This is a genomic window from Curtobacterium sp. PhB25, from assembly GCF_004365375.1.
Classification (GTDB): Bacteria; Actinomycetota; Actinomycetes; order Actinomycetales; family Microbacteriaceae; genus Curtobacterium.
In genome coordinates this window covers 122,795-172,960 of record NZ_SODR01000006.1, presented here as the reverse complement: position 1 = coordinate 172,960, position 50,166 = coordinate 122,795, and the positions used below count along the sequence as shown (strand labels likewise).

Below are 50,166 nucleotides of genomic sequence, written 5' to 3'. Positions count from 1 at the left end.
CCGCACGCGTGGCCGCCCACCCCGACCTCGTGGCACTGCGATCGACGGGAGGCCCGGATCGCCCCGACCGCGCCGCCCACGCCGACGACGTGGCCGGCCAGGACCGCGCGCGCACCACCGGCGCGGAGCAGGCGTTCTCGAGCATGACCGTGCTCGCCGAGCTGCTGCGTGCGGTGGACGCCGGCACCGTCCGCGAACTCGTCAAGGGCGGCATCGGGACGCCGCTCGCGAAGACCCTGGCCGAGCGCATCGGCACCGACGCCGACGTCGTGCCCGGCCGCCTCGCACTGCTCGACCGGGTCGGGTTCGCCGACCCGGGCTCCGGCCGGTGGACGGTCACCGACGCCGGACAGGACTGGCTCGTCGCCGACTGGCCGGACCGCTGGGCGACCCTCGTGTCGGCCTGGGCGGACACCCTCGGCCCCGCGGTGCACGAGGTCCTCGCACTCGCCGACGACGACCTGCGCGACCTCGTGGCACTCGGCCGCTGGGCGTACCCGGCGGGCTCCCGCTGGCTCGACGCCGTGCTGCTCGACGCGGCCGGCACCGCCGCGTCGCTCGGACTCGCGGTCGACGGCATCGTCACGAGCACCGGCCGCGCGCTGCTGGACGGTGACGCCAGGCCTGCAGCGGACGACCTGCCCGGCACCGTCGGCCAGGTGTACCTGCAGCACGACCTGACGGTGATCGCCCCCGGGCCCCTCGCCCCGGTCGACGACGCCGCCCTGCGCACGGTCGCCGTGCTCGAGGCACCCGGTCTGGCCGCCCGCTACCGCATCTCCGAGGACACCCTGCGCACGGCGTTCCGTGCCGGGCACTCCCGTGACGACGTCCTGGCGCTGCTCACCCGGCTGTCGTCGACCGGTGTCCCGCAGCCCCTCGCCTACCTGGTCGACCAGGTCGCCGGACGCGACGGCAGCATCGTCGTCGACCGCGGCGAGGGCGGGGTCGGCACCGTCGTCCGCGGCACCGCGGACCAGCTCGACCTGATCGGTGTCGACGCCGAACTCCGGCAGATGGCGTGGGAGCGCAGCGACCTGACGACGCTCACCACCCGCTACCCGGCGCACGTCGTGCACACCGCGCTCGAGGACCAGCGCTACCCGGCCGTGCTCGCGACCGGCGCCCGCCCCGAGACGCACCACGGGCCTCCCGGTCGGCGCAGCCCCACCGGACGCTCGCCGGAGCAGGCGGCGCACGCACTCGTGGAACGGCTCCGCCTGACCACCCAGCGCGGCGATGCGGAACCCGAGCAGGAGTGGCTCGGGCGGCAGATCGACCTGGCCGTGCGCGGACGCACGCCGATCCGGCTGACAGTGCGGATGCCGGACGGCTCCGAACGGCCGTTCTCGATCATCCCGACCTCGGTCGCCGCCGGACGCGTCCGAGGGCGCGACACCAGCGTCGACGTCGAGCGCACGTTGCCGCTGTCGCTCGTCGTGGCGGTCGAGAGCGACGCCTGAGGTGCACGGTCACCCGAACGCAGGTGACGACGGCTAGGCTGGCAGGTCATGAACGGACCGCTGATCGTGCAGAGCGACCGCACCGTGCTCCTCGAGGTCGCACACCCCGACGCCGAGGACGCACGCCACGAGCTCGCGGCCTTCGCCGAACTCGAACGCGCCCCCGAGCACGTGCACACCTACCGCATCACCCGCCTCGGCCTGTGGAACGCACGGGCCGCCGGACACGACGCCGAGGAGATGATCGCCACCCTCGAGCGCTTCGCGAAGTTCCCGGTGCCGCAGAGCGTAACCGTGGACATCCGCGACACGGTGTCCCGCTACGGCCGACTCGTCATCCGGCGTGAGGAACGCGACGACGCCCCGGTCATCGCGAACTCCCCCGCCGAGGAACTCGAGCGCCTGCCCGTCCTGCTCCTGACCGCCGAGGACCCGTCCGTGCTGGCCGAGGTCATCCGGTCGAAGCGGATCAAGCCACTGCTCGGCAACATGCGGACCCCTTCCGAGGTCGAGCTGCAGCCGTGGGCACGCGGGCAGATCAAGCAGGAACTCGTGAAGCTCGGCTGGCCGGCCGAGGACCTGGCGGGCTACACCCCGGGGCAGCCGCACCCGATCGACCTCGACACGGCCGAGTGGCACATGCGCCCGTACCAGGAGCAGGCCGTCGACACCTTCTTCGCGCAGGGGTCCGGAGTCGTCGTGCTGCCCTGTGGCGCCGGCAAGACCCTGGTCGGCGCCGGGGCGATGGCGACCGTCAAGGCGACCACGCTCATCCTCGTGACGAACACCGTGTCCGCACGGCAGTGGCGCAGCGAGCTCCTCAAGCGCACGACTCTGAAGGCCGAGGACATCGGCGAGTACTCGGGCAGCGTCAAGGAGATCCGGCCGGTCACGATCGCGACCTACCAGATCCTGACCGCCCGTCGGAAGGGCGAGTACACGCACCTGTCCCTGCTCGACGCCCTCGACTGGGGCCTCATCGTCTACGACGAGGTCCACCTGCTGCCGGCCCCGGTGTTCAAGCTGACCGCCGACCTGCAGGCCCGCCGACGCCTGGGCCTGACCGCGACGCTCGTGCGCGAGGACGGCCGCGAGGGCGACGTCTTCTCGCTCATCGGCCCGAAGCGCTACGACGCTCCGTGGAAGGAGATCGAGGCCCAGGGCTACATCTCCCCGGCCGAGTGCTACGAGGTGCGCATCGACCTGCCGCACCAGGAACGCCTGGAGTACGCGGCCTCGAGCGACGACGAACGGTACCGGCTCGCCGCCACCTCGCCCGCGAAGACCCCGGTCGTCCGCGAGCTCATCGAGAAGCACCGCGGCGAGCAGATCCTGGTGATCGGGCAGTACATCGACCAGCTCGACGCACTGGCCTCGTCCCTCGACGCGGCCGAGATCACCGGTGCGACGCCCGTCGACGAGCGCGAGCGGCTGTACGACGCGTTCCGTGCCGGCGAGGTGGACGTGCTGGTCGTGTCGAAGGTCGCGAACTTCTCGATCGACCTGCCCGACGCCACCGTCGCGATCCAGGTCTCCGGGTCGTTCGGGTCACGACAAGAAGAAGCGCAGCGCCTCGGTCGACTGCTCCGCCCGAACAAGGACGGCCTGCCCGCGTCGTTCTACACGCTCGTCGCCAGGGACACCGTCGACCAGGACTTCGCACAGAACCGGCAGCGGTTCCTCGCGGAGCAGGGGTACTCCTACACGATCCTGGATGCCGACCAGGTCCAGGCGCCCGTGGGCTGACGTACGCACCGCTCTCAGGAAACCATTAGGGAACGGTCAGAAGATAGGACCATGAGCGATGGCCCCAAGATCCTGATCGTCGACGACGAGCCGAACATCCGCGACCTCCTGACGACCTCGTTGCGCTTCGCCGGGTTCGCCGTCCGTGCCGTCGGCAACGGCGCACAGGCGATCTCGGCCGTGCTCGAGGAAGAACCCGACCTGATCATCCTCGACGTGATGCTCCCCGACATGAACGGCTTCGGCGTCACCAAGCGCCTGCGGTCGTCCGGGTACACCTCGCCGATCCTGTTCCTCACCGCGAAGGACGACACCGAGGACAAGATCACCGGCCTCACCGTCGGCGGCGACGACTACGTCACCAAGCCGTTCTCCCTCGACGAGATCGTCGCTCGCATCAAGGCCATCCTCCGTCGCACCATGAACGACGAGGAAGACGCGATCATCCGCGCCGGCGAGCTCACCATGGACCAGGACACGCACGAGGTCACGATCGGTGACGCGCAGATCGAGCTCTCCCCCACCGAGTTCAAGCTGCTCCGCTACCTGATGCTCAACCCGAACCGCGTGCTGTCGAAGGCGCAGATCCTCGACCACGTCTGGGAGTACGACTTCAACGGCGACGCCGGCATCGTCGAGAGCTACATCTCGTACCTGCGTCGCAAGCTCGACCAGTACTCGGCCGAGCCGATCATCCAGACCAAGCGCGGGTTCGGGTACATGCTCAAGGCGTCCAAGGCCTCGTAGCCCGTTCCGTTCTTCACGGCGGTCGTCCGGTTTCACCGGGCGGCCGCTGTCTATCGTTGGGGCAGCATGCACACGCGAATGAGCCGCTGGTGGGACGGGATCTCCCTGCGCACCAAGATCACCGGGATCACGGTGCTCCTGGTCGCGCTCGGCCTGCTCGTCGCCGGGCTCGGCACGATGACCGTCCTGTCGACGTACCTGATGGCGCAGCTCGACAACAACGTCAAGGGCACCACGGAGCAGCTCGAGGGCCAGAACATCAGCGACGGCGAGCAGTACTGCAAGCTGTCGGTCGTGCTGTCGCAGAGCGCCTACGTGGCCGCGTACGACGCCGACGGCGACCAGATCTGCCAGACGAAGGCATCGAGCCGTCCGGACATCCGCGAACTGGACTTCTCCGCAGCGGCGCAGAACGGCGCGCGCTTCTCGCTCTACGACAGCCAGCACAACCACGAGTGGCGTGCTCAGGTCATCCCGGCGTCGCTGCAGAACCAGACGAGCGGTTCCACCGAGACCGGCTTCGTGCTCGTCGCGGTGTCGAGCGCCGACACCGACCAGACCATCGCCCGGTTCACCGTCATCTTCCTGGGCTTCGGCATCTCGGTGATCCTGCTCGGCGCCATGCTCACGCGGCTGCTCGTCACCGCCACGTTCGACCCGTTGCGCGACGTCGAGGACACCGCTGCACGCTTCGCCGCCGGGGACTTCAACCAGCGCCTCGAGGCCGACACCCCGAACACCGAGGTCGGGCGACTGAACCGCTCCCTCAACGTCATGCTCGAGCGCATCGACACCGCGTTCGAGGACCGCCAGCGCACCATCGACCAGATGCGGCGGTTCGTCGGCGACGCCTCGCACGAACTCCGCACCCCGCTGGTGTCCCTGCGCGGGTACGCCGAGCTGTACCGGATGGGCGCCCTGCGCAAGGAAGAGGACGTCGCCCAGGCGATGGAGCGCATCGAGAAAGAGGCGAAGCGGATGGGCCTGCTCGTGCAGGACCTGCTCCAGCTCGCCCGCATCGACGAGTCCAAGCCGCTCGAGCTCGGCCCGGTCGACCTCGTCGCCATCGCCCGTGACTCGGCGCTCGACACCATGGCGTCCAACCCGGACCGCGAGATCCAGGTCCTGGTCGAGGACGCCATGACGGGCGAGAGCGTCCCCCAGGCAGTGCGGCCGCCCGCTTCGTCGTCCTCGCTCTCGTCGGGGTCGTCGGACTCGTCGGGCTCCTCGTCCGACACGGGCGAGGTCCCCCCGGCATCGCCCACGTCGGCGAACACCACGGGTCCCATCGCATTCTCGCGGCAGACGATCGCGCGGCTGCGTGCTCGGCGCACCCGGGCGATGGACATCGAGGCCGGTGCCGCTCCCACCGACGAGACCACGCCGCTTCCGACGGTCGTCATGCCCCAGCGTCCCCCGATCGTGCTGGCGGAGGAGAACAAGATCCGCCAGATCGTCACGAACCTGATGGGCAATGCCATGCGGTTCACCGAGCACGACGACCCGATCGAGATCGGCGTCGGGGTGGACGACGACCGCGGCATGGCCCACATCGACGTCATCGACCACGGTGAGGGGATCCCGGCGCAGCTGCGCGACAAGATCTTCCAGCGGTTCTGGCGTGCCGACACCTCGCGTGCACGGGACACCGGTGGCTCGGGCCTCGGGCTCGCGATCGTGTCGGGCATCGTCGCGGCGCACCACGGCTCGGTCGAGGTCTTCGACACCGAGGGTGGCGGCGCGACCTTCCGCGTCTGGCTGCCGCTGCTGCCGCGCGACTACGCCGCCTGACGCGGGCGCGCGGCGCGGCCGTGGCCCGTGCGGTCGCAACACCCCGTCCGACGCCGCCGAGTGGTCACGGGCCGTCGTCTGCGCCCCCGCTGACCGACAGTTCGTGACCGGTCGGCGCGCAACCGACGGCATGTCGTGACCGCCCGGCGAAGAGATCTTCAGCGTGGCGGTCACGGCCGTCACGCTGACCGCCGACGACTTCCGGCCGCTCGGACCTCGAACGCCTGGCGGAGTCGCTCGAACAACACCGCGGGTCGGTGTGCGTCCGATGCCGTCGCGTGGATCACGAGCCAGTCGTTCACCACGAACCCGTTGTCCCGTCGTTGATCGTGTCGGAAGGTGTCGCGCTCCCGGTGGTGATCGCCGTCGTACTCCAACGCGATGCCGAACTCCGACCACGCCATGTCGACGCGCCCGAGGAACCGCCCCGCACCGTCGTGCACGTCGACGTTCAGCTCCGGCTCGGGGAACCCCGCTTCGACCACGGCCAGGCGGAGCCAGGTCTCCTGCGGCGACTCCGCCCCGGCTCGGACGAGGTCCAGCGCGCGCCGAGCAGCGAGCGCGAAGCGTGTGCCGGGGCGGATCGACGCACGGAGGTCATCCGCCGTCGCCAACCCGGCTGATCCGACGAGATGATCTCCGATCGCGACGAGCGCGTCTTGTCCGAGCACGCCGACACACTCGAACCACATCTGCGCTGGGACACTGACCAGGAACCCGCGGTGTTCGACCGTCCTCGGCCGGTCCAGGCGGTGTGCGACCACGCCGGGCCGACGCATCCGGCTCCCGTCCCTCGTGGTCGAGACGTGCACCGGCCCGACCGAGCGCACCGACAGCGGAAGTGGCGCACCCCAGATCGCGGCGGCGGTCGTGTGGCTGAAGAACTGATCGGGACGCATGACCAGGGCGACGGCGTCGACGAAGTCCACCGAGCCGATCGGGGCACGGACACCGTGGACCGGGGCTGCCAGGTCGGCTCGTCTGACTCGTTCCGGATCGATGCCGTGCCCCACCGCATCGGCCACACGGAAGGTGGATCGGTCGAACGGAGCAGGGAGGCGACGGGCAGCTGGCATGCCGTCATGGTCGTTGCGGGGCACGCGAGCCGACCATGAGCGCTCGAGACCTGTGAAGAACGAGGTGAGCCGGGCCTCCTGTGCGGGAGAGAAGACCCCATATACGCGCAAGCCGCACACACGAGCCGGCCACGACTCCCCGCTCCTGCGCCGGCCAACGGTCACGATGCGTCGACTGGGACGGGCACAACCGACGGCTCGTGACCGCTCGGCGGACCTGAGCGGGGTGTTGTGACCTCCCGACCCACCCCGCCGGCCCCGCACGCGGAAGGGCCCCGCACGCGCAGCGTGCGGGGCCCTTCGAACAGGACTGCTTAGAAGTCCATGCCACCCGTCGGGTCGCCGGCCGGAGCGGCCGCGGCACGCTCAGGCTTGTCGGCGACGACGACCTCGGTCGTCAGGAACAGACCAGCGATCGACGCAGCGTTCTGCAGCGCCGAACGCGTGACCTTGGCCGGGTCGATGATGCCCGCGGCGATGAGGTCGACGTACTCGCCGGTCGCGGCGTTGAGGCCCCAACCTGCTTCGAGCTCGCGGACCTTGGCGGCCACGACACCCGGCTCGAGACCGGCGTTCAGCGCGATCTGCTTGAGCGGTGCGTCGATGGCGACGCGGACGATGTTCGCACCGGTCGCCTCGTCACCCTCGAGGGTGAGTGCGTCGAGCGCGACCTTGCCGGCCTGGATGAGGGCGACGCCACCACCGGCGACGATGCCCTCTTCGACGGCAGCCTTCGCGTTGCGGACGGCGTCCTCGATGCGGTGCTTGCGCTCCTTGAGCTCGACCTCGGTCGCGGCACCCGCCTTGATGACGGCGACGCCACCGGCGAGCTTCGCGAGGCGCTCCTGGAGCTTCTCGCGGTCGTAGTCGGAGTCGGTCGCGTCGATCTCGGCGCGGATCTGACGGACACGGCCGGCGATCTGCTCGGCGTCGCCGGCACCCTCGACGATCGTGGTCTCGTCCTTGGTGATGACGACCTTGCGGGCACGACCGAGCAGGTCGAGCGTCGCGTTCTCGAGCTTGAGGCCGACCTCTTCGGAGATGACCTGGCCACCGGTCAGGATCGCGATGTCCTGCAGCATGGCCTTGCGGCGGTCACCGAAGCCCGGGGCCTTGACGGCGACGGACTTGAAGATGCCGCGGATCTTGTTCACGACGAGCGTGGCCAGGGCCTCGCCGTCGACGTCCTCGGCGATGATCAGGAGCTGCTTGCCCGCCTGGATCACCTTGTCGACGACCGGCAGGAGGTCCTTGATGTTCGAGATCTTCGAGTTGACGATCAGGATGTAGGCGTCCTCGAAGACGGCTTCCTGACGCTCGGGGTCAGTGACGAAGTACTGCGACAGGTAGCCCTTGTCGAAGCGCATGCCCTCGGTCAGCTCGAGCTCGGTGCCGAAGGTGTTCGACTCCTCGACGGTGACGACACCTTCCTTGCCGACCTTGTCGATGGCCTCGGCGATGAGCGCGCCGATGGTCGGGTCTGCAGCCGAGATCGACGCGGTCGCGGCGATCTGGTCCTTGGTCTCGATGTCCTTCGCGTTGGCGAGGAGCTGGTCGGAGACGGCGGAGACGGCCTTCTCGATGCCGCGCTTGAGCGACACGGGGTCGGCGCCAGCGGCGACGTTGCGCAGGCCCTCGCGGACGAGTGCCTGGGCGAGGACGGTCGCGGTGGTCGTACCGTCACCGGCGACGTCGTCGGTCTTCTTGGCGACCTCCTTGACGAGCTCCGCACCGATCTTCTCGTACGGGTCGTCGAGCTCGATCTCCTTGGCGATGGAGACACCGTCGTTCGTGATCGTGGGGGCGCCCCACTTCTTCTCGAGGACGACGTTGCGGCCGCGCGGGCCGAGCGTCACCTTCACGGCGTCGGCCAGCTGGTTCAGGCCGCGCTCGAGGCCACGGCGGGCCTCCTCGTCGAAAGCAATGATCTTAGCCATGTGAGTTCTCGTCCCTCCCGGACGTCGTGGGGTCGTGCTGGCACTCAACGTGAGCGAGTGCCAACGCCGATTCTGGCACTCGCCCGGTGCGAGTGCAACACGATCGGGAGGCTCGTCACGTCTTCCCAGGACACGCCCCGCCAACAGCGCACCCCGACCACCGCCGCGGACCGCCCGCCACGCACGTCATGCAGCGCGGGCCACGCACGACGAACGCGCCGCCCCTGACGGGACGGCGCGTTCGCGATGAGTGTCGTGCGTTCAGGCCGGTCGGACTGCCTCCGCCTGCGGGCCCTTCGACCCGGTGCCGACGTCGAACACCACTGCCTGGCCCTCCTCGAGGACCTTGTAACCCGACATGTCGATGGCCGAGTAGTGCACGAACACGTCCTGGCCTCCTCCATCGACGGTGATGAAGCCGAAGCCCTTTTCAGCGTTGAACCACTTCACGGTTCCGTTGGCCATGATCTCTTGCTCCCTGGTACTGCCGTGCGAACGACGTGTTCGCCGTCTGCAAGGGACTCTGCTCGAAGCGCGCCGATCAGGCAAGAGGTGTGACGTTGTTTCACGTCGATTCCGTCAGAAATCAACGTGCCCGAAACACGACCGTCACAAATGCGGGTGGAAAGCGCCCGCGGAATGCGGATCAGCCGGTGTAGTCGGCCCCGAGCACGACGCTCACGTCGGCGTTCGGGAACGCTGCCGACTGCTGCACGGCTGTGACCCCGAGCTGCTTCGCGATGCCCTGCGCGACCGCCGCCTGTGCGGCCTGCTGGTAGTACACGACGGTCGAGGTCGACCCGGTCGTGCCGGCGTCCCCGGTCGAGGCGACCTGCCAGCCGGCACCGGTCAGCGTGGCGCTGGCGCGGGCGGCGAGACCGGTGGTCGTCGTGCCGTTCAGGACGACGACGGTGGTCGTGCCCTGCTGTGCCGGCGTCGCGGCAGCGGCTCCGGAGTCGGCACCCGACCCGGCCGACGACGACGCCGAGGGCTTCGAGGTGGCGGACGCGGACGGCTTCGACGTGGCCGACGAGCTCGACGACGCCGAGGGCGAGTCCGAGCCGCTGAACGAGTAGCTGCCGTTCAGGAGCGCGAGGACGAGCACGCCGATGCCGACGAGCACACCGGTGGCGAGTGCCGCCCAGGCGAACGCGATCCAGCCACGGCCGCGGCGCTGGGCACCGCGGTGTGCGCCGACCCGGGGGCCGTCGGCGACGTCGTCGAACCGGTCACGGGGGAATCTGGTGCTCATCGTTCCTCTTCACGTCCTTCGGGAGCGGCACCGGGCGCGACGAAGCTGCGCGTCGCCCGGGCGCTGGTGCGCGCGTGCCGGAGCCGCTGCAGCCTGGTGACGAGCTGCGGGTCGTACGCGAGTGCCGCGGGCGAGTCGATCACGCGGTTCAGCACCTGGTAGTAGCGCGCCGCCGACATCTCGAACTCGACCCGGATCTCCGCTTCCTTCGTGCGGTCGTGCCGTGCCCGGTCGTGCTCGAACGACAGCACACGCTGCGCGAGCTCGCTGAGCTGGTCAGCGCGGCGCTGGTCAGCGCGGCGCTCGTCAGCGCGGCGCTCGTCAGCGCGGTGCTCGTCGGTGGAGCTGGTCACGGCGGTTCCGATCACGGTCGGGTAACGGGTCTCGCACATCGTAGGGGCGGAGAGCATCCGGACCCTGGCACGGCGCTGGACTGTCGCGAACACCGGTCACAGGTTCGGGTCGCGGAGCCAGCGCACACGCGTGCCGAACGGGTCCGAGACGGCGACCGCGGTGCCGTCGATCGAGGCGGTGGCGAAGGCGTCCGGATCCGCCGCGTCGACGTCGTCGGGCAGCGTCGCCGCCACACCGCGCAGGATCCCGGTGCGTTCGAGCGCGATCCAGTGCACGCCGCGTTCGCGGACGCGGTCCACGAACCGCTGGCGCTCGGCACCCGGCACGTAGACCAGGGTGCCGGTGGTCAGTACGACCGGCTCCACGTCGTCCGGCAGGGCGTCCAGTGCACGGTCGAGATCGCCCGGCAGCGTGCCCCGGATCCGCACGGGAGGCACGGCGAGCGTCGCGCGCGCCGCCTCGCGCATCAGGGCGGTCCGGTCCAGGGCCTCTGGTGGGACCGCTTCGACCAGACGGTCGAACGCGCCGTCCGCCGACAGGTCGATCGGGTTCGGGTCGAGCAGCACCCGCGCACCGACACGGATCGGCCTGCTCGCCGGAGCCGGAAGGACCCCGGAGACGCCCGCGACGAGACGGACCGCGGGTTCGTCGACCGCCGTGTGCATCCGGACGAGCTCGGTGCGCGCCCCGCCGTGGTCGTCGCGCCCCGAGGAGTCGGGGCGCGACGACAGCACCGGGGCGCGATCCGCCGGCACCCGGGACTCCGACGTCCGGTGGTCGAGCGTGACCCGGTCCGGGATCGAACAGAGCCCGGCGGCGCCCCCTGCGTCCACCAACCCGAGCGGCCGCGAGGCCCGCTCGGCGAGCGCCGCGAACAGCGGGACGACGGGACCGAGCCGCCGCGGGTCGTTGGCCTGCACCGTGGCGGAGGCGAGGGCCGTGACCAGGGCGGGGCGGGCCTCCCGACCGATCGCGCGCAGCGCACCGGGGTCCGACGGATCCGCGCCGAGCCGCCGCGCGACCGCGAAGAAGAGTTCCGGCTGCCGCTGCTGCTCGGCGACCTCGTCGAGGAGCGCGACCAGCGAGTGGTCCAGCGACCGCGCCCAGGCGGCGTAGGACGGCGACACGGCCTCGATGCGGTCGGCGTAGGCGGCGTACCGGCCGAGGGTGTCCATCAGCGCCCCGGGCGGTGCATGCCGACGTGCCGGATGCCGGCTTCGTCGTAGGGCGTCCCGAACCGGACGAAGCCGTGGCGTTCGTAGAGCGCAGCGACGTACTCCTGGGCGTGCAGGACGACGGGTTCGTGCCCGTGGGCCGCGAGCACGGCGGCGACGAGCCGGCCAGCGATGCCCTGCCCACGGTGGTCGGGGTGCGTCGCGACCCGGCCGATCACCCAGGACGGCGGCGGTGCGTCCGCCGGGTGTTCCTCGTCGGCAGCCGGTCGGATCAGGCGCAGGTACCCAACCGCTTCGGTGTCCGTACCGAACCACCAGTGCTCGGTCTCGGGCTCGCGGTCACGGCCGTCGAAGTCCTCGGCCGTCACCCGTTGTTCGAGTGCGAAGACGCGGTTCCGGAGCACCACGATGCCGTACAGTTCGTCCGTCGTCAGACGGGTCCAGCGGGCGTGGTGCACGGAATGCTCGGACATCGTCGCGAGTTTACTGAAGTGGTCGGGAGTGCCCGGAAGAACCCGACCGGAAGCAGGAGGAAACAATGGCATACAACGTCGACAAGTCCGACGCCCAGTGGCGCGAGGACCTCTCCCCGGACCAGTACGCCGTCCTGCGTCAGGCGGGGACCGAACGGCCGTGGACCGGTGAACTCCTCGACGAGGAGCGTGCCGGCGTCTACACCTGTGCGGCCTGCAACGCAGAGCTGTTCAAGAGCGGCACGAAGTTCGACTCCGGCTGCGGCTGGCCGTCGTTCTACGAGTCGGTGAACCCCGACGCCGTACAGCTGATCGACGACAAGTCGCTCGGCATGGTGCGCACCGAGGTCCGTTGCGCGAACTGCGGTTCGCACCTGGGCCACGTGTTCCCCGACGGCTTCGGCACGCCCACCGGCGACCGGTACTGCATGAACTCGATCTCGCTGAACTTCGCGGAGAAGCCGGCCGAGTGAGACCCCGACGCCCTCACCGGTAAGATGAGCGGCGTCAGCCGGCATGGCGCAATTGGTAGCGCACCGTACTTGTAATACGGGGGTTGCGGGTTCAAGTCCCGCTGCCGGCCCCAGAACTGCCATCGGCGTGTAGCCGAAGGTGTAGCCATCGCCTCACGGCACCATGCCCGGAGGCGATGACGGGTCAGTCGTGAAGTCGACAGCTTCATTCGGGCAAAGTTAAGCCCTCGGCCTGTCGGGGGCGTCGGGGACACTGCTCGTCATGGCCGAGCATCGGTGGGCACCGCCCGAGCACCAGGACGTTCCGATCTACGCAGCGGAGTCGCTGCCTGTCGACGAGATCGATGAGCCGGCACAGCTCGACTCCCCTGAGTCCGTGTGGGTGTCGCGGCTGCGGTTCGAGGAGATCGGCGTGGTCGAGCAGGTCAAGGCGTTCGCGGTTGCTCGGTCCGACGTCGCCGTGTACGTGGAGATCGCATGGCAGGGACGACTGCAGCGCGCGTGGGTGCCGCGGGCGACGGTGAATCGGCGCACGCTCAGGCCGCGGCGAGACTAATGGCGCGACGACGCCGAGACCGCTGGTCGCTCGGTTCGGCGTTCTCGCTCCCTGAGGCGGCGCGCGGCGGCCCAGACTACGACGTCGCTCCCCCGGACCCCGTGCTCGCCTGGGTGCAGTTCCCCGACCGGATCCTCGAGGTCGAGGCGCGCGCGATCGCGTACACGGAGCGCGCGGTGCTCGTCGAGTGGGGCTTCGGCCAGGCGACGGACTGCGCGTGGATATGGAGGGACGCCGCGCGATCGGATCGTCACCCTCACCGGGGGTAGACACGATGCGCGCTAGGGGTGACATACTCTCGACATGGCCGAGCTCGACTATGCGTTCCTTGCTGACTATGCCCAAGTCGAGGGTGGGAAGCTCTCTGCCCTCGGGGCGAGCTACACCCACGCGTCGGTACCCAGCGCCACCAGCATGTGGATGACCTCCATCGCGGGCCGAGTGAAGACCTCCGTCGATGCCGACCCCGTCGAGCTCGAGATCCAGATCACGGCTCCGGAGGGCGCGTTCGAGATTTCTCAGAACGCGACCCTTGAAGTGGGGCCAGGCGCGCGCCCCTACGCCGACGGCAGGGTTGGCCTGCTATTCGCGAGCACCGTAGCGCTTCCCGTCTTCGGGGCAGGTCTCTACGAGGTCACGCTGAAACTGGACGGAGAGTTCGTTCGCCGCCTGGCGTTCGATATGTCGGTGGAGTCGTGAAGTATCTGATCAGTGGGCACGCCCGCGGTCGCATGAAGAAGCGGAAGGTTTCTGAGGCCGACATCGTTGCAGTACTAGAAGCTCCCATCATGACCTGGCATGATCCAGCTGAGGGCTCGATGGTTTTGACCGGCCGGGGTGTGAACGGCGGCGATCTCCTCGTTTGGGTCGCAGGTTCTACTTGGCCCGTGAGCGGTACAATCCGCGTGAAGAGCACATCCTGGAAGGATGAGGACGAATGAACATCAAGGTGACCGTCGACCACTCCGTCAACGCGGCGTACATCGAGCTCTCGGACGCCGAAGTGGAGCGGACCGTCAAGCTCCGCGACGCAGTGATGGTCGACCTCAACGAGTTCGGCATGGTGGTCGGTATCGAGATGCTCGGCATCGACGTAGACCTGCCACTTCAGCAGCTCCGCGACGAGTATCACGTCGACAGCAAGGTCGTCGACGTGCTCTACAACCTCCGCCCGAACCTCGGGTATCAGCTCGCTCGGTTCCAGCAGACCACCGAAGGCAGTAGCGAAAAGGTCGAGCAGTTCGCGTAGCGGACTCTCACTTGAAGCATGGCCCCGGCTCCCAGTGAGCCGGGGCCTTTTTGTCTCCAAAGACGGTGAACTAGTGTAAACTAATCTTACAACAACAGAGAGGAGGGGATGCGATTGGAATCGCAGCAGTCGTGATCGCGGCGCTCTCGTTCACAGTCCAAGTCACGCAGTGGCTGGGCGGAATGAGGCGGAACCGCAAGGCACGACACCGGAAGTAAGACAGGGTGGCCCGAAGCACTGATACTGCCTCGGGCCACCCGCTCCGGGGATTCTACGCGCAGCCCCTCCATGGAAGGAGGACCAGGTGAAGAGGATCATCAGCACGCGCGCGGCACAGTCCGCAGCGGTCGTCGGTGGCGTCATGGCCGCCGCCTCGGTGGTGGCCGGACGGTACTGGCCGATCATGCTCGCGCTGTGGGCAGGGTGGGCCGTGGTGTCCGTCCTGTCGGTGCGGCAGGAGGTGCGCCGTGCCGACTGACGTGGCGGCCGCGCGTCGGCGGTTCGACGACGAGCAGAAGCGGTTCCGGTCGACCGTTGTCTCGGCGGTCGATGAGGGCCAGCGGAAGACGGACGTCGCGGCGGACGCAAAGATCAGCAGGCCCGCGCTCGACTCATGGTTGAAGACCGCCAGCCAGACAGCGAGTAGCACGATGTCGCCGAGGGAGTGGAAAGCACTCGAGTGGATCGAGAACTCGGAGGTGGTGACGTCCGAGTTCATGTGGCGTGACGTCGTTACCGGCCGGACCTACATCGCAGAGAGTCCGCGTGGTGTCGCTGACGAGCAGGTGAAGGTCCGCCAGGTGAGTCGCGTCGACGGTGTCATCGTCGGGGATCGCCCTGAGCTCGGCGAGGTCTCCCTGTCTTCCGGTGGCCTACCGCAGACGAGGATCGAAACGGCGACGTTCGAAGGCGAGTGGAAGCCAGCCCGCGCCAGCGAAGGTGGGGTCGAGAAGTGAGCGAGGTCGCCCCGGCGGCGCGACTATCGCGTGTGGACCAAGCCGCCCGAATCCTGACGACCGTCCGCAAGGGGCTCTCCACTGCGACATGGCTGTGCGACGAGATGCTCGGCGTGCTCGAGCGAGGGGCGAAGCGCTGATGGGGCTCCTCTTCCGCCGCAGCAAGAAGCTCGGCCGCGGCGTCCGCCTGAACGTGACCGGGCGCGGGGTGTCCGCGTCGGCGCGCAAGGGCCCGATCTCGGTCTCGTCGAAGGGCCGCGTCACGATCCGACTCGGCAAGGGCTTCTCGTTCCGGCTGTTCTGAGCCGCTGCCCGAACGGGGGTAGACAGCCCGACCAGAAGGCGACCTATGCTCGGACTGTGAAGAAGCACATCATCGCCGCAGCGGGCCTCGCGATCGCCCTCGGCCTCGCCGGCTGCAGCTCGTCCGGATCCGAGACCGCCGGCGGCTCGTCCGCTGAGGTCGAGTCCGCCCCGACCGAGACCAAGGCCACTCCCGTCGAAAACGTCGACAAGACGTGGACGTTCGACTACCAGGGCGCGACCGGAACGTTCACGCTCGACGGCGACACCACGGACCCCGCCGTCGCCCCGATCGATGCAGCGCGCGCCAGCGTGAACGGCGACGCAGTCACCCTCGTCCCGGTCACCCTCGACAACACCAACGGCACCGAGACGCTCAACATGTACGGCATCACCGTCATCACGAAGGACGGCGAGCAGGTCGACAGCGTCCCCCTCGAGGACGCGTTCTCCGAGTGGGAAGACGCCGCCGGCGACGACGTCGAGAAGTACAACGCCCTCATCGACGCCTACAACGAGCACGCCATGCTCGAGCTACAGCCCGGCGCGAAGGGCACCGGAGTCGTCGCCTTCAGCCAGCCGATCGACTCAGCGTGGCGCGTCACCGTCATGCCCGCCGACGGCATGGAACCGGTCGAAGCCACCGCCTCCTGACCCACCCAGCAACGACGAAAGAGCCCCGCAGACCATCACGGTCTGCGGGGCTCTCGTTCGTACACGTGGCGCTCGCCGAGGGTCACCCCGGGCGGGGCCTCGGTGGTCGTCGGGGCTGGGTCGCCTCGAGGGCGAAGGGGATGATGTCGGCGAGGATCTCGGCGTCGCGCCCCTCGGGGTAGGGCATCTCGTCAGCCACGCCCCAGTCGGCCATGATGCGGCCGAGCCACCGCGCGAGTGCGCCTTGCCGCTGGCGGTCCTCGCGCTTGAACGCGTCGAACGCACCCTGCACCTCGTCGGCGCGCTTCTCCGCCGCCGCCGCGCGCTTCTCCGCCGCCTCGACACGGGTCAGCAGCTGCTCGTTCGAGCGGAGCACGCGGTCTGCCCAGCCGTCAGGGTCGGCGGCGATCTGCGCCTTCCCGACCGCGATCCGCTCGTCCTCCTCCTGCACCGGCTCAGCTCGAGCGGAGCGGACCCTGGCTCGGATACCGAGGTACGCCATGAACGCACCGAACATGGCGGAGATCGCGACGACGATCGAGGTGATGACCTGGTCGCTCATGCACCCCTGCCGTTCGGTGGCCGCGGCGCTGCGCGGGATCTCTCCTCCCGCACCATCTCCCCGATGATGTCGAAGATCCGCCACAGTGATGCGTACATGCGGATCCCGACGAGGGTGAGGGTGAGGGTGCTGGTGACGTTGCCCCGGAGGATGTACGCCACGGTCAGCACGGCGTACACGGCCAGGCCGAGCTCGACCATGATCCGGCCGATCAGCTCGACGCGGTCGTTCATGATCGCGAGGGACACGAGCGCGCCGACCGCGCCGGCGAGGATCATGCTGGCCCAGGCGACGAGGAAGACAGGGACGGTGAAGTCCCCGACGATCTTCGACCCGAGCAGCAGCGACCACAGGCCGAATCCGGCTACACCGATGTCGATGCCGGGCAGCAGGTACCGGTAGATGCTCCGGAACCGCGGCGGGACGAGGGGCAGCGCATCCTTCGACCAGATGGTCTTCACGACGCCGCCGCCCCTCATCCGCCCTGCTCAGTGCGGTAGTCGACAGCCGTCGGCTCGTGCGTTGCGGGCTGCAGCTCGGTCGACGTCGCGGTGGCCTGCTCCTTCGCGATCGCTCGCGGTACGGAACCGGCACCGAGGCGGGTGAGCCAGGCGTTGATCACCGGGATCGCCATCAGCTTCGACAGGGTCGTGGCGAGCGCGATGACGAATGCGAACGCGCCGCCGAGCCACGCGTACGCGGCCGACGGGAGGACGTCGACGACCGCGGCGAGCACCTGCGGCGCGGTGGCCTGCAGGAGCGCGACGGAGCCGCCGAGGCCGACGAGGAACGCGATCGTCACCTGCACGGCGGTGCGAATGACGCGCTGCCACGGGTACCAGATCGGCTCGGTCTTGACCTTCACGGCCTCGTGCTCGCCGGTCATGCTGCAGCCTCCGCTCGCAGCGCCTCGGTGACCGCGCGCTTCACGATTGCCTTGTCGGACGCGTTCGCGGCGTCGACGCGACCGTCCAGCATCTCGAGCAGGAGCTTGATCCGCGCCGAGGACATCTCGACGAACGCGGTGCCTGCGGCCTGCGAGACGGCCCTGGCCTTCTCGTCGGCGTTCCGGTCCGTCTTCCGGATCGTGTCCAGGTCGCGAGACCAGATCACGTACCGGTTGCCGGTCTCCTTCGACTTCACCTTCTGCATGTCGTCCTCCTCAGGGACAGGGTCCGGCACGACGGCCGGCTCGGGGATGGGGGTGGGCTTGGGGGCCGCCGGCACCGCGCCGGTCAGCCGTTCGCGAGCATCGAAGTAGGGCAGCTCGTTCTCGGCGACGGTCGCCATCTCGTGGTGCCACGGCTCGCCGAAGTGGACGCCGGTCCACGTGCCGCCGTGCGCGGCGACGATGTTGTGCAGCACGGTGAACTCGTCCGGGCTGAGGGCGCGGTTCGAGCCGTCGTCCTCGGTGATGCCGAAGTCGATCGCGTTGCCGTGGTTCACCTCGTCGTGCGGCGAGGTGAAGGGCGCTGCCACGACGACGCCGAGGACGAAGCGGTTCGCCCACAGGTACGACTGCCGGGGTCGCGTGCGCTTCGCCTCGTTCACCGACAGGGAGCCGGTGCGGCCCTTCTGCCGGAGGTAGACGTTGAACTTCACCACGATCGTCAGCACCTGCAGCGCCACGCGCGCGCTGGTGACGAACTGCTCGATGCCGCGGCGGTCCCCGTACGACGACGGGCCGACGCTGAAGATGCTGCTGAACTTCCACTTCATGGGGGCTCCTGGAACGACGAAGGCCGCCCCGAGGGGCGGCCGTGGATGGGAAGGGGGGTCAGCTGCCCGCGTCGGGCGGCATCGAGTCGATCGCGACCTGCAGGGCTGCCGCGCGGGCGCGGTTCGCTGTGGCGAGCGCGGCGAACTGGTCGGCCTGGCCCTGGGCAGCGTCGGCGGAGGCGAGCGCCTGGTCTCGGTCGCGCATGAGCATCCCGGCGGTGGTGTCGGGGTACGCCGGCGGCAGCTGTACGCCGTCGTCGTCCGGGCTGTCGTCGGTGGGTGGGGTGTCGTCGGTGGTCACGGTGTTGCCTTCCTAGTTCGCGGGGAATGGCGGGTAGCCGCCGAAGTCGAGCGCGCCGGAGCCGCCCGAGGGGCCGATCAGGTCGATCGCGCCGCCGCTGTGGACGCGGACGATCCACTGGGTGGGCGTCGCGGTGCCGTTGCGGTCGATCCAGGCGCGGCGGATTCGTGCGGGGCGGAACCCTGCCGGCAGGACGAACATGCGCTGGTTGGTCGCGCCCGGAGTGACGAGGCCGTCGAAGTAGATGACGCCGTTGAGCCGCCGGTACCGGAAGGGGCTGTCGGTGTCGTTCGTGCCGCCGGTGAGGGTGGGCTGGATCCAGTCGGTGTCGCCGAGGGCGTACTGGACGCCGGTGCCGGCGTCGAAGATCTGCGACGTGTGGATGGTCGGGAACCAGGCGATGCCGTTCGTCTTCACGACGGCGGTTCCCGCGGAGGGCAGCGCCTGGGTTCCGAGCTGCAGGAAGACGGTGCCGCCGGTGTTCGACGCGAAGCTCATCAGGCCGCCTGCCGCGCCGTTCGGGATGCCCTCGATCACGCCGGCGCTGACCGCGTTCGATCCGTCGAGGCCGTAGAAGTTCAGGCGGTTGTTCGACAGAACCACACGCTTGCCGGTTGCCGACGACTGCACGACCGCACCGGTGAGGGTGATGCCGCTGAGCGAGTCGACGTCGATCATCCCGGCGGTGATCTTCTTCGCCTGCACGACGTTCGCGAACAGGAAGTCGATCGTCGCCTGGGCCATCGTCGCGCCGGACGTGACGAACAGGTTCGACACGTTGACGGTCTGGAAGTTCCCCGTCGCCGCGGCGATCTTCTGCGCGACGAGGTCCGCGATCGCCGCCGAGCCCGCGGTGAGCTTGGCGACGTCGAGGTTCGCGATGACCTCGGAGCGGATCTGCTGCGGCGTCCACACCGGGGCTGCGAGCGTGCCCGACTGCAGCCACTGCCCAGCGATGTTCTTCGCGCTGTCCCAGAGGAACCAGATGGTGCCGGTGGGTGCGGTGCCGGACGGGCCGGCGGTCGAGGAGTACAGGATGAGCGGCTTGCTGTCCGCGGTGGCCTGTGCTGCCTTCGCGGCGTTCGACGCTGCGACCGCTGCCTGGTTCGCCGCCGCGGCCGCGGCGGCTGCGTCGGTGGCGGCCTTGTCGGTGACCTGCACCCAGTCCGAGGAGGACGTGTCGAACGCCCAGGGGGTGTTGTCGCTCGAGCGGATCCAGAGGTTCCCGACGGCAGCGTTCGAGCCCGTGGGCTTCGACGCCTGGTAGATGACCTTGCCCTTGCCGTTCGCGATGCCCGCGGCGGTGAGTGCTGCGGTGTTCGCGTCGGACGCGGTCTGCTGCGCGACGGCGGCCGCGGCGTTGGCCTGCGCGGCGACGTCCTTCGCTGCCTGCGCCGCCGCGACCGCGGTCGCCGCGGCCTGCGCGGCGGCGACGGTCTGCGCGTCGGTGATCGGTTCCCACTTCGCCGTGTCCGGGTTGTACCGGTTGGGCTGGTTCTTCGGGATGCCGTCGGCATTCGTGGAGATGTCGATCCAGAGGTTCGCGGTGTTCGCTCGCGACCCGGACGGGGGCGACACCTGGACGATGGTCTCGCCCTTGGACGCGGCGAGCCCCGCCGCTGCGAGGGCTGCATCGGATGCCGCTTCCGCCTCGGTCCTGGCGTCGCCGGCGGCGCGGATGGCGGTGTCGACGTCCTCGGACAGGCCCTCGTACTGGGTGCTGAAGGTCTCGTCGATCTCGGTCATCGACGCTTCGATGTCGGCGGCCTTGTCGTCGAGCTCGGCGCGGGCGTTCTCGAACCTGGCGTCCATGTCCTCGTCGAACGAGTCGAATAGGGCGCTCAGGTCGGAGACGCCCTCGTTGCCGTCGGCGACGTCTTCCTGCACGTCGGGGAGGGCATCGTTCGTCACGACGGACTCGGTGACCACGTCGGCGACGGCGACCGCAGTCTCGCCGCCGATCGTGGTGTTCCCGAGCTGCGAAGCGGACCCGACGCGGTCGATCTTGGTCTGCATGTCGTGCAGCCGGCGGGCGACCTTCTCGGGTCCGTTCATCAGTCGACTCCTGCTCCGTACGTGAATGAGTCAGTCAGCTGCAGGCTGACCTCGGTCGTGCCGTCGGTCTTCTCGGTGAGGCCGACGATGCGGTGCCACAGCCCGAACTCGCCGTAGTGCGGCACGCGGCCCTGGACGTAGATGTCGTCGCCGAGCCCGTACGTCCCGCGGGGGCTGTTCGGGTGGTTGGCGACGGTGATCGAGTCCACGGCGAGGGTCTGCTGCCGGGCGACGAGCTCGGCCTGCAGCCGGGTGACCATCTCCTGCTTCGACTTGATGTCCTTCGACTGCAGGGTGGCGACGCGGCGGACGCGGCCGTCGCGCTTCGAGATCAGCCGGCGAATGGATCCCGCGCCCTCGCCGGCACCGATCCCGAACACCGTGTTCGCGAAGTCGCCGCCGGATGTGGTGGGCTGCAGCTGCACAGTGATGTTCACGCCCTGCTGGAACGTCGGGTCGGAGTCGCCCGACAGCCGGCGGCCGGTGCGCGGGTACGCGATCCGGATCCGGGTCTGCGGGAGGTCGCCGGACCAGTAGTGCTCCTCGACCCAGTCGAACGGGGCGTCCTTCGCGAGGTCGTCGATGAGCCGGCCGCAGTCCTGCGCCTCCCACGCCTCGAGCGCGTACGCGCCGCCGTCCTCGGACTCCGCCTGCTGCGCAGCGCTCTTGAGCTCGGACGCCTTGTCCTTCCGCTCCTTCATCGTCTTCACGATCGCGGCCTGCGCGTCGACTGCGGCCTGCTGCGTCTTGATGCGTGCGTTCGTGGCGGTCAGGGTGTCGTCGCGTCCGTCGAGGGCGTCCTGCCGAGCCTTCACGGTGCCGGCCGCCGAGGTGACGCCGGCCTTCGCGGCCGTCAGCGCGGCCTGCGCCGCGGCGATCTTCGCCGGGTCCTTCGTCTTCTGCGCCGCCTTCAGCGCGCTCTCCGCGGCCGTCTGCGCCCGCTTGGCGGCCGTGAGGGCCTTCTTCGCGGCCGACAGGTCCTTCGATGAGCCCGCACGCGTGCTGCGCTGCGAGGCTGCCGTCTTCCGGGTGGCGGCGACGATCTTCCGGAGCGCCTGCAGCGTCTTGTTCTCTGCCTTGTAGTCGCGGACCTTCTCGTCGTAGTACGCCTCGGCCTCGATGCGCCGCTGCGTGGAGAACGACCCCACCTTGACCGGGGTCGACCCGACGACCGTGATGCCGAGGTCGGAGTCCGGGAACGACTGCGCGTTCGCGACGAGCTTCCGGACGATCGATGCAGGGTCGACCTCGGCTCCGTAGTAGGGCGCGTCGTCGTAGGGGCAGCCGTATAGGACGGTCGGGAGGGCGGAGACGGTCAGCTTCCACTCGGGGCCGGCGTACTCGAGCTCGGTGACGAGGCCGCGGAACCGGATCTGCCCGTCGTCGTCGAGCGTGATGATGGTGCCCCACTCGTCGAACAGCGGTCGACCGTCGGACGCGATGCTCTTCCCCTGCGACGCCTTGACGCTGACGGGCATCGTGCCCACCGCGGAGAGCTCACGGGTGACCGTGCTGAAGCTGAGCCCGCGGAAGTCGTACGTCAGCACTTCGCGGGTGCTGGCCCGCTGGATGATGACCCGCTGCATCAGGACAGCCGTTCGACGAACTGCACGTCCGCGAGGTAGTACGTGTCGTCGACCGTGAAGAGGTTGCCGTCGCCGCCCGAGCGGAGGCCGGAGATCCGCAGCGACGTCGTGGTGCCCCTGAGAGCCGCCGGCAGCGCCATCTCGCCCGCGACGACGACCATCTGCCGGGCCTGGCCGCCCTGGGCGGCGTAGTTGTAGTTGTACTCACCGAACGCGGTCGAGGTGCCGAGGATGAGCCGGAGCGATCCGGATGCCCTCGCGGCAGTCTGGCCGCCCATGAACTCGAGGCGGGCGATGATGTGCGTCGCCCACGACGGGATGTCGATGTCGTACGTGTTCTTCGTCGGCCAGGCGGTGAACGTCGACGACGTCAGCGGATTGCCCGGGTCCGCGGTGCCGAACAGGATCTGCCGGTCTCCGCGCGGGTTCGCCAGCGATCGCAGGTCGGTGATCATCGCGTTCGTGATCGTCTGCGTCGACTTCGGGATGTCGACGCGCGCGAGCGCGATCGCGGACAGGCCCTTGTACTGGTCGAGCTCGAGCAGGGACCGAGTGCCGGCCGGGACACCGGGGATGACGTCGAACTTCGTGTACGGACCCTTCTGCGGGTCGGCAGGCGCGGGAGCGTTGTTGTCGAGGTTCGGGTTGTCGACTCGGCAGATGACCAGGTCGGAGCGGCCGGCGGCGGATCCGGTGGCGGCGAACTTCACCTGGTCGAGGTCCGTGACGGGGTTCCGGACCGTGTACGCCTCCTGCGGGAGACTCCGGACGAGTACCGATGCGCCGCCGGCGGCGACGCGCACCCCGGCACCGGGAACGGGCAGCGCGGACACCTTGAGGTCGGAGGGTGACGCGACGCCCTGCCGGCCGCCGGTGGCGAGGTAGGCGAGCATCCGGGCCGCGTCTCCGCCGTGCTGGGCTTCGCCGCCGATGAACCAGGGGACACCATCGAGCGCCATGTGGGCACCTTTCTCACGGGGTGGGGTACGCGGCGAGCCAGTCGGCGCGCGCGGTCGGCGCGCCGGAGGACGACGAGCCGGAGAGCAGGAGGGTGTAGTTGCCGGGCGGCAGGGACGCGTCGGTCAGAAGCGTCGACGAGCGGGTGAGAGCGGCGATCTGGGTGCCGTTGCGGAGGACGCTCTGCCGGCCTGGCCGGGTGTCGATGACGAGCGTTTCGTCGTACCGGAGCGAGGTCGCCGCGGTGAACCGGAATCGGCCGGTGACCTCGACCGTCGGGTTGACGATGGGACCCTCGATGGTGATGACCGGCCAGGTGGGTACCTCGCCCTTGACGGTGAACGTGTTCGCCGCCGTGGTGGACCCGTAGGCGACGAGCGGTTCGACCAGCGGTTCGACGAGGCCGCCGGACTGTGAGACCGCCAGCGGCACCCGGATGTAGTCCGGCTCGTCGTACCAGAGGTCATCGCTGGTGGCGAAGTCCAGCGTCGCGCCGACCGCGCCGGCGGCGTCGGGGTAGAACGCCGGGGTGAACCGGCGGGGCCTTCCGAACGTCGACCGGCCGGATGGGTGCGTGAGCTTCGCCATCGCACCGGGTGTCGAGCGGATGCTGTCCGCTCGCCACACCCGGCGGAGTGCCGCGTACAGCTGCCGAGCTTCTTCGTCGGTTTCGCCGACCGCGGTCAGGCCGAACGCGATGGTCTGCCCTGCCGTGGTGTCGATGCCGAAGAAGGTGCCGTCAACCCCGGGCAGTGAACTGTCCTGCGTCTCACGGTCGGGATCCCCGAGCTCGGGGGCGATCGCGAACGGGTACCGAGACGACTGCGGGCCGAACAGGATGATCCCGTCCGACCCGCAGTCGATCTGCCAGCTCTTGCTCACCTGTTCCGTCCTCCCCGGTCGAGCGAGCTCAGCCAGTGGTCGACCTCGTCGAGGTCGTGCTTGACGGACCCGCTCGAGACGAGGGTCAGACCCTCGATCAGTGGCGCGTCACGCTGTCCCCGACGGCGGTCGCCGAGCAGGTTTTCCTTGATGGCCGGGGTGAGCGGCACCACGGCCTCGTCGTACCGGCCTTCGCCGACGTTGACGAGCGAGCCGCCGGGCTGGCGCGAGATGTACGCGCCGCTGGCGAGCTGCGGGACCCGCTGCGACATGCCCTTGAACTCGAAGTGCCACGGCTCTCGCTGCGAGAAGCCGAGGCCCGTGTTCGCCCAGCCGTACTTCGCGCCGTTCGCCCGGAGCCAGTCCTGGCCGCCGGCGACGTCGGCTGCACGGCCGAGGCCGTGCACGGACGTGCCGACGGGGGCCGCGAGGTTGCCGCCGCTCTTGAACAGCGACCACCGGTACGCCTGCGCCTTGAGGTCGCGGTAGCCCTCCGTGAGGCGGAGGATGCCGCCGGAAGCTCGGTAGGCGGTGTTCCACGCCGCGGCGGCAGCCTTCTGCAGGAGCCCGCCGGTAGCGCCGACTCCGGAGCCCGGCGCGAAGCCGAGCGCCTTGCCGAGTGCCGACGACGCGAGGTTGCCGTTCTTCCCGTTCCCGCCGAAGGGAGTCAGGCCGCCGAGGTCACCGATGCCCTTGAGCTTCTCGATCGCGCCGGACAGGATCTTCTGCCCCACGCCCTTCGCGACGTCGAGCATTCCGCCCGCGCCGGGGATCTTCCCGATGAGCCCCTTCGCGAGCTTGCCGAGGGTGCCCATCGGGTCGGACACGACCAACTTGGCGGTCTCGGCGGCGTTCTTCGTCCAGTCCCACGCCTTGCCGGCCTTGCCTGCGACCCAGTCCCATCCCGACGCGATGTTCTTCTTCGCGTCGGTGACGAGTCCGCCCTTGGCGTACCCGTTGCGGGCGATGTCGTAGAGCCGGCCGACGCCGATGCGGCGGGTCTGCTCCTTGGTGAAGACGAACTCGTCCTTGTGGACGATGCCGGCGGGGTCGAACTTCCCGCCGGGGCCGGTGTAGCCGCCCGTCGCGAAGCCCTTCGGGAGGGAGACGTTCGGCAGCTTCTTGGTCTTGAAGAAGCCAGCGGCCTTGTTGAAGTTGTCGATGATCCCCTTTTGGATCACCGTCTCGACGACGAACTTGATCGGGGCCTTGACCGCGGACTTCACGGCGTCCCACGCCTTGCCGATGCTGTCCTTCATGACCGTGAACGCCGCCGGGATGGTGACCTTCGCGATGTTCGCGATCTTGTCGAACACGGGCTTCAGCCAGGAGTTCCAGACCCCGCGGACGACCGTGCCGATCCCGGAGAAGACCGGGCGGATGATCGTGTCGCGGAGCCAGGTGAACACCGGGCCGAGGGTGGTGCGGAGGAACCCGACCACGGCACCGAATACGGGCAGGACGACGCCTGTCCACCAGGCGGAGACTGCCGACCCGATCCAGCTGAACACCGGCGAGATCACGCCGGTCCACAGCCAGGTGAAGGCTGCACCGAGGGTGCCCCGGACGAAGCCGACAGCGAAGCCGAAGATCGACGACACCGTGGTCCACCAGACCGAGATCGCTGCACCGATCCAGGTGAAGACGGGCTGGATGACGCCGGTCCACAGCCAGTTGAAGGCCACGCCGAGGGTGTTGACGAGGAGCCCGACGATCGCGGAGATCGCCGTGCCGAAAATCCTGGCTGCCCAGACGACGATCGCGCCGATCAGCTGGAAGATCGGGGAGATCCAGCTGTTCCAGAGGTAGCCGACGGCGTTGCCGATCGCGGTGAGCGGCGGGGCGATGTAGTTCGTCCACAGGGCGACGAAGAACCCGCCGACGGTCTGCACGGCGAGGCCGATGCCAGCGAACGCGGGCTGCAGGATGGTCCGCCACAGCCAGGTCGCCCCGGCGGCGATGCCGTCCCAGGCGGGCTTGATCGCGTTCTCCCAGAGCCACACGAAGGCGTCGCCGACCGCTGCGACCGCGACCTTGATCGCGGCGAAGGCGGTCTGCACGATGGCCTGCCCGAGCTTCGTCTGGGTGAAGAACCACACCAGGCCGGCGACGAGCGCGCCGATGACGGCGATCGCGATGCCGATCGGGCCCATCGCGATCTTGACCGCAGCTCCGAAGATGCGGAGCGCGCCGGCACCGATGAGGGTGGCGACGGTGCCGATCTTCGTGGCGGTGGTCGAGATGCGCTGGGCGAGGGTCTGCCGACCGAGGGCGGAGGCGTTCTGGTTGGTGACGCCGGTGTTGACGCCGGTCGCGCCGGACGCGACGGTCGTCGCGCGGGCGGTCGCGTACTCGAGACGCGCGGCCTCGAGGCGGAGGATGTTCCGCTTGATCTGCACCGGCAGTGCCATGAGCTCGGCGGTGCGGAGCACGACAGACGCCGCGGCCGTCGCCCGGGAGGCGAGCTGCCAGGCGATGAAGCCGGCAACGATCAGCGGCATGTACTGGACGATCGTGTCGACGTGGTCGGCGAGGAACCCGAGGACGCCGGCGAGGACGGTGATCCCGGCCGCGGCGAGCTTGCCGGCGGAGTCGCCGAGCTCTGGCAGCTGCTCGCGGAGCGCGGTGAAGGCCGGGGTGAGCTTGGACAGCGACGAGCCGACGCTGCCGAGGGCGGTGTCGGTGTCGCCGCTGCTCAGCGAGGTGAAGACGTCGCGGACCTTGCCGACGAACGCTTCAGCTCCGGCGATGACCTTGCCGAAGTCGACCCGGTCGATCCACCCTGCGAGGGCAGCCATCCCGGCCGAGACCTTCTCGTTGAGGACGTCCGCGTAGGGCTGCAGTGCTGCCGTGCCGCGGTCGACTGCCCCCGTGATGGAGGTGAAGAGCGCGGGAGCGCCAGCGACTGCTCCGGAGAGGAACATCGCGCCGAGACGGCCGAGGGAAGCGCCGACGTTCGCCCACGCGCCGCGGACGGTCTTCCCGGAGGCGAGGGCCGCGCCGCCGATGTTCTTCTCGATGACCTTGCGGAAGGTGGCCGAGTCGACCTCGCCCTTGCGGACCATGTCGGACAGGTCGTCGGCGGAGACCTTGTACTCGTCCTGCAGCCACTGGAAGATCGGGATGCCGCGGTCGGCGAGCTGGTTGAGGTTGTCGGTGTAGACCTTGCCGCTGGTGGTGGTCTTGTTGATGATCGAGCCCATCTCGCCGAGCGAGGTGCCCGCGATGGTGGCTGCGTCAGCGGTGAGCTTGAGGTACTTCGTGAGCGCCTGGCCGGGCTTGATGCCGGCGGCGACGGCGTTCGAGGCGACACCGGCGGCGTCGCCGAGACCGAACGCGGTGCCCTTCACGGACGCGAGGGCGCTGTCCATGATCTTGGCGATGCCCTCGGTGGAGGTCTTGAGGCCGGCGAGCTTGCCCTTGGCGTCGTCGATGTCGAGGAGTCGGGCGATGCCCTTCTTCGCGGCGACGGCAGCGATGCTCGCGCCGATGGCCGTGACGCCCGCACCGACGATCGCGGTGGACTTCACGGCCATCGACCCGACCGACTTGAGGAAGCCGGGCGACATCTTGCTGCCGATGGACGTGCCGAGGGCCTGCGGGTTGATCTCCCGCTCGATCGCCCGGCCGGCACCCTTGGCCTGCGGGACGACGGAGACGTATGCGATGGCGGACTCAGTCGACATGGGTCAGGCCCTCCCTGTTTCTTCGCAGCACCTCCCGCGCTGCTGCAGGGGCGAGGTTGGTCTTGCCGAGGCGGTTGGTGTTGGCGTCCGGCCAGGGGCGCGGGTACGGCCTGGGGCGGGGGCTGCCCTTGGTCCACTGGGCGGCGGCGAACTGGTCCATCGAGTCCGCGTTCTGGATCCACTCGCGGCTGACGGGGAAGTCCCATCCGTGCTGCGCGGCGAAGAGCACTGAGGCGGTGTCGCGAGTCGCGACACGCAGAAGGCGGTCGACCTTGACGTGGTCGACCGCCTTCGCGATCTGCTCTTCGGTGGAGTCCTCGTCGTCGCCGATGTCGTCGACGTCGAGGCCCAGCTGGTAGAGCTCCCAGACGAGCTCGTCGGGGTAGGACTCCGCTAGCTGTCGGAGTCCTTCGATTCCCCCAGGCCGACGTGCCCCGCCCAGTGCTCGAAGACCGTCTCGATGTCCTCGAGGTCGACGACGGCGCGGAAGTCCTCGGGCAGGACGAGCTCGAGGAACTTGTCCATCGTGGCGACGCCGAGTTCGCGCTGCCACTCCTCCTGGACCTTCTTCTCCGGGTTCCGCGGCTTCTTGTACTGCGCCCGGATCGTCATGATCTCGGCCGGGATGCGGCCGGGCAGCGTGTACTCGGTGCCGTCGTACTCGACGACGAGCGGCGGACGGGACTTGGCCTTGATCTGCAGGGCCTTGGTGGCGGTGTCGCCCATGTTGTTCTCCTAGCTCGGTGGGAGTGCTCGGAAGGGGTAGGAGGTGTGCCGGGGCCCGAGCGCCCCGGCACACCGGTTGGTCACTCCTTGGGCGCGGACGCCTTCGAGGTGGTCTTGGGGGTCGCCGTGCCGGCGTCGGGCTCGTCGCTCGACTTGTCGGTGGCGGGCGGCGGCGTCGGCTTGACGTCCTCGCCGGTGACGAGGACCCAGATGCCCTTGTCCTGGATCTCGCGCTGCTCCGGCGTGACTTCCCGGATCTCGTCCGTCCGCATGTTGCGGACGTGCATCGTCTTCGCGGCGGCCATGTCTCAGGCCCCCGCGGTGGTGTCGAGGGAGCCGTACCACTTGACGGCGGAGTAGGTCTCGCCGGTGTCCTCGTCGGTGATCGAGTAGCCCGTGATCGTGATCTCGTAGCCGATGGCCTCGCCGTTGACGTAGACCTGTTCGCCGACCTCGGTGATCTCGCCGTCCGGGACGTCGACGCGGATCAGGTCTTCCTCGTCGATGACGTCCACCGCGAACCGGCGACGGCCGCCGGTCTTCGACGGGTTGATCTTGATCGAGCCGTTGTCGGCGACCTTCGCGCCGTAGTAGAGCTCGATGTTCTCCTTCTTGGTCTCGAGGAGGACGCAGGCGTACTTGATCGAGGACTCGGTGACGGGCTCGCGGACGAGCGCGCCGTTCTGCCACGCGCGGATCTGGTTCGTCGACCGGTCGCGGGTCTCGGTCACGCCGGCGTCGCCGATGTAGCCGTGGTCGATGTAGCCGGTCAGCGCGCTGGTGGCGCTGGTGGGCCGCGTGGCGGTCTTCGGGGCGCTGTACACCGCGCCCGTGACCGCTACGCGGACGTTCTCTGCTTCGAGGGACACGAGGGCCCTTCCTTCCAGTTGTGGTGTGGTGGGCGTGTGCCCCTGGGGTCCCTGCTCGGTGGGAGGAACGAGAGAAGCCCCGCCGGCGGCAGGGCTTCGAGATGGTGGGTCAGAGGCTGCGACCGCGATGTCGCAGCTCGAGCTGCGCGGTCTGCTTGAAGTAGCCGTCCGCCGCGGGGTCCGCGTTCGGGCCGCCGTTGACCTCGGCGAACGTGATCGGGGAGCCGTCGACCATGCCGCCGGCACCGCGCGAGGTCGCCAGCGCGAGGACGAGGTTGATGAGGTCGGTCGTGGTGCCCTGGTCGTCGGTGATGACGTCGACCGTGACGTACGAGGTCCGCACGGTGTTGCTGGTGCCGCCGCCCGGGCTCGTCGTCAGCACGACCGCGCGGCGGCTGTCGGGCGACTTCCGGTCGGAGACCTCGACGCCGGTCGCGTGCGGCTCGCTGCGGGCTGCGAGGAGGGCGTCGGTGCGCCGGATGAGGTGGGCGAGGAAGTCGTCGTAGACGATGCCGTACACGGGCCCTCCTAGCGGGACTGGGCGTTGCTGAGAACCTGGCGCATCGCGGAGATGAGCCGGGCGCGTTCCCACACCACGGCCTCGACGCGGAGGCGGACACGAGAGTTCGAGGAGCCGACGCCGGTGCGGATCGCGGTGACGGTCGCGCCGCCGGGGATCTGCGCGGCGATGTCGTCGGCGTACGGGCGCAGCTGGTCCTCGATGCCCTTGGACGCGAGGACGGCACCGAAGCCGCGGCGGTTGAGGACGACGCGTGACTTAGGCACTGACGTAGTCCTTCCGCTCGAGCTGCACGACGGAGCCGGGCTTCCAGTCGCTCATGCCGGTCGACCAGTCGGCCTCGTCGCCGAGTGCCTTGTAGCGGGTGCCGCGGACGGTGAGCTCGTCGTCGGAGCTGATGCCGGCGACGGCGGGGAGGTAGAGGGTGACCCGGGTGCTCGAGGTGTTCTCGGCGGTCCCGGTGACCTCGTCGCCGAGGTTCGGCGCGACGAGGACGTCGTCGAGCGGGGTGTCGGCGTCGGCGAGGATCGGCTTGTTGTACCGGTCGCGCTTGCCGGTGTCGGTGCGGTGGTGCCAGGTGACGGTCTCGCCGGCCATCAGTACCCCTGCACGATCAGGCCGTACGACTTCACCCGGTACGACTGCGCGGTGCGGACGTCGTCGGGGGCGAGCCGCGGGGCCGCGCCCTGCGCCCAGGCGGCGTAGGTCTCCTGCGAGCTGAACGGGCCGCGGGTCTCTCCGCGCTGCGAGACGCCGGCGCGGGCGCGGGGGTCCGCCTCGAACAGCTGCGCGACGATGCCGGCGACGGTGAGCGTGACCAGGTCGGGGACCTCGTCGGAGCCGTGCTCGTAGTCGACCACGACGGTCGTGCCGGTCGGCACCGGCACCTCGAGGCGCTGGCCGATGAGGGTGAACCGGTCGGCGGGCTCGCCGTCGACCGTGTGGACCGCGCGCACGGGGCGCTGCGGGAGGGTGAGCGCGCCGGCAGTCACCCGGAGCCGGTTGGTGGACCGGCCCGGGGTGAACTGCTGGCGCGCTTCGAGCCGGAACAGCTCCGACACCTTCAGCAGGTGCACGTCGACCTGCTTCGCCTCGGAGGCGGTGAGGTCACGGCCGAGCGCCTTGACGACGTCTTCCTTCGTTGCCAGCGCTTTGGCCATGACCTCACTCCTCTCAGGACGCCGCGGGGGCGGTGGTGCTGTACGTGACCTTGATCGCGCGGACGAACTGCAGCTTCGGCGCGTTGTCCGCGTCGAGGTCGAGGGTGCCGTCGTCCTTGAGCTTCGGGTCGAGGACCGGCGTCGAGCCCGCGAACGCGTGCACGATCGAGCGGTCCTTGAGGCGCTTGCTGTCGTAGTCCCACAGCTGCGTCACGGCGATGCCGTTGCCAGCCGCGACGCCGCCACCCTTCGCGACGCCGTTCGGAACCACCGGGGCCACGACGACCCAGGCGATCGCCGACTCGTGCGTGAAGAACGACGCGGTCGGAGCGAGCTCGTCGAGCTCGACGATCGTGAAGCCGCCGAGGCGACCGACGACGCCGTCGCGAAGCGCCTCGGGGATGCCCGCGGTGTCCACGTCCAGGAGCTTCTCGTGCCCGGCGATCGCCTCGGAGATGTCCGCGCCGACCAGCCAGTAGCGGCCGGTCGTCGGCACGAATGCCTTCTGGAACAGGTTCCGAGCTCGGAGAGCGACCTTGCGGGGGTCGGACTCGCGGGGGTCGGCGCTGTTCGGGTTGAACTTGACCGAGTTGACGAACGTCGCGCCGGTGAGAGCGGCGACGACGATCGAGGCCACGTCGCGGGCGACGGCGTCGACCTGCGGTGCCTGCACGTCTCGGACGTAGTCGACCTCGTCGAGCGTCTCCTCCTCCGGCGACAGCTCGACGGCGCTGTACACGTGCTGGTCCAGCGTCACCTGGATCTTCGTGTTGACGAGCTTGTCGATGATGATCTCGTCGTCGCCGCGCCAGGGCTTCCGACGAGCAGCGAGCACGACGGGGCGCTTCACGCCGATCGTGTCGCCCTCGGCACCGCGGAAGTCCGCGACGCCGTACTTCGTCGTGAACAGGCCCGGGGCCTTGATGGTCTTCCGGAGCAGAGCCAGCGCGGTCTGCGCGAACTTCGTGCCCTTGATGAAGATGTTGTTGTCCGCCACGATTCCTCCTTCTGTTGTGTGGTGGCCGCTTGGGTTCGTGGCGAACGCCAGCGGGGGTTACCTGGTGGTGGCTGCCGTGACGACGTCGTCCGCCGACATCTCGCCGTCGCCGATCTGCTGTCCGGCCTGTCCCTGCCCGTCGGCCGAGGGGCCGGCGGCGGGTGCGGGGACCAGGGCGAGCAGCTCGTCGGCGTGAGCCTCGAGCTCTTCACGCGTCGCGCCTCGGAGGGCGGACGAGCTGATCTTGCGATCGGCGAACCCCTTCGCGGTGGCGACCTCGTCGCGCAGCGTGACGGCGGCGTCCTTGGCATCGCGTTCCGCGATCGCCTTCTCGGCCGCGTCGGCGCGTGCCTGCGCCTTCTCGAGCTCGGTGCGGTTGGCCTCTTCGTGCTCGTCGAACTTCTTCGCCTTGTCGGCGTTGTCCTTCGCGCGCTGCTCGTTCTGCCGGGAGAGCGTCTTCCACTTCTCGGCTTCGGCCTCGGCGGCTGCGAGCTTCTCTTCGAGCGTTGCGCCCTCGGTCTGCTTCGTCTTGTCGTCGTCGTCGTGCGGCATCGGTATCTCCCGTTTCGGGTTGGTGGTTGACCGTTTCGGTCACTCCCCACGGCGTGGGGAAGTCAGGTGAGCGCTGCGATGTCTGCGGCGCTGGTGAACTTGTCGGACCGCCACGCGAGGGTCGGTCCGAGCTCGCCGTGCTCGTTCACCACGACGAGGTCCGTGTAGTCGCTCAGCGGCTTGCCGGCGGACGACGTCTTCTCGATGCCGAGGTCACGTGCGCCGCGGTCGGACGGGCCGCCGAGCTTCTGGTCGATGAGAGCGTGGGTGCGCTCGAGCAGGTCCGGGTCGAGGATCGCGCCGGGCCCGTCGGACTCCTTGACCGGCTGCACCCCGCAGTCGCAGCCGGGGTGGATCGGCATGAGCTCGTGCTTGCTGTACTTCTGCGTCGAGGCGATGGCGCACAGCGCGCAGTTCTCGAGGCCGGTGAGGACGCGGCGGTAGCCGTAGAAGCCGGACGCCTCGAGCGCGCGCTGCGCCTGCCGGTTCTTCGCCTGCTGCAGTTCGGTCGCGACGATGGTGAGCATCCGGTCGAGCCCGTACGCGACCGCAGCGTCGAACGGGGAGCCGTTCGACAGCGCCGTGTACAGCGTGACCGCGCCGCGGCGGTAGACGTCGGCCGAGGGCGTGCCCCGGTAGCCGAGGATCGCGTCCCGGTCGACGCTCGCGCCGGCGGTGGTGCCGGCGACGAGGGCCGCCTGCCCGATGTAGGCGTTGGTCAGCGTCGCCGTGGCGAGCTGGCCGGCTTGCACCTGCGGCAGGATCTGCGAGATGAGGCGGTCGATGTCCGCGTCCCGGTAGTCCGGCGACGCGTCCCACCGGGCCGCCGTCAGGGCGAGGGTCCGGTCGCGGATCTGCTTCGTCGTCGTCTGGTGAGCCGCGGTCAGCTGGTCAAGCGTTGCCAGTGCCACCGGCTGCTCCGATCAGGGTCGCGGCGAGCAGCTGGTCGGTGGCCGCGTCGGCTTCGTCCTGCGCGATCTCGTCCGGCGACATGCCCATGATGTTCTGCTTGATCCACCGGGCCGACATGCCGGCTGCCTTTGCCTGCGTGGCGGCCTGCGTCTTCTCGGTGAACGAGACGTGCTCGGGCGGCATCCACAGCAGCTCGATGGTCTCGCCGTCGTCGACACCGAGGACCCGGAGCGCTTCGAGGAGAGCGCCTTCCCCAGGGGAGGAGGCACGCGCGATGCGGTCCTTCGCCTTCTGGATCTCGCCCTCCTTCGCGTTCGCTGCGCCCTCGGCGGACTGGTTCTCGCCCGACGGGATGAACACCGAGATCGGCGTGCGGATGACGCCGGCGAAGTCGCGGGCGTCGGTCTTCTCGCCCTCGAGCAGCGGGCGGATGTCGGTCGCGTCCGACTCCCACACGTCGATGCCTTCGGGGAGGTCCAGCAGCGCGCCGGGCGCGGCCTCGAGGATCTTGGCCCAGTCGATGTCGTTGCCGTCTTCGTCCTGGCTGGGGAGGCCGCCCTTGAGCGCGCGGACCTTGAACGCCTGCATCGCGGTGGTGACTAGGCGCTGCAGCTTGCCGAGGTTGATGCGGTCGATGACGTCGGTGTGCGGCTCGAACTCCGCGACGCCGTCCTTGTTCTCGAGGACGTACACGGGGACACCGCCGGCGAAGGTCTCCGGCTCGCCGTCGACCTCCCACTCGCCGTCGACCTGCGGGTGGGGTGTGCCGTTGTCATTGGTCGACTTGCGGGAGAACCGCTGGCGGACGCCGGGGGTCCAGACCAGGGCGTAGTCCTTGCCGGCGTCCGGGTCGCGCCACGCCTTCAGCGCGGCCCGGGCCCGCCAGGGCTGCGTCGGGTCGGGCGCGGTGATGACCTGCTCGGGCTTCTCCGACGTGATGATCGGCTGGCCGTCGCGCACGCCGGTGATGAGGTAGCCGACGCTCGTGGTGAGCATGTTCGAGATCGCGTCGCCGAACACCACGTCGAGGCGGTTGTCGCGCCACACCCGGCGCGCGGCGACGGCCGCGGGGCTCGTCGTCGAGGCACCGACGCGGACGCCGTTCGGGACCATGCGACCGCCGAGCGATTCGCAGGCGAGGCCGCCGTAGTTCGTGCGGGCCTTCTTCTGGAACGCCTTCCACGTCTCCTTGGTGTTCTTGCTCATCTCCGGCAGCGGCGCGTTCCCGTTCGCGTAGGAACGATTCTTCGCGATGCGCGCCTGACGGGCGTCGAGGCGCTTCGCCAGGATCGGGAGCCATTCGGCGGGTGTGGTAGCCACAGGGTCCCTCTCAGTAGATGCGGCGGGCGGCGGTCTTCTTCTTCGTGAGCTTCGCGCCGAGGGCGTCGATGCCGGCCGCGTAGGCGAACATCGCGCCCCAGGTCGCGTCGATCTTCGAGCCGTCCTGGTCCTCGTCCGGCTTCTTCAGCACGTAGCCGGACCGGCGGGGGTCGCGGCGGGCGTTGAGGAAGTGGGAGGTGAGCTCAGGAGAGCCGTCGTAGGTGATGTCGCCGGCGCTGATGGCCGACTCGAGCTGGTCGAAGGTGCCCGTCGTGCGAGCGAGGTCCTTCTGCCGCCACCGGATCGGTTCGTCGCGGGACATCCGTACCTTGAGCCGCTTCGCGTACTCGGCCTCCCACGTCTTCACGTGGCCGGCCCAGCCTGCGGACGGGTCCGCGTAGAACCCGACGACGTTGTAGTCCTTGAACGCCTGCCGGACGGCCGCCTCGACCTCAAGCACGGGCGGTCGCCAGCCCTCACCCTTGGGTCCGTCGGGCTGCTCCCAGATGCCGATCTTGAAGAGGTGCTTCTGGGTGACGGAGTAGCCGACCAGGACCGTCGAGTCGGCGGTGCCGCGGCCGGGCTTGCGCCCTTCCGAGCCGTCGAAGCCGAGGGTGACCGGTTCGGTCTTCGTGATGACCTTGTCGAGGTTCTGGATCGCGCGGAGGTCGGGCTGCGAGACGAACGAGTTCGTCGCGTGGGTGATCTGGTTGAGGAAGTTCGCCCGGAGCGATTGCGGGTCGTTGGACGTGTCGAGGAACGCCAGCATTTGCCGCTCGATCGGTGCCCAGCCGGGCTCGCACGGCGGGTCGTGGATGACGCAGCCGTCGGGGTGGTCCGAGCTGTCACCGTACGCGTACCGCAGGCCGTACTCGAGCGACGCGGAGTCCGTGGGGTCGGTGTCCGGCGGGGCTTCGCGGTGGTCGTAGTGGATCTGCCGCGCCTTGCTGAGGTCGATGTACTTCTTCGACTTGATCAGGTCCCAGTCGCGCGCCGATGCCTCGGCGACCGAGTTCTCACCCGGGGTGAACGCGTTCGGGGACTCGATCACGACGCCGGACGCCTTCGTCGAGTTGTCGCGGATGTTCTGGGCGAGACGGATGCCGCCGTTGCCGCGGACCCACTCCTCGGTCTGGTCCATGATCGCCGCGACCTGGCCCGGGAGGCCCTTGATCGATCGGCCCGACGACGTGCGGGGCTCGATCTTGCCGCCCGGGATCCCGATGAAGGTGTCCATCGGGTCGACGTCGAACTCGTTGACGAGCGCGTCGGTGCGCGCCATCTCGAGCATCGGTGCCCACGTGTTCTGCACCTGGTCGTCGGAGGTCGCGGTGATCGGGACGTTGATGATGCTCTTGAAGTCGGCCCAGGGGCGCGCGACGGGCTGCCCGTCGGCGTCCCACCCATCGGGGACGACCTCGAACAGCGCTTCGCTGATCCCGATCGATGCGAGCAGCGGGGACTTGCCCCAGCCTCGGGGGCGCTGGATCACCGCGCGGGCCTTCACCCGCCGGCCGGTCGCCGGGTCGATCTCGTACAGGCGCACCAGGAACTCGAGCTGCTCGCGGGAGACGACGTAGTCCAGGTACTCGGCCATCTGGTCGGCGACGTGGTAGCCGAGCGTGGGGAATGTCTCGCCGTCGAGCGGTCGCCAGGGCATCAGTCTCCCGTCGCTTCCTGCGGCAGAGCCACACCGCCGAACCGATCACGTGAGCTCGCGCGGCGGGTGGCGGTCTTCGTCTCGGCCTCCTCGGCCTGCGCGAACGTGATCCGGAGCCGGGCGCGGTCCTCGGGGGTCGCGCCGAACTTCGCTTCGCGCAGCCGGAGCTCGGGAGCGAGCTTGACGTTGCCCTCCCAGAACTCGGCGTGCAGCAGGGCCGTGTCCATCAAGAACGACCAGTCGTTGTACGTGAACGCGGCGGCGAGCGGGGAGTCCCGCCACATCGCCCACCAGCGCACTGTGACCGTCGGCCAGTCGACCTCGTCGGTCCAGACGCCGTCCTCGTCGTCGCGTGTCTTGTACCGGGTGGGGAGCTCGGGCTGCTCGGCGATGATCGCGGGCAGGATGCGCATCGTGACGGGCTCGGCGTTGCGGCGGGCTCGCTTGCTGGCGGCCTTCGGTGCGGGTCCTCGACCTGGCATGATGGGCTCCCGTTTCGGGTAAGCCCGCGTGTCCGTTCCGGTCAGGGGGCGTGTTGGTTCGTATGCGGTATGCACAGCGCGGCGCGCCGGACCCTGAAATCCCCAGACCCGTACACAGCCTCAGCCACAGCACCTCTACGACCAGGACGGGCCCGGGGGGAGGGGGTGGATGGGGGCCTCTGTGCGCCCGCGTGCGGGACGTTCGTCGCGGCTGCGTCTACCTGAGTCCGGGGTGCTTCTCGCGTGGCTTACGGGCCGACGGGACGCGCGTGAATCGTCGTGCTTCGAGTGCTTCGCGTGCGGTCTTCTTCTCGTGATGCCATGAGCAAAGCCACTGCAGGTTCGAGAGCGCGTGGTTGTCGCCGTGCACGATGTGGTCGCAGTCTGTGCCGACCTCGACGCAGCGTGTGCCGTCGCGCATGGTGGCTTGGCATCGGCCGCCTGCTCGATCGCGGACGGTGGTGCGTCGCTCGTCCCAGTCGCGCGGGAGTCGCTGCTTGCGTGTGCTGCCTGACCACTGCTCGCCCACGTTGTGCTCCTGTCGTCAGCGCTCGTCGTCGAGCTGCCATGCGTACAGCGGCGCGCCCTCGCCGTCGTAGCCGATGGGCTCGAGCGAGGTGCGGGTGTTCGTCCTGGTCCGGTGTGCGGTCATCGGGTCGGGCTGGCCGACCGTGGTGACCGGGGCGTCGGTACCCATCCGGGCATCCGGGGTATCGGGGTGTCCGGGCTACCGGGGCAACCGGGCAATCCGGGGATCCCGGTTGGCTGCGGCTCCCCGGACTGCGGGCTCCCGGCCGTCGCTGGTCAGGCCACAGTGGTTGCACCAGGGTTCCTTGCGGTCCCGGTGCTGCACTGGCTGGTGGTCCGAGCAGGCGAAGGCGTTCGTCGGCGACCGGGTGGGGCCGGCGACGGTCAGCGTGGTCGTGCTCGGGTCGAGCTGGTTGCCTCCGCCTGAGGTAGTGACGCGGACGGTGGTGTCGTCGGGCTGGCCCTCGATGAACGCGCGGAGGTCGCCGACGGACAGCTTGCTGGACTGCACGGTCATCGTGCGACTGGTCGTGATGCGCGCTGTCATGATGCCTCCACGGGCAGGTAGGTGACGGTGCCGTCGGACAGCATCAGGTCGACGCCGATGACCGCGCCGGCAGCGCGCTTGACGTCGAAGCGATCGATCTCGGCGGTGGTCTTGTGCCCGTGCTTCAGCATCAAGGCACGGATCTCGGAGAGCGCCATGGTCAGGCGTTGAGGAAGGCCGTGTACGCCTCGGCGCGCTTCACGGTGTCCTGGTCGGTGTCTTCGCCGCCGGTGTGGAGGTTGACCTGCACCGCGCGATCGAGGGCGATGCGGCGGTTCTCGCGTTCGAACTCGTTGTCCATGGTGTTCTCCGTCTCACTGTGAGGGTGGCCGCTCGCGTCTCGGGTCCGCGGGGTGTCAGCGGTTGTCCGAGGGAGGACGGCGCGGTAGGACTCGCATCGAGCGCCAACCCGAGTGGGCTCGATGCGAGAGGGGATCCCCGATGCACTCGACGCAGCAGGACCGTGGTGTGTCTGCGGGTGTCGGGGAAGATGGACGCCCGATGACGGCGGCGAACCGGTCACTGATTCGGCCGGGGACGCAGTGACGCGTCCGCACGCCCTCCCTGGGCTGGCCTGATTGTCGCGGGCGGCGCTTGCCGGCCTCGCTCGGTACCCGCGCAGCGCTCGGCGTGGTCGCGGGTACGTCTGGGGCCGCGCCTGTCGGAGGCGCGGCGGATGATGTGGAGATGACTGATGACGAGCGCGTGATCCTCGTGTTCGAGGAGCGACGGCCGAGGAACGACCGGGGCAAGGAAGCTGCGGTGCGCGAGGTCTTCGGGGTGTCGTGGGTTCGGTACCAGCAGCGCCTGCTGGGCCTGGTCGCTCGTGAGGACGTCCTGGCCGAGTTCGCGCCGGTCGCGCACCGGGTGCAGCGCGTGGCGGCCGAGCGTGTGGCGGCCCGCGCGGCGCGGCGCTTCGCCTGAAACGACGAAAGCCGGTGACCACTGGTCACCGGCTTTCTAAGTCGTTCCGGGCACACGTATCCCGAGCGAGGTCGACTATACGCTTTTCGCGGGCGGCCTCGCAACCTTGCTCGCCCGCGTGTCGGTGATGGCGTTGACCACGGCCCGTTCGACGTCGATGCCGATGTCGTCGGCGAACCCGACGAGCAGACGGCGCGGCCACTCGAAGGTGCACGCCTGGCAGTAGACGTCGATCGTCTCCCCCGTCTGCCGGTCGCGGCGCATGACCAGCGCCCACTCGAGGTAGTCGTCGCCGTCGGTCGTCTTCGTGACCTTGTTGTGTCCGCACTTCGGGCATGGGGCGAGGATCTGCGCGTTCTTCGGCGGCGCGAAGAACGCCTCGATCGCGGCGACCCATCTCTCGGCGTGCCGGTAGGCGGTGGTCTCGACTCCCTGCCGGTAGACGGCCTTGTCGACGGTCAGGGCCGGAGCGTGCACGCGGACCACGTCGTGATCGCGGACGAGGTCGCCCCACGCCCTGACGTAGTCCTGCGCGTGCCCGAGCGGAGTCGGCGTCGGGTCGACGGCGGCGAGGGCTTCGGCGGCCTGCTGGGCGATCAGCTCGAGCAGGTCGACTGCTGCGAGGTCGATGGGTGGCTTGCTGCCGAACGACGCCCCGCCGCCCGTGGATTCCATCCCGCCGAAGACGGCCTCCTGCAGGCGCTGCAGGAGGCCGTCGTCGTCCGAGAGCTTGGCGATGAGCTCGGCGAAGCTGGTCCGGAGCTCGAAGGTCGGGATCTCGTCGCCGTCGGCAGGATGTGGCGAGCGCTCGGGGTTCGTGGTGGTTGGGGTCATGTGGTCTCCTGCTGGGGTTCAGGGGTGGTGGCGAGCGCCGTGCGGATGTCGTCGGCGAGGACGACATCGACGGGTTTCCGGGGGATGCCGTACATCAGGACGGGTGTGAGCTCGAGGAGTGCTTCGACAGCGGCCTGGCGCTCGGCGGCGGCGCGGAGGGCGGCGCGTGCTTCCCTCCCCCATTGCTCCTGCTCGCCCCGAGTCCAGGCGGGCTTGTCGGCGAGGACGCGCAGTGCGTCGGTGCTGCCGGTCACTGGGTGGCTCCTTCCAGGGCCGCACGGATGCGGGCGAGGACGTCAGCTCGGGTCTGGGCCAGCGGCTCCTGGTACAGCGCTTGCTCGATGACGGCCATGACGTCGGGTGACGCGTCGATGCGGGCCATCAGCGCACCCAGACCACGCGCCTCCCCCTGCATCTCGAGCTGGTTGACGGCCACCCACATCGCCTGCGTGTGCAGGACGTCCGAATTGTTGAGGTCGACGAGCACCAGGCGGGGTTCGGGCTTCGGTGGGGCGGGGAGCTGGCCGACGAGGGACCGGAGCTCTTCGACCTTGCCGGCGGCCGATGCGGCGGCGATGCGGGCGAGCAGGTCGTTCGGTGTCGGTGTGGTGTCGGTCATCGCTGCGCCAGCACCCACCAGAGGCAGGCGAGGTTGCAGGCGATCCAGCCGTCCTCGTGCCGGAGGACGATGAACGGGCGGCGGCCCCACGCGTACCGGTACTCGCGGACAGCCGCAGCCCTCGCCGCCGGGGTGTGGCCGGCGACCGTCACGTACCGGGCCCGATGCAGCTTCGGGGCCATCAGCGGTCATCCCGTCCGCTGCTGATGATCTGCGCGTCCGGCTTCCGCTTCGGCATCCACATCGACCGGATCGCCGACACGACGATCGCGATCACCAGCAGAGCCAGGAGCACGACCGCGGTGATCGCACCAGCCCAGGCGAGGAGAGTCCAGGGGGTCATGAGAAGTCCTTCCCGCGGCGCTCGCCGCGTGTGGGGCGTCGCCGGATCTCGACGACGGTGGTGCGGTTCAGGACGCCGAGCGCCCAGACGATGACGAGCGGAAAGAGCGGGAGCAGGCCGGTCATCGACGGACCTGCCCGAAGCCGATGGCGAAGTCCTTGGCGAGCTGCTCCCACGCGTTCTGCCAGGCTGCGGCGAGGGCACCCCACGCCTGCATGCCGTTCGCCGGCTGCCAGGGCTTCACCGCGACCGGGCTGGGGATGCCGAGGACTGCCCTGTCGGCAGCCCCGTCGGCGTGCAGTCGGGCCTCAACCGCCATCCAACGACGGTCGGCCAGGGCGCGGGCGTCCTTCCGGACCTGCATGAGCGCGAGCGACGGGACCGAGAACCGGTCGAGTCGCGCGGTGTCGAGGTTGGTCACGTGTTCCTCCTCTGGGAACGACCACGGCGAGCGCTCCCGATCTGGGGGCGCTCGCCGCGGGTTGGTGGTGGGTAGGGTCGCTCCGTGAGTGATCCTCTATATGACGTGTTGAAAGATCTAGTCGTGCCAGGGCTGTCTGGCATCGGCGGGATCTTGGTCGGTGTTGGAGCGCTCGTTGTCGCTGATAGGTCGCATCGACTTGCGACTCAAGTGCGCGACGACGAACAGGACCGTGAGGCCGGGGCCTCAGAGGAGCGATACCGGGATCAGCTGTTTCGGGTCATTGAGCCTGCTGTGACGGCCGTTCTTGCCCACCGGGCCGAGATCATGACGACGCATCGCATCGGGTATCCGGCTGAGGGCATCCTCCGTTCGGAGGTGGTCTCGAGGCTGTGGTTGACCGCTGTTGCCTCGAACGTCACAGATGCGAAGCTCGTCGATGCGAATCGCGAAGCAATGGACGACGCAATCGCGACGGGCCGAGCGGATGTCACCGCCCACGTCCTTGGCGAGATGGCGCTGATGATCCCGACGCTCCTTCATGACGCCCGAGAAATCGACGAGCTCGTGAAGCAGACGGGAAAATTTGTTTCGAACGCGATCGCCGCATTCGCTCCTCCCTCAACCGGTTCAGCAACCCCGTCCACCCCCTGACCACCGACGGATCACCCGAGTGCTCCGCTGCCGGAGGGGTCGCCGTGGTGGGGTCGGTTGGTTGTTCGGGCACTGCTCGGGTTCGTCCTTGCAAGCCGGGGTGCAGGGCTCCCCGGGCGGGTGAGTGAGTTCGGGCATGAGCCCCTCTCGGGTGTGGTCGGTGTCGCGGTACGGTCAGCGGATGATCCAGTTGCCGGCCGGATGGCCCCCGTTGTTCTCGTTCGAGTGGTGGAGTCCGTTCGGCACCGGACTGTTGAGCTTCACCGCAGCCGCCTTGATCGGGGCTACGACGGCGACGGTCGCGTTCCGCTCGCATCTGCTGGCGCGGCGAGTCGCTGCGACCGCGGACCAGCAGGCGAAATCGGCGCGAGAGGACCGGTACCGCGACCAGCTACTCCGAGTGGTGGAGCCTGCGGTCTCAAGCCTGGTGGAGTACGGAAATCACGTGAGCGAGGCTCAGCGTGTCGAGACAGCCGGGGAACTGCAGCTTCACGCAACCACTCTGTCTCGGCTGTTCCTCGTTGACGCTGTCGCGGACGAGAGCGATCAGGAAGTCACGCAGGCAGTGGTCCAGGCTTTCCACTCACTCCACAAGACTCCGAGGTGGGGCACGCGAGTCGAGGTAGCCGGCCGCCTGGCAGGTGCCCTCGCACGGCTCATCGGTCGGGACTACGAGCAGGAAGAGATGCTCGCGTACATCCGAGGCTCGATCGAGGAAGTCGACGGCCGCGCGCGAGCACGAGAGGAGGCAGCCGCCAAAGCACGGCGGGCAGAGAACGCCGCCTCCGCCGACGGCTGACCACAGTCATCCGGTGTTGCGCCTTCCGACTCGCTCGGCGTGGATCGCGTTCTGCGCCTCCTCGATCAGCTCCTTGCCGAGCTCGGCGGCGTCCTTCGGGTCCATGCCATGCTGCGCGCCCGGGACCCGGAGCACGACGGCCCCGGGAACGTGGTCGGTGGTGATGTTGCGGCTCATTCCGTAGCTTCCTCTCGGGGTGGACGATTCGGGGTGAGGTTCTTCGCGCCACAGCTGATGCACTGCCCGGCGACGGTGCCGAAGTCGGGCTCGTCGTACGGCAGGACGGCGTGTCCGTGAATGGTGTCCTCGCAGGCGGCCCACTGCAGGGCGTCGATGTTGGACAGCCGGTGCTTCTCGTACGCGTGCTTCGCGATGCCGGCGGTCTTCAGGGCCTTGTTTCCCCAGGGGCGGAAACGGTGCCGGTCCCACTCCTGGTCGATCTCGACGGTCTCGTAGCCGGTCAGCGTGACGCAGTAGTGCGTGCCGTTCGCGCGGACGCCGGCCTTGATCTCGCCGCGCGTCTCGCCGCACTGCAGGCAGCGGTCATCGTCGCTCATGCTGGGTCCTTTCGGTCGTCGGTGGTCAGTGCCAGCGGTTCCGGAACGCGGCGTGCGCGGCGTCGTCGAACCAGATCTGGGCGAAGCGGACGCCGCCGGCCGCGATGAGGCAGCCGACGGCGGTGAGGGTGAGCTGCAGGGCGATCACGTGGTTGCCTCCCCCTGCTCGAAGACGACCTGGATCCTGCGTCCGTCTTCGTGCTGCTCGACGTGGACGCCGGTGATGCCCAGGACCCCGACGAGACGCCCCACGGGGCCTTGCACGTCGAGCCGTCGAGCGGCGAGGTACGTGACGCTGGTCGCGTCCGCGATCACCAGCGGGTTCACCGTGGCGATCGCGCTCTTCTCGCAGCTGCAGGGCTCGTCGTCGCGGGTCATGAGCAGCCGGCACAGCTCGGCGTGCGGGACCGCGGCGAGCGCTGTGCGTAAGGTGTCGATCTCGTCGGCGGCTGCGGTGAGGGCTGCGGAGGTGCCGGGCAGGTCCATGTCCGCGAGGTTGCGTGCGCGGGTGCGGAGCTCGGTGGTGTCGACGGTCACCGCTTCGCCGCCAGTGCGGTGAGGACGAGCACGGCGACGAGGACGAGCCAGAGCGCGAAGCCGATCCACAGTGGGGCGAGCACCCACCACCAGGACCAGGCGATCACGCCGACGAGCTTGAGGACGATGAAGACGATCGTCAGGAGACCGGCGAAGCCGATGCCGCCGGACGACGACGTGCGGGTGTTCTGGGACATGTGAGACCTTCCGGGTCGGGATGCGGCGAGCGCCGGCCCCTGGGGTGGGGTCGGCGCTCGCCGTGGTGTGCTGGTGGGTGGTCAGTCGCCCTTGACGTTGACGATCTGGTGGAGGGTGTGGGTGATCTCGACGAGGTCTTCGGCGTCGGCCATGACGACGTCGATGGGCTTGTACGCGGCGGGGATCTCGTCGAGGAATGCGTCGGTGTCGCGGTACTCGATGCCGGCCATCGCTTCGCGGAGCTGGTCGTGGGTGAAGGTGCGGCGGGCGGCGGAGCGGGAGTAGTTCCGGCCGGCACCGTGGGGGCTGCTGTGAAGGGCGAGGCGGTTGCCGCGGCCGACGACGACGTAGGACAGGTCGCCCATCGATCCGGGGATCAGGCCGGGCGTCCCGAGGGAGGCGTCGATCGCGCCCTTCCGGGACAGCCACACGTCCTGTCCGAAGTGCCGCTCGCGGGACGTGTAGTTGTGGTGGCAGTTCACCCGCTCGGACATCTCGACGGCGATACCAGTGAGCAGCTCGACCTGGGCGATGACGCGGTGCATCATCTCCTCGCGGTTGAGGAGCGCGAAGTGCTGCGCCCACCGCAGCTCGGCGATGTACCGGTCGAACTCCGGGGTGCCCTCGACGAGGTACGCGAGGTCGGGGTCGTCGAGCGGGATGAAGTACGCGGTCGCGATCTCCTGCGCGACCCGGATGTGGTGCTGGGCGATCTTGTTGCCGACGCCCCGAGAACCGGAGTGCAGGAACAGCCAGACCCGGTCCTCCTCGTCGACGCTGACCTCGATGAAGTGGTTCCCCGAGCCGAGGGTGCCGAGCTGCAGCCGCCAGTTCGGCGCGTAGGTCGCAGGGTTGAAGCCGGCGTCCTCTGCGAGGTCTTCGAGCTCCGAGATGCGTCGCTTCGCCGACTCCTCGATCTCCCGGTTGTACTTCCCGGCCGAGAGCGGGATCCGCGCCTCGATGCTGCGACGGAGGTAGCTGAGGTCGCCGCCGAGCAGCCGGCGGAAGTCGTCCTCCGTGTGCTGCGTCCGGACGGCGATCATGCCGCAGCCGATGTCGACCCCAACGGCGGCGGGGATGATCGCGCCGACGGTCGGGATGACGGAACCGACGGTCGCACCCTTCCCGAGGTGCGCGTCCGGCATCAGCGCGACGTGCGGGTGGACGAACGGCATCCGCGACAGGCGCTCGGCCTGATCGCGGGTGTTCGGCTCGAGGATGCTGGCCCAGTTCATGAGCCGCTTCGTGATCTGCTCCATCGTGGAGTCCTGTTCTGCGGCGGGTGCCGCGGTCGGGTTCAGGCTGCGGCGGGTGCCGCGGGTTGGGAGTTGTGGGGGCTGTCGTTGGCGGGCAGGTGCAGCTCGTGGAGGCGGATGCGGAGGATCGTCCGGTCCGAGAGCTCGAGGCGCTTCGCCATGTCGGGGTCGGTGAGGCCGTACCCGTGGAGGATGCGGACGGCTTCGCGGCGCTCGGAGATCGTGAGGTGGACGCGGGTGCCGGCGACGGCGAGCTCGACGGCGGTCTCGTCGATGCCGGATCGGGTGCGGTCCCGGCGGACGGGGGCGTCGTCGTTGTCGATGTCGTCCCACTCGAGGGGGCGTGCCCAGCCGCGGGAGGCGGCGTACCGGATCGTCCGGTTGTAGGCGATCAGGTCGCGGTGCTCCGTGTGCGCCGGCACCTTGTCCCAGAGACGCCCGAAGAGCTGATCGATGCGGTCGTGCCAGGCCCGGGTGATGCGCTCCTCGACGAGGAGCTGGTATACCCGTGACGCCGGGATACCCAGCTCTCTCGCGAGCTTCTTCTGTGACCAGCCCTGCCGGATGAGTGCCTGCAGGCGGCGTTGCGCGCCGCGGGCGGGGAGGTGGAGCGGCTGGTAGCGGCCGTACGCCTTCTCGCGGCGGCGGGCGCGCTGGGTGGTTGCTCGCGTCGTCGTGCAGTCGCGGCACCGGCAACCGTGCTGGTTGTAGCAGGTGCCGGCCGCGGCGTGCTTGTGGTCGGGCGGGCACGCGGGCCCGATGTCGATGGTGGTCATGGTGTTCCTCGGATGTCAGTGGTCGGTGCCTACGCGACTCCCGGGAGGTCGAGGACGTCGATGGCGATGCGCCGGATCTCGTCTCGCTTCTCGCAGGCGCGGGCGATGTACGCCGTGGGCTGCAGCACCGGGGTGCGCGCTCGGCGGAGGATGATCTGTGCGAGCTCGATGCCGTGGCGGGGGTTCAGCTCCCCGACGATCGGCTCGAGGAGCCCCAGCACCGCGGGGAGGTCGTCGACCCCGGCCCGCTTCGCTTCGCTGATGACCTCTTCGGACAAGTCAGTCCTCGGGCTCGCACGGTCACCTACGTGACTTGATTCAGGTAGGTAGGTTCTGTCAGTCAGGTTCTGTCTCTGACTCTGACTCTGACTCTGGTTTTCGGTCGGTTCGGTCTGGGCACCCGAGTCGGTAACCGACTCGGTAACCGACTGGGTTTCGGTCCGGTTCTTGGGTGGGCGTCCACCCTTCGCGCCATTGGCGCGATTCCGGGCCTCTCGGGCTTCCCGGTCCGCTCGCGTCTCCTGGTGCTCGGCGTAGTTCCAGATCACGTAGACGTCGTCCACCAAGCTCACAGATGGCTTTGAGTGATCGTTTCTGGTGAGTTCGCTGAGCGCCTTCGTCTTCCACATGCGCCGAGCGATGGTGGCTGGGATGCGGCCGTCGAGGTCCTGCATCCGGGAGTAGCCGTTCATCTCCACGAACGTGCGGAACGCGAGGTCCGAGAGCGGCGCGATCTTCGGGTGCTGCCAGAAGTCGATGGGGAAGGTCATCCACAGCCGCTTGTCCTTCGGCATCAGGCCGCCCCTCCCTCGACACGGATCTCGATGCGGGGTCGCATGTCGTTGGGGTCGCGATCGAGAAGGCCACGGTGCCGGCCGCACTGGCACTCGCCCAGCACTCTCCGGTGGCATTCGGCCGACGAGCACCGGCCCGTGACGCCGTGAACAGCACCGCAGGTGAGTTCGACGTCGGACAGCCGAACAAACACGACGGGCGCGCCGTCGCGCGTGACCGTGACCGACAGGGGCGGCTCGAACTGGGGTGGGGCGAACAGCGAAAGCCGCTCGAGCGTGCCCTTCGCGGCGTAGGTGTAGCCGACGTCCATCAGGCGGCTCCTTCCATGCGTTGGCGGGCTTCCTCCTCGGTGATCTCGAGGACGTCGCCGGCGTTGGTGTAGAGGCACCAGCCCTTGCGGACGGTGCCGTGAACGGTGCGGAACCAGCGGCGGGCGGGCCAACGGCTCGGGTCTGCCCAGCGGGGCACCGCCCAGCCGTCGGCGAGGGCGTCGGCGGGGTGCTCGGTCTTCCACTGGTGGCAGATGAGGCCGAGGGTCTGCAGGTTCGACGGCACGGTGTTGCCGGGCTGTCGGTTCTGCCGGTGGTCCTGCTGCGGGGCTCCGCACCAGCCGAGGCAGCGCTGACAGGTGAGGTCGTCGCGACCCGCGGCGAGCGCGTACGCCTGCTTCTCCTCGGCCGCGGTCGGCTTCGCCGTCTTCGGGCCGATCACGCCAGACCCGCCTGTAGGGTTCCGGCATGACCGACGGAAACGGGTACACCCCGCTCAACGAAGAGACAGTCGCACGGCTCCGAGCAGGTACCGCGAGTCTCGAAGACGAGATCGAGAAGCGCGAGCACGACTTGATGATCGCCACCGACTACGGAGACGAAAAGCAGGCCCGACTGATTGAGGTCGACCTCGAGAGGTTGCGCGGTCTCGTCCCCCACCAGCAGTTGCAGATCAGCGCACTCGAGATCCCGCAGGAGCTGTCCGTCGCCAACCAGGTGAAACAGATCCTCGTGGAAGCCGATGGGCTGGAAGGCGACGACCGTTGGCTGCCCGTCAACTCGGCGATCCTGTCGATCGTCATGAACCTCGAAGCCCGCCTCTACCTCGTCGAGGACAAGCTCGGACTCGAGCACAACGCTGAGTGACCCAGTCACAGCGCCCGCTTCCAGCTGTAGAGGGCGACGCCGGTCTGCCGCCAGCGGTCGGCGATGGGGCCGACCGCGGCGACGTACCGGTGCTGCTGCCCCTCGTGGGGGACGATGACCTCCGGGGCGTGGAGCTCCGTTGCCGCGGCGATGTGGACTCTCTCGCCGTCGGACGGGCCGCCGTCGAGGAGTGCAGTGGTGCAGATCATGCGGCGGCTCCTGCTTCGTAGAGGTGGCGATCGAGGACCTGGCGCTCGTACGCCGCGACCGTCACCCGGGGGTGCGCGGCCCAGTGCTCGATCAGCTCCTCGGACGCGTACGCCCGGGCGCGGGCTTCGTTGCCGATGAACAGGTCCCAAGCGTCGATGCCCGCGCGGCGACCTCGGTCGTTGAGGAGCCGACCGCGGCATGTCTCGGAGGCTGCTTCGTAGGCGGACAGGCGGTACTCCTCGAACTCGGCTCGGATCTGCTTGTAGAGCTCGATCCCGAAGCCGACTGCGGCGCTGCCGTGTCTCTTCGTCATGCGGGTCTCCGGACGGTGATGGGCTCGCCGATGTTCACGGTGAACGCCGCCTGGTCGACGCCCTGCTGGACGACGAGCTGCATGCGGTTCGGCGAGGTGGGGGCGGGTGGTCGGACGCCGATGAGCGTCCCGAGGGTGCGGTGCTCCGGCGAGCGCGAGAGTCGGTGGCCGGCGGTGCGGAACGCGACGACGAGGCCGACGTCGGTGGTCTGCAGTAGGCGGGCCGGGGTGACCTCTTCGACGAAGGTCTGCGGTGCCTGGGCGATCTGCTCGAGGATGCGGCGGCGTTCACGGCCGCGGGTGCGGCTCACTGCTCGTCCCCGCGTTCGTCGTCTGTCAGCCACCAGTCGGTGGGTTCGGGGTAGTCGTTCTCGGCTGCGAGGTCCTGGCGCATCTCGTGGGCTCGGCGGCTGCGGTGGAAGTTCCGCCACGACCGCGGCGCGAGGTCGCCGGCGGCCTTGTTCTCGTCGCTCACAGCGCCGAAGGCAGGAACATCGCGGCGATGACCGCAGCGAAGAACGCGAACGCAAGCAGGCCCTCCTTGGCCTTCGGGCCGATCACAGCGCACCCCCACCAGCGACGACGAGGACCGCAGCCAGGCCGAGCGCGATCGCGCAGACGGCGAGGAAGCCAGCGAGGGCGAGGTTCGTGAGGCGGTCGTCGTCGGTCATGAGGTCATCACCCACTTCGCGGCGGCACGGCCGGTGGCGGTCTTGCCGTTGACGAGGCTGCGGCGGACCTTGCCGGCGACGACGAGCTCGGCGCGACGGGAGCGAAGGGATGCGTCGGTGGGAATGGGGTCGCCCACCGCCGCGGCGCGGGCCTTGTACCGGCGGATCATCTCCTCGTCGGTGAGGCCGTCTCGGTCGCCGGCGTACGCGGCTCCCTGCAGGACCGCGGCGATGCGGTGCTGCACGTCGCTGGGCTTGTAGACGCTGCGGGCTGCTTCGTGGCTGGTGTCGATGTCGTGTCTGCGGGCTGCGGGCATGTCGGCTCCTAGTCGTTGTGCCAGCGCTCGGCGTCGAAGCGCCGGTCTGGGAGTGGATGGGTGGCGTCCTCGGCGACCCACCGCTTTTCGGTGGCCGGGAGGAACGTGATGACTACTGGGTCGTCGAGCGAGACGATCGCTGCGACGTCGTCGCGGCAGTACCGCCAGGCGTCCCCGTGCGTCGGTGACTTGTTGACGTGCTTCACGTGCGGGTGGGTGAGCAGCTCTTCGATGAACTTGTCGTCGAGGGCCATGTCTCTCGCTCGCTGCTGCGCGTGGTTCGTGAGGATGAAGTCGTCCATGCGGGCTCCTCCGCGTCGGTGAACAGGAAGCAGCGAGGGTGGAGGTTCGGGTCAACTCCGTCGCTGTCGTGGTCTGCCGGGGACGTCGAACCCCGGTCGCTCCGGCTGCGCGTGGCCGGACCTGTCAGACCTGCCGTTGCACCGCGTAATTCGCGGCCTGACGGCGGTCACGTCGTCGTCTCCCCTGTTGCGCGGGGTGCCTGTGTTCCAAGGCCGGACGGCACGTGCATCGGTTTTTCGACTGCCCTGGCCACGTACCGCTCCACGCATCCGTGCTG

General features: G+C 69.2%; 75 protein-coding genes, 1 tRNA gene and 1 pseudogene (1 of these 77 running past the window's edge). 18 read left to right on the top strand and 59 right to left on the bottom strand.

Features of this window, described 5'->3' with window-relative positions:
* The 4 genes from EDF51_RS13400 to EDF51_RS13385 all read left to right on the top strand — a co-directional run.
* A protein-coding gene (locus EDF51_RS13400; protein ID WP_131877455.1) for a helicase-associated domain-containing protein crosses the window boundary here: on the top strand, nucleotides 1-1,463 show its 3' portion. It extends 301 nt beyond the left edge of the window; only the last 1,463 of its 1,764 coding nucleotides appear in the window; its start codon lies beyond the left edge, outside the window; its stop codon occupies nucleotides 1,461-1,463.
* Nucleotides 1,464-1,511: 48 nt separating this feature from the next.
* Nucleotides 1,512-3,209, top strand: a complete 1,698-nt coding sequence (locus tag EDF51_RS13395) for a DNA repair helicase XPB (protein ID WP_131877457.1) — start codon at nucleotides 1,512-1,514, stop codon at nucleotides 3,207-3,209.
* 51 nt (nucleotides 3,210-3,260) lie between these two features.
* Nucleotides 3,261-3,956 carry a response regulator transcription factor gene (locus tag EDF51_RS13390; RefSeq protein WP_017888045.1) on the top strand — a complete coding sequence of 232 codons (696 nt, stop codon included), beginning with the start codon at nucleotides 3,261-3,263 and terminating at the stop codon, nucleotides 3,954-3,956.
* Nucleotides 3,957-4,022: 66 nt separating this feature from the next.
* Complete coding sequence (locus EDF51_RS13385; protein ID WP_123936847.1) at nucleotides 4,023-5,747, top strand: HAMP domain-containing sensor histidine kinase; 1,725 nt, start codon at nucleotides 4,023-4,025, stop codon at nucleotides 5,745-5,747.
* A gap of 179 nt (nucleotides 5,748-5,926) precedes the next feature.
* On the opposite strand, the gene EDF51_RS13380 is transcribed toward EDF51_RS13385, so the two are convergent.
* The 7 genes from EDF51_RS13380 to EDF51_RS13350 form a co-directional block, all read right to left on the bottom strand.
* On the bottom strand, nucleotides 5,927-6,823 hold the full coding sequence (locus EDF51_RS13380; protein WP_131877459.1) for a hypothetical protein: 897 nt from the start codon (nucleotides 6,821-6,823) through the stop codon (nucleotides 5,927-5,929).
* 314 nt (nucleotides 6,824-7,137) lie between these two features.
* Entirely contained in the window at nucleotides 7,138-8,760 is a 1,623-nt protein-coding gene (gene groL, locus EDF51_RS13375) for a chaperonin GroEL (RefSeq protein WP_111085221.1), read from the bottom strand.
* A 261-nt stretch (nucleotides 8,761-9,021) separates the two neighbouring features.
* A complete protein-coding gene (locus tag EDF51_RS13370) occupies nucleotides 9,022-9,225 on the bottom strand; it encodes a cold-shock protein (RefSeq protein WP_111085222.1) in 204 nt (67 codons plus the stop codon).
* A gap of 181 nt (nucleotides 9,226-9,406) precedes the next feature.
* Nucleotides 9,407-10,012, bottom strand: a complete 606-nt coding sequence (locus EDF51_RS13365) for a LytR C-terminal domain-containing protein (RefSeq protein ID WP_131877461.1) — start codon at nucleotides 10,010-10,012, stop codon at nucleotides 9,407-9,409.
* The gene (locus EDF51_RS13360; protein ID WP_243698001.1) at nucleotides 10,009-10,365 is read right to left on the bottom strand and encodes a DUF3263 domain-containing protein; all 357 of its coding nucleotides are present in this window, start codon (nucleotides 10,363-10,365) and stop codon (nucleotides 10,009-10,011) included. Before EDF51_RS13360 ends, EDF51_RS13365 begins: the two co-directional genes overlap by 4 nt.
* Nucleotides 10,366-10,461: 96 nt before the next feature.
* Nucleotides 10,462-11,541 carry a DUF2332 family protein gene (locus tag EDF51_RS13355; RefSeq protein ID WP_134195289.1) on the bottom strand — a complete coding sequence of 360 codons (1,080 nt, stop codon included), beginning with the start codon at nucleotides 11,539-11,541 and terminating at the stop codon, nucleotides 10,462-10,464.
* Nucleotides 11,541-12,014, bottom strand: a complete 474-nt coding sequence (locus tag EDF51_RS13350; RefSeq protein ID WP_165901127.1) for a GNAT family N-acetyltransferase — start codon at nucleotides 12,012-12,014, stop codon at nucleotides 11,541-11,543. Before EDF51_RS13350 ends, EDF51_RS13355 begins: the two co-directional genes overlap by 1 nt.
* A gap of 65 nt (nucleotides 12,015-12,079) precedes the next feature.
* Here EDF51_RS13350 and msrB point away from each other — a divergent pair, with 65 nt between their 5' ends.
* From msrB to EDF51_RS13305, 10 genes are all read left to right on the top strand, one after another.
* Nucleotides 12,080-12,487 (top strand): peptide-methionine (R)-S-oxide reductase MsrB, encoded by a 408-nt coding sequence (gene msrB / locus EDF51_RS13345; RefSeq protein WP_123293306.1) that lies wholly within the window; start codon nucleotides 12,080-12,082, stop codon nucleotides 12,485-12,487.
* Between the two features lie 37 nt (nucleotides 12,488-12,524).
* Nucleotides 12,525-12,600 (top strand) — tRNA-Thr (locus tag EDF51_RS13340).
* A 149-nt stretch (nucleotides 12,601-12,749) separates the two neighbouring features.
* The gene (locus tag EDF51_RS13335) at nucleotides 12,750-13,043 is read left to right on the top strand and encodes a hypothetical protein (RefSeq protein WP_134195287.1); all 294 of its coding nucleotides are present in this window, start codon (nucleotides 12,750-12,752) and stop codon (nucleotides 13,041-13,043) included.
* A gap of 303 nt (nucleotides 13,044-13,346) precedes the next feature.
* On the top strand, nucleotides 13,347-13,742 hold the full coding sequence (locus EDF51_RS13330; RefSeq protein ID WP_134195286.1) for a hypothetical protein: 396 nt from the start codon (nucleotides 13,347-13,349) through the stop codon (nucleotides 13,740-13,742).
* Nucleotides 13,739-13,984 (top strand): DUF4258 domain-containing protein, encoded by a 246-nt coding sequence (locus EDF51_RS20190; RefSeq protein ID WP_134195284.1) that lies wholly within the window; start codon nucleotides 13,739-13,741, stop codon nucleotides 13,982-13,984. The genes EDF51_RS13330 and EDF51_RS20190 overlap by 4 nt, the downstream gene beginning before the upstream one ends.
* Complete coding sequence (locus EDF51_RS13320; protein WP_134195282.1) at nucleotides 13,981-14,292, top strand: DUF2283 domain-containing protein; 312 nt, start codon at nucleotides 13,981-13,983, stop codon at nucleotides 14,290-14,292. The genes EDF51_RS20190 and EDF51_RS13320 overlap by 4 nt, the downstream gene beginning before the upstream one ends.
* A gap of 304 nt (nucleotides 14,293-14,596) precedes the next feature.
* Nucleotides 14,597-14,770, top strand: coding sequence for a hypothetical protein (locus EDF51_RS19950; RefSeq protein ID WP_166673555.1), 174 nt, complete (start codon nucleotides 14,597-14,599; stop codon nucleotides 14,768-14,770).
* Entirely contained in the window at nucleotides 14,760-15,248 is a 489-nt protein-coding gene (locus EDF51_RS13315; protein WP_134195280.1) for a hypothetical protein, read from the top strand. The genes EDF51_RS19950 and EDF51_RS13315 overlap by 11 nt, the downstream gene beginning before the upstream one ends.
* Before the next feature lie 139 nt (nucleotides 15,249-15,387).
* Complete coding sequence (locus tag EDF51_RS13310) at nucleotides 15,388-15,552, top strand: DUF4236 domain-containing protein (RefSeq protein WP_134195279.1); 165 nt, start codon at nucleotides 15,388-15,390, stop codon at nucleotides 15,550-15,552.
* A gap of 56 nt (nucleotides 15,553-15,608) precedes the next feature.
* Complete coding sequence (locus tag EDF51_RS13305; RefSeq protein WP_134195277.1) at nucleotides 15,609-16,205, top strand: hypothetical protein; 597 nt, start codon at nucleotides 15,609-15,611, stop codon at nucleotides 16,203-16,205.
* 82 nt (nucleotides 16,206-16,287) lie between these two features.
* On the opposite strand, the gene EDF51_RS13300 is transcribed toward EDF51_RS13305, so the two are convergent.
* The 29 genes and pseudogenes from EDF51_RS13300 to EDF51_RS19935 form a co-directional block, all read right to left on the bottom strand.
* Entirely contained in the window at nucleotides 16,288-16,767 is a 480-nt protein-coding gene (locus EDF51_RS13300) for a hypothetical protein (RefSeq protein ID WP_134195275.1), read from the bottom strand.
* Nucleotides 16,764-17,228, bottom strand: coding sequence for a hypothetical protein (locus EDF51_RS13295; RefSeq protein ID WP_134195273.1), 465 nt, complete (start codon nucleotides 17,226-17,228; stop codon nucleotides 16,764-16,766). Before EDF51_RS13295 ends, EDF51_RS13300 begins: the two co-directional genes overlap by 4 nt.
* A gap of 14 nt (nucleotides 17,229-17,242) precedes the next feature.
* A complete protein-coding gene (locus tag EDF51_RS13290) occupies nucleotides 17,243-17,653 on the bottom strand; it encodes a hypothetical protein (protein WP_134195271.1) in 411 nt (136 codons plus the stop codon).
* Complete coding sequence (locus EDF51_RS13285) at nucleotides 17,650-18,486, bottom strand: hypothetical protein (protein WP_134195270.1); 837 nt, start codon at nucleotides 18,484-18,486, stop codon at nucleotides 17,650-17,652. The genes EDF51_RS13290 and EDF51_RS13285 overlap by 4 nt, the downstream gene beginning before the upstream one ends.
* Nucleotides 18,487-18,544: 58 nt before the next feature.
* Nucleotides 18,545-18,787: a hypothetical protein gene (locus tag EDF51_RS13280; protein ID WP_134195268.1), complete on the bottom strand. Its 243-nt coding sequence runs from the start codon at nucleotides 18,785-18,787 to the stop codon at nucleotides 18,545-18,547.
* Nucleotides 18,788-18,799: 12 nt separating this feature from the next.
* Complete coding sequence (locus EDF51_RS13275; RefSeq protein WP_134195266.1) at nucleotides 18,800-20,842, bottom strand: hypothetical protein; 2,043 nt, start codon at nucleotides 20,840-20,842, stop codon at nucleotides 18,800-18,802.
* Nucleotides 20,842-22,428, bottom strand: coding sequence for a hypothetical protein (locus EDF51_RS13270; RefSeq protein WP_134195264.1), 1,587 nt, complete (start codon nucleotides 22,426-22,428; stop codon nucleotides 20,842-20,844). Before EDF51_RS13270 ends, EDF51_RS13275 begins: the two co-directional genes overlap by 1 nt.
* Nucleotides 22,428-23,387 carry a hypothetical protein gene (locus EDF51_RS13265; protein ID WP_134195262.1) on the bottom strand — a complete coding sequence of 320 codons (960 nt, stop codon included), beginning with the start codon at nucleotides 23,385-23,387 and terminating at the stop codon, nucleotides 22,428-22,430. The genes EDF51_RS13270 and EDF51_RS13265 overlap by 1 nt, the downstream gene beginning before the upstream one ends.
* Nucleotides 23,388-23,400: 13 nt before the next feature.
* Nucleotides 23,401-24,267, bottom strand: coding sequence for a hypothetical protein (locus EDF51_RS13260; protein ID WP_134195260.1), 867 nt, complete (start codon nucleotides 24,265-24,267; stop codon nucleotides 23,401-23,403).
* Nucleotides 24,268-25,199: 932 nt separating this feature from the next.
* Nucleotides 25,200-27,953 (bottom strand): annotated as a pseudogene (locus tag EDF51_RS13255) (tape measure protein); the annotation flags it as partial.
* On the bottom strand, nucleotides 27,943-28,182 hold the full coding sequence (locus EDF51_RS13250) for a hypothetical protein (RefSeq protein ID WP_134195256.1): 240 nt from the start codon (nucleotides 28,180-28,182) through the stop codon (nucleotides 27,943-27,945). The gene EDF51_RS13250 and the pseudogene EDF51_RS13255, both read right to left, overlap by 11 nt.
* 164 nt (nucleotides 28,183-28,346) lie before the next feature.
* Nucleotides 28,347-28,679: a hypothetical protein gene (locus tag EDF51_RS13245; protein WP_134195254.1), complete on the bottom strand. Its 333-nt coding sequence runs from the start codon at nucleotides 28,677-28,679 to the stop codon at nucleotides 28,347-28,349.
* Nucleotides 28,680-28,759: 80 nt separating this feature from the next.
* Nucleotides 28,760-28,984, bottom strand: a complete 225-nt coding sequence (locus EDF51_RS13240) for a hypothetical protein (protein WP_134195252.1) — start codon at nucleotides 28,982-28,984, stop codon at nucleotides 28,760-28,762.
* Nucleotides 28,985-28,987: 3 nt separating this feature from the next.
* The gene (locus tag EDF51_RS13235; protein ID WP_134195250.1) at nucleotides 28,988-29,548 is read right to left on the bottom strand and encodes a hypothetical protein; all 561 of its coding nucleotides are present in this window, start codon (nucleotides 29,546-29,548) and stop codon (nucleotides 28,988-28,990) included.
* Nucleotides 29,549-29,657: 109 nt separating this feature from the next.
* On the bottom strand, nucleotides 29,658-30,068 hold the full coding sequence (locus tag EDF51_RS13230; protein ID WP_134195249.1) for a hypothetical protein: 411 nt from the start codon (nucleotides 30,066-30,068) through the stop codon (nucleotides 29,658-29,660).
* An 8-nt stretch (nucleotides 30,069-30,076) separates the two neighbouring features.
* Entirely contained in the window at nucleotides 30,077-30,334 is a 258-nt protein-coding gene (locus EDF51_RS13225) for a hypothetical protein (RefSeq protein ID WP_134195247.1), read from the bottom strand.
* Entirely contained in the window at nucleotides 30,327-30,665 is a 339-nt protein-coding gene (locus EDF51_RS13220) for a hypothetical protein (protein ID WP_134195245.1), read from the bottom strand. The genes EDF51_RS13225 and EDF51_RS13220 overlap by 8 nt, the downstream gene beginning before the upstream one ends.
* Complete coding sequence (locus EDF51_RS13215; RefSeq protein ID WP_134195243.1) at nucleotides 30,665-31,228, bottom strand: hypothetical protein; 564 nt, start codon at nucleotides 31,226-31,228, stop codon at nucleotides 30,665-30,667. The genes EDF51_RS13220 and EDF51_RS13215 overlap by 1 nt, the downstream gene beginning before the upstream one ends.
* Nucleotides 31,229-31,241: 13 nt before the next feature.
* Nucleotides 31,242-32,225: a P22 phage major capsid protein family protein gene (locus EDF51_RS13210; protein WP_166673554.1), complete on the bottom strand. Its 984-nt coding sequence runs from the start codon at nucleotides 32,223-32,225 to the stop codon at nucleotides 31,242-31,244.
* 57 nt (nucleotides 32,226-32,282) lie between these two features.
* Nucleotides 32,283-32,777 carry a hypothetical protein gene (locus EDF51_RS13205; RefSeq protein ID WP_134195241.1) on the bottom strand — a complete coding sequence of 165 codons (495 nt, stop codon included), beginning with the start codon at nucleotides 32,775-32,777 and terminating at the stop codon, nucleotides 32,283-32,285.
* Between the two features lie 62 nt (nucleotides 32,778-32,839).
* On the bottom strand, nucleotides 32,840-33,688 hold the full coding sequence (locus EDF51_RS13200; RefSeq protein ID WP_134195240.1) for a hypothetical protein: 849 nt from the start codon (nucleotides 33,686-33,688) through the stop codon (nucleotides 32,840-32,842).
* Complete coding sequence (locus tag EDF51_RS13195) at nucleotides 33,669-35,009, bottom strand: phage portal protein (RefSeq protein ID WP_134195238.1); 1,341 nt, start codon at nucleotides 35,007-35,009, stop codon at nucleotides 33,669-33,671. Before EDF51_RS13195 ends, EDF51_RS13200 begins: the two co-directional genes overlap by 20 nt.
* A 10-nt stretch (nucleotides 35,010-35,019) precedes the next feature.
* Entirely contained in the window at nucleotides 35,020-36,669 is a 1,650-nt protein-coding gene (locus EDF51_RS13190; RefSeq protein ID WP_134195236.1) for a terminase, read from the bottom strand.
* Nucleotides 36,669-37,151: a hypothetical protein gene (locus tag EDF51_RS20185; protein ID WP_208321848.1), complete on the bottom strand. Its 483-nt coding sequence runs from the start codon at nucleotides 37,149-37,151 to the stop codon at nucleotides 36,669-36,671. The genes EDF51_RS13190 and EDF51_RS20185 overlap by 1 nt, the downstream gene beginning before the upstream one ends.
* Nucleotides 37,152-37,368: 217 nt before the next feature.
* Entirely contained in the window at nucleotides 37,369-37,680 is a 312-nt protein-coding gene (locus EDF51_RS13180) for an HNH endonuclease signature motif containing protein (RefSeq protein ID WP_134195234.1), read from the bottom strand.
* A gap of 15 nt (nucleotides 37,681-37,695) precedes the next feature.
* A complete protein-coding gene (locus EDF51_RS19945; RefSeq protein ID WP_166673553.1) occupies nucleotides 37,696-37,848 on the bottom strand; it encodes a hypothetical protein in 153 nt (50 codons plus the stop codon).
* Nucleotides 37,849-37,878: 30 nt separating this feature from the next.
* The gene (locus EDF51_RS13175) at nucleotides 37,879-38,226 is read right to left on the bottom strand and encodes a hypothetical protein (RefSeq protein ID WP_134195233.1); all 348 of its coding nucleotides are present in this window, start codon (nucleotides 38,224-38,226) and stop codon (nucleotides 37,879-37,881) included.
* Complete coding sequence (locus EDF51_RS19940; protein WP_166673552.1) at nucleotides 38,223-38,384, bottom strand: hypothetical protein; 162 nt, start codon at nucleotides 38,382-38,384, stop codon at nucleotides 38,223-38,225. Before EDF51_RS19940 ends, EDF51_RS13175 begins: the two co-directional genes overlap by 4 nt.
* Before the next feature lie 2 nt (nucleotides 38,385-38,386).
* Nucleotides 38,387-38,527, bottom strand: a complete 141-nt coding sequence (locus tag EDF51_RS19935) for a hypothetical protein (RefSeq protein ID WP_166673551.1) — start codon at nucleotides 38,525-38,527, stop codon at nucleotides 38,387-38,389.
* Between the two features lie 386 nt (nucleotides 38,528-38,913).
* Between EDF51_RS19935 and EDF51_RS13170 the strand changes: the two genes are divergently transcribed.
* Nucleotides 38,914-39,150: a DUF3263 domain-containing protein gene (locus EDF51_RS13170; protein WP_134195231.1), complete on the top strand. Its 237-nt coding sequence runs from the start codon at nucleotides 38,914-38,916 to the stop codon at nucleotides 39,148-39,150.
* A gap of 75 nt (nucleotides 39,151-39,225) precedes the next feature.
* Here the strand turns inward: EDF51_RS13170 and EDF51_RS13165 are convergent, their stop codons facing one another.
* The 7 genes from EDF51_RS13165 to EDF51_RS13145 are packed head-to-tail and all read right to left on the bottom strand — an operon-like array spanning nucleotide 39,226 to nucleotide 41,367.
* Nucleotides 39,226-39,984: a hypothetical protein gene (locus tag EDF51_RS13165; protein WP_134195229.1), complete on the bottom strand. Its 759-nt coding sequence runs from the start codon at nucleotides 39,982-39,984 to the stop codon at nucleotides 39,226-39,228.
* Nucleotides 39,981-40,238: a hypothetical protein gene (locus tag EDF51_RS13160; protein WP_134195227.1), complete on the bottom strand. Its 258-nt coding sequence runs from the start codon at nucleotides 40,236-40,238 to the stop codon at nucleotides 39,981-39,983. The genes EDF51_RS13165 and EDF51_RS13160 overlap by 4 nt, the downstream gene beginning before the upstream one ends.
* Nucleotides 40,235-40,603 carry a hypothetical protein gene (locus EDF51_RS13155; protein WP_134195225.1) on the bottom strand — a complete coding sequence of 123 codons (369 nt, stop codon included), beginning with the start codon at nucleotides 40,601-40,603 and terminating at the stop codon, nucleotides 40,235-40,237. The genes EDF51_RS13160 and EDF51_RS13155 overlap by 4 nt, the downstream gene beginning before the upstream one ends.
* Nucleotides 40,600-40,785, bottom strand: coding sequence for a hypothetical protein (locus tag EDF51_RS13150; RefSeq protein WP_134195224.1), 186 nt, complete (start codon nucleotides 40,783-40,785; stop codon nucleotides 40,600-40,602). The genes EDF51_RS13155 and EDF51_RS13150 overlap by 4 nt, the downstream gene beginning before the upstream one ends.
* Complete coding sequence (locus EDF51_RS19930; protein ID WP_166673550.1) at nucleotides 40,785-40,946, bottom strand: hypothetical protein; 162 nt, start codon at nucleotides 40,944-40,946, stop codon at nucleotides 40,785-40,787. The genes EDF51_RS13150 and EDF51_RS19930 overlap by 1 nt, the downstream gene beginning before the upstream one ends.
* Nucleotides 40,943-41,071, bottom strand: a complete 129-nt coding sequence (locus EDF51_RS20445; RefSeq protein ID WP_279586155.1) for a hypothetical protein — start codon at nucleotides 41,069-41,071, stop codon at nucleotides 40,943-40,945. Before EDF51_RS20445 ends, EDF51_RS19930 begins: the two co-directional genes overlap by 4 nt.
* Nucleotides 41,068-41,367 (bottom strand): hypothetical protein, encoded by a 300-nt coding sequence (locus EDF51_RS13145; protein ID WP_134195222.1) that lies wholly within the window; start codon nucleotides 41,365-41,367, stop codon nucleotides 41,068-41,070. The genes EDF51_RS20445 and EDF51_RS13145 overlap by 4 nt, the downstream gene beginning before the upstream one ends.
* Nucleotides 41,368-41,451: 84 nt before the next feature.
* Between EDF51_RS13145 and EDF51_RS13140 the strand changes: the two genes are divergently transcribed.
* Together EDF51_RS13140 and EDF51_RS13135 are read left to right on the top strand one after the other, a co-directional pair.
* A complete protein-coding gene (locus tag EDF51_RS13140; protein WP_134195220.1) occupies nucleotides 41,452-42,021 on the top strand; it encodes a hypothetical protein in 570 nt (189 codons plus the stop codon).
* Between the two features lie 181 nt (nucleotides 42,022-42,202).
* The gene (locus EDF51_RS13135) at nucleotides 42,203-42,820 is read left to right on the top strand and encodes a hypothetical protein (RefSeq protein WP_134195218.1); all 618 of its coding nucleotides are present in this window, start codon (nucleotides 42,203-42,205) and stop codon (nucleotides 42,818-42,820) included.
* 6 nt (nucleotides 42,821-42,826) lie between these two features.
* Here EDF51_RS13135 and EDF51_RS19925 read toward each other — a convergent pair whose 3' ends face one another.
* The 10 genes from EDF51_RS19925 to EDF51_RS13095 all read right to left on the bottom strand — a co-directional run bounded on the left by EDF51_RS19925 (nucleotide 42,827) and on the right by EDF51_RS13095 (nucleotide 47,650).
* Nucleotides 42,827-42,997, bottom strand: coding sequence for a hypothetical protein (locus tag EDF51_RS19925; protein WP_166673549.1), 171 nt, complete (start codon nucleotides 42,995-42,997; stop codon nucleotides 42,827-42,829).
* A complete protein-coding gene (locus EDF51_RS13130) occupies nucleotides 42,994-43,377 on the bottom strand; it encodes a hypothetical protein (RefSeq protein ID WP_134195216.1) in 384 nt (127 codons plus the stop codon). The genes EDF51_RS19925 and EDF51_RS13130 overlap by 4 nt, the downstream gene beginning before the upstream one ends.
* Before the next feature lie 25 nt (nucleotides 43,378-43,402).
* On the bottom strand, nucleotides 43,403-43,525 hold the full coding sequence (locus tag EDF51_RS20440) for a hypothetical protein (RefSeq protein ID WP_279586154.1): 123 nt from the start codon (nucleotides 43,523-43,525) through the stop codon (nucleotides 43,403-43,405).
* A complete protein-coding gene (locus EDF51_RS13125) occupies nucleotides 43,522-43,914 on the bottom strand; it encodes a hypothetical protein (protein ID WP_134195214.1) in 393 nt (130 codons plus the stop codon). Before EDF51_RS13125 ends, EDF51_RS20440 begins: the two co-directional genes overlap by 4 nt.
* Nucleotides 43,911-44,111, bottom strand: a complete 201-nt coding sequence (locus EDF51_RS13120; RefSeq protein ID WP_134195212.1) for a hypothetical protein — start codon at nucleotides 44,109-44,111, stop codon at nucleotides 43,911-43,913. The genes EDF51_RS13125 and EDF51_RS13120 overlap by 4 nt, the downstream gene beginning before the upstream one ends.
* A gap of 81 nt (nucleotides 44,112-44,192) precedes the next feature.
* Nucleotides 44,193-45,371 carry an RtcB family protein gene (locus EDF51_RS13115; RefSeq protein WP_134195210.1) on the bottom strand — a complete coding sequence of 393 codons (1,179 nt, stop codon included), beginning with the start codon at nucleotides 45,369-45,371 and terminating at the stop codon, nucleotides 44,193-44,195.
* A gap of 38 nt (nucleotides 45,372-45,409) precedes the next feature.
* On the bottom strand, nucleotides 45,410-46,144 hold the full coding sequence (locus EDF51_RS13110; protein WP_134195209.1) for a hypothetical protein: 735 nt from the start codon (nucleotides 46,142-46,144) through the stop codon (nucleotides 45,410-45,412).
* A gap of 29 nt (nucleotides 46,145-46,173) precedes the next feature.
* Nucleotides 46,174-46,938, bottom strand: a complete 765-nt coding sequence (locus tag EDF51_RS13105) for a hypothetical protein (protein WP_134195207.1) — start codon at nucleotides 46,936-46,938, stop codon at nucleotides 46,174-46,176.
* The gene (locus EDF51_RS13100) at nucleotides 46,938-47,249 is read right to left on the bottom strand and encodes a hypothetical protein (protein WP_134195205.1); all 312 of its coding nucleotides are present in this window, start codon (nucleotides 47,247-47,249) and stop codon (nucleotides 46,938-46,940) included. The genes EDF51_RS13105 and EDF51_RS13100 overlap by 1 nt, the downstream gene beginning before the upstream one ends.
* Nucleotides 47,249-47,650 (bottom strand): hypothetical protein, encoded by a 402-nt coding sequence (locus EDF51_RS13095; RefSeq protein WP_134195203.1) that lies wholly within the window; start codon nucleotides 47,648-47,650, stop codon nucleotides 47,249-47,251. Before EDF51_RS13095 ends, EDF51_RS13100 begins: the two co-directional genes overlap by 1 nt.
* A gap of 26 nt (nucleotides 47,651-47,676) precedes the next feature.
* On the opposite strand from EDF51_RS13095, the gene EDF51_RS13090 reads away from it, so the two are divergent.
* Nucleotides 47,677-48,075: a hypothetical protein gene (locus EDF51_RS13090; RefSeq protein WP_134195201.1), complete on the top strand. Its 399-nt coding sequence runs from the start codon at nucleotides 47,677-47,679 to the stop codon at nucleotides 48,073-48,075.
* Between the two features lie 5 nt (nucleotides 48,076-48,080).
* On the opposite strand, the gene EDF51_RS13085 is transcribed toward EDF51_RS13090, so the two are convergent.
* The 6 genes from EDF51_RS13085 to EDF51_RS13065 form a co-directional block, all read right to left on the bottom strand.
* The gene (locus tag EDF51_RS13085; RefSeq protein WP_134195199.1) at nucleotides 48,081-48,284 is read right to left on the bottom strand and encodes a hypothetical protein; all 204 of its coding nucleotides are present in this window, start codon (nucleotides 48,282-48,284) and stop codon (nucleotides 48,081-48,083) included.
* On the bottom strand, nucleotides 48,281-48,598 hold the full coding sequence (locus tag EDF51_RS13080; protein ID WP_134195194.1) for a hypothetical protein: 318 nt from the start codon (nucleotides 48,596-48,598) through the stop codon (nucleotides 48,281-48,283). Before EDF51_RS13080 ends, EDF51_RS13085 begins: the two co-directional genes overlap by 4 nt.
* Nucleotides 48,595-48,909: a hypothetical protein gene (locus EDF51_RS13075; protein ID WP_134195192.1), complete on the bottom strand. Its 315-nt coding sequence runs from the start codon at nucleotides 48,907-48,909 to the stop codon at nucleotides 48,595-48,597. The genes EDF51_RS13080 and EDF51_RS13075 overlap by 4 nt, the downstream gene beginning before the upstream one ends.
* Nucleotides 48,906-49,073 (bottom strand): hypothetical protein, encoded by a 168-nt coding sequence (locus tag EDF51_RS19920; protein WP_166673548.1) that lies wholly within the window; start codon nucleotides 49,071-49,073, stop codon nucleotides 48,906-48,908. Before EDF51_RS19920 ends, EDF51_RS13075 begins: the two co-directional genes overlap by 4 nt.
* 192 nt (nucleotides 49,074-49,265) lie before the next feature.
* Nucleotides 49,266-49,586: a hypothetical protein gene (locus EDF51_RS13070; RefSeq protein ID WP_134195190.1), complete on the bottom strand. Its 321-nt coding sequence runs from the start codon at nucleotides 49,584-49,586 to the stop codon at nucleotides 49,266-49,268.
* Between the two features lie 8 nt (nucleotides 49,587-49,594).
* Entirely contained in the window at nucleotides 49,595-49,888 is a 294-nt protein-coding gene (locus EDF51_RS13065) for a hypothetical protein (protein ID WP_134195189.1), read from the bottom strand.
* Nucleotides 49,889-50,166 lie beyond the last annotated feature (278 nt).

What these genes read in the sequence shown, in the direction of transcription:
- EDF51_RS13395 (WP_131877457.1), top strand. Translation starts at nt 1,512, where the DNA reads ATGAACGGACCGCTGATCGTGCAGAGCGACCGCACCGTGCTCCTCGAG.
- EDF51_RS13390 (WP_017888045.1), top strand. Translation starts at nt 3,261, where the DNA reads ATGAGCGATGGCCCCAAGATCCTGATCGTCGACGACGAGCCGAACATC.
- EDF51_RS13385 (WP_123936847.1), top strand. Translation starts at nt 4,023, where the DNA reads ATGCACACGCGAATGAGCCGCTGGTGGGACGGGATCTCCCTGCGCACC.
- EDF51_RS13380 (WP_131877459.1), bottom strand. Translation starts at nt 6,823, where the DNA reads ATGCCAGCTGCCCGTCGCCTCCCTGCTCCGTTCGACCGATCCACCTTC.
- groL (WP_111085221.1), bottom strand. Translation starts at nt 8,760, where the DNA reads ATGGCTAAGATCATTGCTTTCGACGAGGAGGCCCGCCGTGGCCTCGAG.
- EDF51_RS13370 (WP_111085222.1), bottom strand. Translation starts at nt 9,225, where the DNA reads ATGGCCAACGGAACCGTGAAGTGGTTCAACGCTGAAAAGGGCTTCGGC.
- EDF51_RS13365 (WP_131877461.1), bottom strand. Translation starts at nt 10,012, where the DNA reads ATGAGCACCAGATTCCCCCGTGACCGGTTCGACGACGTCGCCGACGGC.
- EDF51_RS13355 (WP_134195289.1), bottom strand. Translation starts at nt 11,541, where the DNA reads ATGGACACCCTCGGCCGGTACGCCGCCTACGCCGACCGCATCGAGGCC.
- EDF51_RS13350 (WP_165901127.1), bottom strand. Translation starts at nt 12,014, where the DNA reads ATGTCCGAGCATTCCGTGCACCACGCCCGCTGGACCCGTCTGACGACG.
- msrB (WP_123293306.1), top strand. Translation starts at nt 12,080, where the DNA reads ATGGCATACAACGTCGACAAGTCCGACGCCCAGTGGCGCGAGGACCTC.
- EDF51_RS13335 (WP_134195287.1), top strand. Translation starts at nt 12,750, where the DNA reads ATGGCCGAGCATCGGTGGGCACCGCCCGAGCACCAGGACGTTCCGATC.
- EDF51_RS13330 (WP_134195286.1), top strand. Translation starts at nt 13,347, where the DNA reads ATGGCCGAGCTCGACTATGCGTTCCTTGCTGACTATGCCCAAGTCGAG.
- EDF51_RS13320 (WP_134195282.1), top strand. Translation starts at nt 13,981, where the DNA reads ATGAACATCAAGGTGACCGTCGACCACTCCGTCAACGCGGCGTACATC.
- EDF51_RS13310 (WP_134195279.1), top strand. Translation starts at nt 15,388, where the DNA reads ATGGGGCTCCTCTTCCGCCGCAGCAAGAAGCTCGGCCGCGGCGTCCGC.
- EDF51_RS13300 (WP_134195275.1), bottom strand. Translation starts at nt 16,767, where the DNA reads ATGAGCGACCAGGTCATCACCTCGATCGTCGTCGCGATCTCCGCCATG.
- EDF51_RS13290 (WP_134195271.1), bottom strand. Translation starts at nt 17,653, where the DNA reads ATGACCGGCGAGCACGAGGCCGTGAAGGTCAAGACCGAGCCGATCTGG.
- EDF51_RS13285 (WP_134195270.1), bottom strand. Translation starts at nt 18,486, where the DNA reads ATGAAGTGGAAGTTCAGCAGCATCTTCAGCGTCGGCCCGTCGTCGTAC.
- EDF51_RS13275 (WP_134195266.1), bottom strand. Translation starts at nt 20,842, where the DNA reads ATGAACGGACCCGAGAAGGTCGCCCGCCGGCTGCACGACATGCAGACC.
- EDF51_RS13270 (WP_134195264.1), bottom strand. Translation starts at nt 22,428, where the DNA reads ATGCAGCGGGTCATCATCCAGCGGGCCAGCACCCGCGAAGTGCTGACG.
- EDF51_RS13265 (WP_134195262.1), bottom strand. Translation starts at nt 23,387, where the DNA reads ATGGCGCTCGATGGTGTCCCCTGGTTCATCGGCGGCGAAGCCCAGCAC.
- EDF51_RS13245 (WP_134195254.1), bottom strand. Translation starts at nt 28,679, where the DNA reads ATGGGCGACACCGCCACCAAGGCCCTGCAGATCAAGGCCAAGTCCCGT.
- EDF51_RS13240 (WP_134195252.1), bottom strand. Translation starts at nt 28,984, where the DNA reads ATGGCCGCCGCGAAGACGATGCACGTCCGCAACATGCGGACGGACGAG.
- EDF51_RS13220 (WP_134195245.1), bottom strand. Translation starts at nt 30,665, where the DNA reads ATGGCCGGCGAGACCGTCACCTGGCACCACCGCACCGACACCGGCAAG.
- EDF51_RS13215 (WP_134195243.1), bottom strand. Translation starts at nt 31,228, where the DNA reads ATGGCCAAAGCGCTGGCAACGAAGGAAGACGTCGTCAAGGCGCTCGGC.
- EDF51_RS13205 (WP_134195241.1), bottom strand. Translation starts at nt 32,777, where the DNA reads ATGCCGCACGACGACGACGACAAGACGAAGCAGACCGAGGGCGCAACG.
- EDF51_RS13190 (WP_134195236.1), bottom strand. Translation starts at nt 36,669, where the DNA reads ATGCCCTGGCGACCGCTCGACGGCGAGACATTCCCCACGCTCGGCTAC.
- EDF51_RS20185 (WP_208321848.1), bottom strand. Translation starts at nt 37,151, where the DNA reads ATGCCAGGTCGAGGACCCGCACCGAAGGCCGCCAGCAAGCGAGCCCGC.
- EDF51_RS19945 (WP_166673553.1), bottom strand. Translation starts at nt 37,848, where the DNA reads ATGGGTACCGACGCCCCGGTCACCACGGTCGGCCAGCCCGACCCGATG.
- EDF51_RS13175 (WP_134195233.1), bottom strand. Translation starts at nt 38,226, where the DNA reads ATGACAGCGCGCATCACGACCAGTCGCACGATGACCGTGCAGTCCAGC.
- EDF51_RS19940 (WP_166673552.1), bottom strand. Translation starts at nt 38,384, where the DNA reads ATGGCGCTCTCCGAGATCCGTGCCTTGATGCTGAAGCACGGGCACAAG.
- EDF51_RS19935 (WP_166673551.1), bottom strand. Translation starts at nt 38,527, where the DNA reads ATGGACAACGAGTTCGAACGCGAGAACCGCCGCATCGCCCTCGATCGC.
- EDF51_RS13170 (WP_134195231.1), top strand. Translation starts at nt 38,914, where the DNA reads ATGACTGATGACGAGCGCGTGATCCTCGTGTTCGAGGAGCGACGGCCG.
- EDF51_RS13165 (WP_134195229.1), bottom strand. Translation starts at nt 39,984, where the DNA reads ATGACCCCAACCACCACGAACCCCGAGCGCTCGCCACATCCTGCCGAC.
- EDF51_RS13155 (WP_134195225.1), bottom strand. Translation starts at nt 40,603, where the DNA reads ATGACCGACACCACACCGACACCGAACGACCTGCTCGCCCGCATCGCC.
- EDF51_RS13150 (WP_134195224.1), bottom strand. Translation starts at nt 40,785, where the DNA reads ATGGCCCCGAAGCTGCATCGGGCCCGGTACGTGACGGTCGCCGGCCAC.
- EDF51_RS19930 (WP_166673550.1), bottom strand. Translation starts at nt 40,946, where the DNA reads ATGACCCCCTGGACTCTCCTCGCCTGGGCTGGTGCGATCACCGCGGTC.
- EDF51_RS20445 (WP_279586155.1), bottom strand. Translation starts at nt 41,071, where the DNA reads ATGACCGGCCTGCTCCCGCTCTTTCCGCTCGTCATCGTCTGGGCGCTC.
- EDF51_RS13135 (WP_134195218.1), top strand. Translation starts at nt 42,203, where the DNA reads ATGATCCAGTTGCCGGCCGGATGGCCCCCGTTGTTCTCGTTCGAGTGG.
- EDF51_RS19925 (WP_166673549.1), bottom strand. Translation starts at nt 42,997, where the DNA reads ATGAGCCGCAACATCACCACCGACCACGTTCCCGGGGCCGTCGTGCTC.
- EDF51_RS13130 (WP_134195216.1), bottom strand. Translation starts at nt 43,377, where the DNA reads ATGAGCGACGATGACCGCTGCCTGCAGTGCGGCGAGACGCGCGGCGAG.
- EDF51_RS13120 (WP_134195212.1), bottom strand. Translation starts at nt 44,111, where the DNA reads ATGTCCCAGAACACCCGCACGTCGTCGTCCGGCGGCATCGGCTTCGCC.
- EDF51_RS13115 (WP_134195210.1), bottom strand. Translation starts at nt 45,371, where the DNA reads ATGGAGCAGATCACGAAGCGGCTCATGAACTGGGCCAGCATCCTCGAG.
- EDF51_RS13110 (WP_134195209.1), bottom strand. Translation starts at nt 46,144, where the DNA reads ATGACCACCATCGACATCGGGCCCGCGTGCCCGCCCGACCACAAGCAC.
- EDF51_RS13105 (WP_134195207.1), bottom strand. Translation starts at nt 46,938, where the DNA reads ATGCCGAAGGACAAGCGGCTGTGGATGACCTTCCCCATCGACTTCTGG.
- EDF51_RS13100 (WP_134195205.1), bottom strand. Translation starts at nt 47,249, where the DNA reads ATGGACGTCGGCTACACCTACGCCGCGAAGGGCACGCTCGAGCGGCTT.
- EDF51_RS13090 (WP_134195201.1), top strand. Translation starts at nt 47,677, where the DNA reads ATGACCGACGGAAACGGGTACACCCCGCTCAACGAAGAGACAGTCGCA.
- EDF51_RS13085 (WP_134195199.1), bottom strand. Translation starts at nt 48,284, where the DNA reads ATGATCTGCACCACTGCACTCCTCGACGGCGGCCCGTCCGACGGCGAG.
- EDF51_RS13080 (WP_134195194.1), bottom strand. Translation starts at nt 48,598, where the DNA reads ATGACGAAGAGACACGGCAGCGCCGCAGTCGGCTTCGGGATCGAGCTC.
- EDF51_RS13070 (WP_134195190.1), bottom strand. Translation starts at nt 49,586, where the DNA reads ATGCCCGCAGCCCGCAGACACGACATCGACACCAGCCACGAAGCAGCC.
- EDF51_RS13065 (WP_134195189.1), bottom strand. Translation starts at nt 49,888, where the DNA reads ATGGACGACTTCATCCTCACGAACCACGCGCAGCAGCGAGCGAGAGAC.